Origin of the sequence: Amycolatopsis sp. NPDC047767, from assembly GCF_040704195.1 — a bacterium.
GTDB lineage: Bacteria > Actinomycetota > Actinomycetes > Mycobacteriales > Pseudonocardiaceae > Amycolatopsis.
Map to the genome: position 1 here is coordinate 115,344 of NZ_JBEYSJ010000011.1, position 57,671 is coordinate 173,014.

The 57,671-nt window shown below is 72.7% G+C and carries 39 protein-coding genes (1 of these 39 only partly in view); 23 read left to right on the top strand and 16 right to left on the bottom strand.

Annotated elements, in window-relative coordinates:
* Positions 1–391: 391 nt before the first annotated feature.
* Entirely contained in the window at positions 392–1,219 is an 828-nt protein-coding gene (locus AB0878_RS21560; protein WP_366582026.1) for an SDR family oxidoreductase, read from the bottom strand.
* 91 nt (positions 1,220–1,310) lie between these two features.
* Between AB0878_RS21560 and AB0878_RS21565 the strand changes: the two genes are divergently transcribed.
* Positions 1,311–2,183, top strand: a complete 873-nt coding sequence (locus AB0878_RS21565; RefSeq protein ID WP_366582027.1) for a helix-turn-helix transcriptional regulator — start codon at positions 1,311–1,313, stop codon at positions 2,181–2,183.
* Here AB0878_RS21565 and AB0878_RS21570 read toward each other — a convergent pair.
* Together AB0878_RS21570 and AB0878_RS21575 are read right to left on the bottom strand one after the other, a co-directional pair.
* Positions 2,116–2,970 carry a hypothetical protein gene (locus AB0878_RS21570; protein WP_366582028.1) on the bottom strand — a complete coding sequence of 285 codons (855 nt, stop codon included), beginning with the start codon at positions 2,968–2,970 and terminating at the stop codon, positions 2,116–2,118. The two genes, AB0878_RS21565 and AB0878_RS21570, sit on opposite strands and share 68 nt — an antisense overlap.
* Positions 2,967–3,968: an SPFH domain-containing protein gene (locus AB0878_RS21575; protein ID WP_366582029.1), complete on the bottom strand. Its 1,002-nt coding sequence runs from the start codon at positions 3,966–3,968 to the stop codon at positions 2,967–2,969. Before AB0878_RS21575 ends, AB0878_RS21570 begins: the two co-directional genes overlap by 4 nt.
* A gap of 83 nt (positions 3,969–4,051) precedes the next feature.
* On the opposite strand from AB0878_RS21575, the gene AB0878_RS21580 reads away from it, so the two are divergent.
* Positions 4,052–4,738 carry an NUDIX domain-containing protein gene (locus AB0878_RS21580; protein WP_366582030.1) on the top strand — a complete coding sequence of 229 codons (687 nt, stop codon included), beginning with the start codon at positions 4,052–4,054 and terminating at the stop codon, positions 4,736–4,738.
* Between the two features lie 3 nt (positions 4,739–4,741).
* Here AB0878_RS21580 and AB0878_RS21585 read toward each other — a convergent pair whose 3' ends face one another.
* The 7 genes from AB0878_RS21585 to AB0878_RS21615 all read right to left on the bottom strand — a co-directional run bounded on the left by AB0878_RS21585 (position 4,742) and on the right by AB0878_RS21615 (position 15,984).
* Entirely contained in the window at positions 4,742–7,423 is a 2,682-nt protein-coding gene (locus AB0878_RS21585) for a glycoside hydrolase family 38 C-terminal domain-containing protein (protein WP_366582031.1), read from the bottom strand.
* Positions 7,420–10,284: a glycoside hydrolase family 2 TIM barrel-domain containing protein gene (locus AB0878_RS21590; RefSeq protein WP_366582032.1), complete on the bottom strand. Its 2,865-nt coding sequence runs from the start codon at positions 10,282–10,284 to the stop codon at positions 7,420–7,422. Before AB0878_RS21590 ends, AB0878_RS21585 begins: the two co-directional genes overlap by 4 nt.
* A gap of 9 nt (positions 10,285–10,293) precedes the next feature.
* Positions 10,294–11,118, bottom strand: coding sequence for a carbohydrate ABC transporter permease (locus AB0878_RS21595; protein WP_366582033.1), 825 nt, complete (start codon positions 11,116–11,118; stop codon positions 10,294–10,296).
* Complete coding sequence (locus tag AB0878_RS21600; RefSeq protein WP_366582034.1) at positions 11,115–12,086, bottom strand: sugar ABC transporter permease; 972 nt, start codon at positions 12,084–12,086, stop codon at positions 11,115–11,117. The genes AB0878_RS21595 and AB0878_RS21600 overlap by 4 nt, the downstream gene beginning before the upstream one ends.
* Positions 12,083–13,372: an extracellular solute-binding protein gene (locus AB0878_RS21605; RefSeq protein ID WP_366582035.1), complete on the bottom strand. Its 1,290-nt coding sequence runs from the start codon at positions 13,370–13,372 to the stop codon at positions 12,083–12,085. The genes AB0878_RS21600 and AB0878_RS21605 overlap by 4 nt, the downstream gene beginning before the upstream one ends.
* A 97-nt stretch (positions 13,373–13,469) precedes the next feature.
* A complete protein-coding gene (locus AB0878_RS21610) occupies positions 13,470–14,441 on the bottom strand; it encodes a LacI family DNA-binding transcriptional regulator (protein ID WP_366582036.1) in 972 nt (323 codons plus the stop codon).
* A gap of 145 nt (positions 14,442–14,586) precedes the next feature.
* Complete coding sequence (locus tag AB0878_RS21615) at positions 14,587–15,984, bottom strand: amino acid permease (protein WP_366582037.1); 1,398 nt, start codon at positions 15,982–15,984, stop codon at positions 14,587–14,589.
* Positions 15,985–16,271: 287 nt separating this feature from the next.
* On the opposite strand from AB0878_RS21615, the gene AB0878_RS21620 reads away from it, so the two are divergent.
* Complete coding sequence (locus AB0878_RS21620) at positions 16,272–17,210, top strand: catalase family peroxidase (RefSeq protein ID WP_366582038.1); 939 nt, start codon at positions 16,272–16,274, stop codon at positions 17,208–17,210.
* 12 nt (positions 17,211–17,222) lie between these two features.
* Here AB0878_RS21620 and AB0878_RS21625 read toward each other — a convergent pair whose 3' ends face one another.
* Positions 17,223–18,335, bottom strand: coding sequence for a pyridoxal-phosphate dependent enzyme (locus AB0878_RS21625; RefSeq protein ID WP_366582039.1), 1,113 nt, complete (start codon positions 18,333–18,335; stop codon positions 17,223–17,225).
* A gap of 149 nt (positions 18,336–18,484) precedes the next feature.
* Here AB0878_RS21625 and AB0878_RS21630 point away from each other — a divergent pair, with 149 nt between their 5' ends.
* The 5 genes from AB0878_RS21630 (at position 18,485) to ligD (ending at position 26,256) form a co-directional block, all read left to right on the top strand.
* Positions 18,485–20,533: an MDR family MFS transporter gene (locus AB0878_RS21630; RefSeq protein ID WP_366582040.1), complete on the top strand. Its 2,049-nt coding sequence runs from the start codon at positions 18,485–18,487 to the stop codon at positions 20,531–20,533.
* Positions 20,534–20,690: 157 nt separating this feature from the next.
* On the top strand, positions 20,691–22,178 hold the full coding sequence (locus AB0878_RS21635; RefSeq protein WP_366582041.1) for a hypothetical protein: 1,488 nt from the start codon (positions 20,691–20,693) through the stop codon (positions 22,176–22,178).
* 34 nt (positions 22,179–22,212) lie between these two features.
* Positions 22,213–23,748, top strand: a complete 1,536-nt coding sequence (locus tag AB0878_RS21640) for a hypothetical protein (protein WP_366582042.1) — start codon at positions 22,213–22,215, stop codon at positions 23,746–23,748.
* A gap of 1 nt (position 23,749) precedes the next feature.
* Positions 23,750–25,279, top strand: a complete 1,530-nt coding sequence (locus tag AB0878_RS21645) for a hypothetical protein (protein ID WP_366582043.1) — start codon at positions 23,750–23,752, stop codon at positions 25,277–25,279.
* Positions 25,280–25,314: 35 nt separating this feature from the next.
* The gene (gene ligD / locus AB0878_RS21650) at positions 25,315–26,256 is read left to right on the top strand and encodes a non-homologous end-joining DNA ligase (RefSeq protein WP_366582044.1); all 942 of its coding nucleotides are present in this window, start codon (positions 25,315–25,317) and stop codon (positions 26,254–26,256) included.
* Positions 26,257–26,259: 3 nt separating this feature from the next.
* Here ligD and AB0878_RS21655 read toward each other — a convergent pair whose 3' ends face one another.
* The gene (locus tag AB0878_RS21655) at positions 26,260–27,558 is read right to left on the bottom strand and encodes a serine hydrolase domain-containing protein (protein ID WP_366582045.1); all 1,299 of its coding nucleotides are present in this window, start codon (positions 27,556–27,558) and stop codon (positions 26,260–26,262) included.
* Positions 27,559–27,618: 60 nt separating this feature from the next.
* Entirely contained in the window at positions 27,619–28,812 is a 1,194-nt protein-coding gene (locus AB0878_RS21660) for a thiolase family protein (RefSeq protein ID WP_366582046.1), read from the bottom strand.
* Positions 28,813–28,964: 152 nt separating this feature from the next.
* Here AB0878_RS21660 and AB0878_RS21665 point away from each other — a divergent pair, with 152 nt between their 5' ends.
* Together AB0878_RS21665 and AB0878_RS21670 are read left to right on the top strand one after the other, a co-directional pair.
* Positions 28,965–29,402, top strand: a complete 438-nt coding sequence (locus tag AB0878_RS21665; RefSeq protein ID WP_366582047.1) for a helix-turn-helix domain-containing protein — start codon at positions 28,965–28,967, stop codon at positions 29,400–29,402.
* A 97-nt stretch (positions 29,403–29,499) separates the two neighbouring features.
* Positions 29,500–30,276: an NAD(P)H-binding protein gene (locus AB0878_RS21670; protein ID WP_366582048.1), complete on the top strand. Its 777-nt coding sequence runs from the start codon at positions 29,500–29,502 to the stop codon at positions 30,274–30,276.
* Here the strand turns inward: AB0878_RS21670 and AB0878_RS21675 are convergent.
* Complete coding sequence (locus tag AB0878_RS21675; RefSeq protein WP_366582049.1) at positions 30,218–30,901, bottom strand: TetR family transcriptional regulator; 684 nt, start codon at positions 30,899–30,901, stop codon at positions 30,218–30,220. The genes AB0878_RS21670 and AB0878_RS21675 overlap by 59 nt on opposite strands.
* Positions 30,902–31,008: 107 nt before the next feature.
* Here AB0878_RS21675 and AB0878_RS21680 point away from each other — a divergent pair, with 107 nt between their 5' ends.
* The 5 genes from AB0878_RS21680 (at position 31,009) to AB0878_RS21700 (ending at position 37,145) form a co-directional block, all read left to right on the top strand.
* Entirely contained in the window at positions 31,009–32,244 is a 1,236-nt protein-coding gene (locus AB0878_RS21680) for a lipase family protein (protein WP_366582050.1), read from the top strand.
* Between the two features lie 217 nt (positions 32,245–32,461).
* The gene (locus tag AB0878_RS21685; protein WP_366582051.1) at positions 32,462–34,822 is read left to right on the top strand and encodes a glycoside hydrolase N-terminal domain-containing protein; all 2,361 of its coding nucleotides are present in this window, start codon (positions 32,462–32,464) and stop codon (positions 34,820–34,822) included.
* A 115-nt stretch (positions 34,823–34,937) separates the two neighbouring features.
* Positions 34,938–35,306, top strand: coding sequence for a DoxX family protein (locus AB0878_RS21690; protein ID WP_366582052.1), 369 nt, complete (start codon positions 34,938–34,940; stop codon positions 35,304–35,306).
* A gap of 88 nt (positions 35,307–35,394) precedes the next feature.
* Positions 35,395–36,249, top strand: coding sequence for a LysR substrate-binding domain-containing protein (locus AB0878_RS21695; protein WP_366582053.1), 855 nt, complete (start codon positions 35,395–35,397; stop codon positions 36,247–36,249).
* Between the two features lie 35 nt (positions 36,250–36,284).
* Positions 36,285–37,145 carry a hypothetical protein gene (locus AB0878_RS21700; RefSeq protein WP_366582054.1) on the top strand — a complete coding sequence of 287 codons (861 nt, stop codon included), beginning with the start codon at positions 36,285–36,287 and terminating at the stop codon, positions 37,143–37,145.
* 7 nt (positions 37,146–37,152) lie between these two features.
* On the opposite strand, the gene AB0878_RS21705 is transcribed toward AB0878_RS21700, so the two are convergent.
* Positions 37,153–38,061 carry a cobalamin-binding protein gene (locus AB0878_RS21705; protein ID WP_366582055.1) on the bottom strand — a complete coding sequence of 303 codons (909 nt, stop codon included), beginning with the start codon at positions 38,059–38,061 and terminating at the stop codon, positions 37,153–37,155.
* A 344-nt stretch (positions 38,062–38,405) separates the two neighbouring features.
* Between AB0878_RS21705 and AB0878_RS21710 the strand changes: the two genes are divergently transcribed.
* The 6 genes from AB0878_RS21710 to AB0878_RS21735 all read left to right on the top strand — a co-directional run bounded on the left by AB0878_RS21710 (position 38,406) and on the right by AB0878_RS21735 (position 51,756).
* Positions 38,406–39,167, top strand: coding sequence for a DeoR/GlpR family DNA-binding transcription regulator (locus tag AB0878_RS21710; RefSeq protein ID WP_366582056.1), 762 nt, complete (start codon positions 38,406–38,408; stop codon positions 39,165–39,167).
* Positions 39,168–39,273: 106 nt separating this feature from the next.
* On the top strand, positions 39,274–42,102 hold the full coding sequence (locus tag AB0878_RS21715) for an AAA family ATPase (protein ID WP_366582057.1): 2,829 nt from the start codon (positions 39,274–39,276) through the stop codon (positions 42,100–42,102).
* Positions 42,103–42,325: 223 nt separating this feature from the next.
* Positions 42,326–44,971, top strand: coding sequence for an AAA family ATPase (locus AB0878_RS21720; protein WP_366582058.1), 2,646 nt, complete (start codon positions 42,326–42,328; stop codon positions 44,969–44,971).
* Between the two features lie 6 nt (positions 44,972–44,977).
* Entirely contained in the window at positions 44,978–47,785 is a 2,808-nt protein-coding gene (locus AB0878_RS21725; RefSeq protein WP_366582059.1) for an AAA family ATPase, read from the top strand.
* Positions 47,786–48,317: 532 nt separating this feature from the next.
* On the top strand, positions 48,318–49,004 hold the full coding sequence (locus AB0878_RS21730) for a LuxR C-terminal-related transcriptional regulator (protein WP_366582060.1): 687 nt from the start codon (positions 48,318–48,320) through the stop codon (positions 49,002–49,004).
* 4 nt (positions 49,005–49,008) lie between these two features.
* Positions 49,009–51,756, top strand: coding sequence for an AAA family ATPase (locus AB0878_RS21735; RefSeq protein WP_366582061.1), 2,748 nt, complete (start codon positions 49,009–49,011; stop codon positions 51,754–51,756).
* A 53-nt stretch (positions 51,757–51,809) separates the two neighbouring features.
* Here the strand turns inward: AB0878_RS21735 and AB0878_RS21740 are convergent, their stop codons facing one another.
* A complete protein-coding gene (locus tag AB0878_RS21740; protein WP_366582062.1) occupies positions 51,810–52,571 on the bottom strand; it encodes an alpha/beta fold hydrolase in 762 nt (253 codons plus the stop codon).
* Positions 52,572–52,852: 281 nt separating this feature from the next.
* Here AB0878_RS21740 and AB0878_RS21745 point away from each other — a divergent pair, with 281 nt between their 5' ends.
* Positions 52,853–53,887, top strand: coding sequence for a GDP-mannose 4,6-dehydratase (locus AB0878_RS21745; RefSeq protein WP_366582063.1), 1,035 nt, complete (start codon positions 52,853–52,855; stop codon positions 53,885–53,887).
* A gap of 165 nt (positions 53,888–54,052) precedes the next feature.
* Positions 54,053–57,671 carry the start of a type I polyketide synthase gene (locus tag AB0878_RS21750; RefSeq protein ID WP_366582064.1) on the top strand. 23,786 nt of this gene lie beyond the right edge of the window, so only the first 3,619 of its 27,405 coding nucleotides appear in the window; its start codon is at positions 54,053–54,055; its stop codon lies off the right edge, out of view.

The window sequence follows — 57,671 nt, forward strand, 5'->3', positions numbered from 1 at the left end:
ACGCCATTGACGCTTGGCCCGCGACGCTGCCGAGGTCGGCCGCGTCGCGGGCGCAGCGATGGGCGCCGCGGCAACCTCACCTTGCCCTCGACGTGCGAGCCTGCCTCGGCAGCTGAAACGCGGCCCGCGCGAGTGGCGGCTGTCGTTCGGCAAACGCGACTGGCGTGGCCCGTCGCGGGCGGGCTCGGCCTCCTGGCGCTTCGGGGCGAAATGCAGCCGACCCTCGAAGACGTCTTCTTCGAGGGTCGGCCAGAACGGCACAGCACACGACGCGGCGCCGGCTCGGAAGGGGCCGGCTCGGCACCTTCCCCGAATGTGCAACTGGAGCGGGCGGCACGCGCCTCCGGTGGTGAAAAACCGGCACCGCGGCCGATACCGAGCACCGGAATTCCTACAGATCCGTCGAGAACGCCACGCGCTTCTGCTCCCGCACCTCCGCCAGCCGGGCCTCCAGCGCGGCCGTGATCGCGGTCCACGCGTCGCTGCCGAGGACCAGGCGGCGGCGTGCCGGGGTGTGGTCGACGGTGGCGATCATGGCCGCCGCCATGCGGGCGGGGTCGCCGGGGGCGAGGGTGGTGCGTTCTTCCAGGATCTGGCGGATGTGGGCGGCCGGGGAGGCTGCGTAGGCGTCGATTTTGGGGGCCAGGCGGGAGTTGCCGTAGCGGAACTCGGTGCGGGCGCCGCCGGGTTCGACGAGGGTGACGCCGATGCCGAAGGGCGCGACTTCGTCGGCGAGGGCGTCGGCGAAGCCTTCGATGCCCCACTTCGTCGCGTGGTAGAGCGAGCCGCCCGGCCAGGCGACCTGGCCGCCGACCGAGGAGAGCTGGAGGATGCGGCCGCCGCCGTCGGCGCGGAGGTGGGGCAGCGCGGCGCGGATGAGCTGGATGGAGCCCAGCAGGTTGGTGTCGAGCTGGTGGCGCACCTGCTCGTCGGTGAGCTCCTCGGCAGCGCCCATCAGGCCGTAGCCGGCGTTGCTGACCACGACGTCCAGGCGCCCGAAGTGGGCGTGCGCGGCGTCGACGACCGGGCGGATGGCCGCGGTGTCGGTCATCTCCAGCAGGGAGACGTGGAACGCAGAGCCGTACGACTCGACGAGGTCGGCCACCGAGCCGGGACGGCGGACGGTGCCCGCGACGCGGTCGCCGGCGGAAAGCAGCTGTTCTGCGAGGTGCCGGCCGAAGCCGGTGCTCACGCCCGTGATGAACCAGGTTCGTGTCATGCCGCCAGCCTGGGCCGTCTCGGCCCGGCCGACCAGACCGTGCCGACAGGGGTGCCGCCAGGGCCACCTTCGGCGAATTATCGTGGAGGGCATGGCGGGCAACGTGATCGGCGAGTACCTGCGCGCGCGGCGCGAGCAGGTGCGGCCGGAGGACGTCGGGATCACCGTGAACAGCCACCGGCGCGTGCCGGGCCTGCGGCGCGACGAGCTGGCGATGCTCGCCGGTATCAGCACGGAGTACTACACGCGGCTGGAGCAGGGCCGCGACCGCCACCCGTCGGCGCAGGTGCTCGACGCCGTGGCCCGCGGGTTGCGCCTCGACCGCGAGGCCACCGCGTACCTCCACGACCTCGCCGACCCTGCGCCACGCCGTCGCCGTGCGCCGCAGAGCCACGAAAACGTGCGGCCCAGCGTCGCACGGCTGATCGCGTCGTGGGAGCTGACGCCGGCGTACGTGCAGGGCCGGCATCTCGACGTCCTCGCCGCCAACCCCATCGCGGCCGCGCTGTCGCCCGTGTACACGCCGGGCACCAACCTGTTGCGCGCCGTCCTCCTCGACCCGGCCGCGCAGGAGTTCTTCACCGGCTGGGAGGCGCGGGTCGGCGGGCTCGTCGCGAGCCTGCGGGCCGCCAGTGAGCCGGACGATCCGCGGCTGGCCGGGCTGGTCGAGGAGTTGTCGGCGGAGAGCGAGCTGTTCCGCCGGCTCTGGCCGCGCCACGACGTCCGCCCGCAGCCCGGCGGCGGCACCCACCACCTGTGCCACCCGCGGGTGGGCGAGCTGGAGCTGCAGTACGACAAGTTCGCCGTCACCGGCGCCGAAGACCAGCTGATGGTGATCTACCACGCCGAGCCCGGCACCCGGTCGGCCGAGGCCCTGCGGAAGCTGGCGGAAGACGTCAGCGGACCAGGTGGAACGCCCGCGCCGCCGGGGCGAACGTCACCGACTGCCCGCGTGTCACGGTGACCGCGTCGTTCTCCAGGCCGTCGCCGAACGCGGTGAGGTGATCGGACTCGACGTCGACCGTCAGCGCCGACGTCGTGAGCTCGCCCTCGGTGAGCGACGTCCCGGTGGTGGGGGAGGGCCAGGCCTCCCGGACGAACCACACGAGCCGGCGTTCGTCGGCGGCCGGCAGGCGCAAGGCGCTGTGCCGCTCCTGCCAGACCGACCGGCACCAGCCCGTGGCGCCGGTGCCCGTGCCGACCAGCAGGCCCGACGACGCCTGCCGCTCGGGACCCAGGCGGTAGCGCGCGGTCTGGTGGCTCGGGTGGCCGAGGTAGATCTCGTTGAGCGCCAGCAGTTTCTGGCCGTCGTCGGCGGTCAGCTCGACCATCGTGCGGGGCTCGACCGAGTCCCGCGAGCGCAGCAGGTCCGCCGTGGCCTCGGCCGGGTGGCGCACCAGGATGCCCGGCTCACCCGGCGTGATGCCGACGACGCGCTGGCCCGCGAGGTACTTCGCGACGTTCGCGACCAGCCCGTCCTGCCCGACGACGAGCACCACGTCCTCGGGCGTGAACAGGAACCGCGACAGGTCCGCTCGCTCGACGCTGCCGCGGCGCCAGTCCAGCGGGATGGCGGCCGACACCGCGGTCAGCGCCCGCCGCAGCGCCGCGTCCTGCGCCACCACGTCGTCGAGCGAACGGCCGCGCGTGGCCAGGAAGAACTCGGCCTGGCCGAGGGTGCCGTGGCGGGCGAGCAGCTCGTCGAGCTCGGTGCGCCGGTGCACCACCACGGCCCGCGGGGCGAGGCTCACGACCCGATCCCCAGCCGGGCCAGCAGCGGCGCGATCAGGTCGGGCGTGAGCACGAGGCTGTCGATCTTCGGCAGGTTCGCCGCCAGCTCCTTCACGGCCAACGCGCGCAGCACCGGCTCCGGCAGGTCGCGGTACGCGGCCAGCCGCGCGGCCTCACCGGCCGCCTCCGCTTCGCCGAGCGTCCGCGTGGCCTCGGCCTTCACCTGCGCCAGCCGCGTCTCCCGGCTCGCGCGGGCCTCGGTCTCGATGTGGTCGGCCGCCGCGGCTTCCTCGGCCTGACGCCGGGCGTTGGCGCCGCGCTGGGCCAGCAGCTGCTCCTCGCGCCGGGCGAGCTCGATCTTGTTCTGCAGCTCGTTCTCGCCGATCGCGCGCTCGCGTTCCACGGCCAGCGCCCGCCGCTCGTAGGTCGCGCGGTCGGCTTCCTGCTGCACCTTCTCTCGCGCGGTCGTCTGCAGGGCCTTCTCGACTTCGGGCTCGGCGCGGATCGCGACGACCCGCACGTCGAGCACGGCCGAACCCGTCTGCGCGAGCCGCGTGTCCTCCTCGGCCAGCCCGGCGCGGATGCGGTCGCGCACGGCACCGACGCCGTCGACGAGAGCCTCCGCCAGCGGCGTGCGGGTGAGCACGTCGAGGGCGTACTGCTGCACGTTCTCGGTGAGCAGGCCGCTGATCTGCGCGAGCGGGTCGCCGCGCCACCGGCCCGTGTCCGGGTCGACGGAGAAGTCGATGCGCTGCGCGGCGAGCGCCGGGTCGACCACGCGGAAGGTGAGGGCGAGCTGCACCGTCACGTCCTGGAAGTCGGCCGTGCGGGCGTGGAACAGCAGCGGCAGCTCGCGGTCGTCGACCGGGATCTCCGAGAGGGCCGCGGCCAGCGGCCGGTACCAGAACGACAGCCCGGTGCCGTCGTGCACGAGCTTGCCGCCGCGCAGGTGCCGGATGTGCGCGGTCGGCACCCCTCGCAGGTGCCGGAACCCGAACCGGCGCTTGATGTCTACCATGGGGGCCTCCTTATCGTCGCCGTGACGATATGGGTTCGCCGGTCTTTTCGTCAAGCTGACGATTAAGGTGTAGTGTGCGGCACATGGAGGAGTTCCCGCCCAGCGCGGTCACCGTGGACCTCGTCGTGCTCACGATCACCGGGGAGCAGCTGTGCGTGCTGCTGGTGCGGCGGGGGATCGAGCCCTTCCGCGACGCCTGGGCGCTGCCCGGCGGCTTCGTCCTCGCCGACGAGGACCTCGACACGGCCGCGCGACGCGAGCTGGCGGAGGAGACAGGCTTGGCGCCGGGCACCGTCCACATCGAACAGCTCGCGGGCTACGGCGACCCGGGCCGCGACCCGCGGCTGCGCGTGGTGACCATCGCCTACCTGGCGCTCGCGCCCGACCTGCCGGTGCCGCAGGCGGGGACCGACGCGGCCGAAGCGCGCTGGACGCCCGTCGCGACCCTGGACCCGGGGACACTCGCCTTCGACCACGCGAAGATCTTCACCGACGGCCTCGAACGCGCTCGCGCGAAACTCGAGTACACCCCGCTCGCCGCGGCCTTCTGCCCACCGGAGTTCACGGTGGCGGAGTTGCGCCGAGTGTACGAGCTGGTGTGGGACACGCACCTGGACCCGCGCAACTTCCACCGCAAGGTCACGGGCGCCGAGGGCCTCCTGGAGCCCGTCGGCACCACGACGACCCGCGACGGCGGCCGGCCCGCCCGGCTGTACCGGAGGGGGCCGGCCGAGCTGTTGTCACCGCCGATGCTGCGGACGCGGGGGTGAGGTTCAGGAGAGGCGGACGGTGGCGATTTCCCAGGGGCGCAAGGAAAGCCGCAGCTCGCCCTCGGTGACGGGGACCGAATCGCCGGGGCGGCCGAGCAGGTCCACGCGCCGCGCGGACGCGAAAGGCCCGCGCACGACGGCCGTGGCCGCCTCAGGAGATTGCGCGACCAGCCGCACCTCCAGCGCGTCTTCGCGGCGGCGCACGCTGGTGAGCACCGCGCCGTCGATGGACAGGCCGGAGTGCGAGGCCGGCGGTGCGTCGAGCGGGCCGGTGCCGAGGGTCGCGTGCAGGGGGTGGCGGTAGCGCTCGGCCGCCGAGAGCAGTGCGCCGGCGCGCCAGTCGCCCGCGTGGGGCAGGACGGCGAGCTGCACGGTGGTGATGCCGATCTGCTGCGCCAGCGGGGTCGGGATCTGGGGGCCGGCCGGTTCTTCGCGATACGGGTGGACGTTGCGGCTGAGCCGGCCGCTCGTGCGCAGCACGGTGAGGGCGAGCGCGTCGTCGAGCAGTTCGTACTCGCAGGCCTGCGTCAGCAGCAGCCCGGCGCCGCCGGCGTCGGCGAAACCGTGGGCGGGGAACGTCGGGATGGGGTACTCGCCGAAGCCACCCTCGGCGGTGCGGCCGCGTTCGACGACGGCGAACTGGCCCTCGGCGTGCGAGGCCTGCGCGGCGCGGGCGAGGGGGACGTGGAACCGCACGCGGTGGTCTCGCGAGGCGTTGTCGATCGTGAGGTCGAGGCGGACGAACGGTTCCCCCGTGCGGAGCTCGACGGCCATGGTCACCGTGCCGCGGGAAGCCGACGCAACGCGGCGATCGCCGTCCCAGTCCATCGCCGCCGGCCACGAGTAGGTCCGCTCGACGGTGACCGTCGAGCGCAGCGGACCCTCGACCCCGGGCGTCACCCGCACCGCGTCCGGCTCGGTGACCAGGGTGTCCGTGCCCGGCGGAGCGTAGTTGTAGGAGTCGCCGCGATCGCCGCCGTCGACGATGCGGCCGACTCCGTCGAGGACGGTGCCGTCAGCTGAAGCGATCCGGAGGGTGCCGTCGTCGAGCACCGAGACCGTCACCAGCCCGTTGCTCAGCGACGGGCCGGCCACGACGGGCACGGCGACCTCAACCGAGCCGGGCACCACGCGCGCGGTCGTCCACCCGAGGGCCGGGACGTCGACCAGCGCGGTGACCGTCCGCCGCTCGGCCTGGCGGATGCGGATCGTCCACGCACCCGTCGCGCCGGTCACCGCCGCCCGCACGGCTTCGACGTCGAACGGGTCCGCCCCGCCGTGCCGAGCGACGGAGAACTCCAGCAGCCGTGCCGAAGAGTCGCACCGCCAGCCCGTGATCTCACTGCCGAACAGCTCACGCCCGTGGATGCGCGGCAGGAAGAGCGGCAGGTCGGGGCCCGCAGCCGCTTCCTCGTGCAGCAACTGGCCGCTGCGCGCCTCCACCTGGGCGGGCAGGCGCGTGCCGTCGGGCAGCTCCAGTGAAACCTCGTCCCACGGCGCTTCGACGTCGAGCGTCACCAGGTCGCGGCGAGCCGCGGGCGTCGGGTTGAGCACCAGCAGCGAATCCCGCGCCACGGACCGCGCGAGCCGGCCGGTGACGCGGTCGCGCACCGCCTGCCCGAGGTGCTCCGCCTCGCTGATGCGCGCGAAGACCTGCGTCGCCGTCTCGTCGACGCCGCAGCCGGTCACGGAGTCGTGCCCCGACGCGTCGACCAGCCGCCACCACGCCAGGTCCAGGAACCGCTGCGGCCACTCGGCCGAGAACAGCGCGGCGAACGGCTCGGCGTAACGCTCCACGACGCGCTCGGCCCGGGCCATCGCCTGCTTGAGCTGCGGGCGCACCGAAAGGACACCCGGCAGGATGTTGGCCGCCGCGTGGCTACGCAGCTCACCGAGCACCACGGGCAGCGACGGGTCCGCGGCGTCGCGCTCCCCGATGTACTCGGCCAGGGTGGCGATCCGCACGTCGACCGACGCCGGGTCGAGGCCCGCGACGAGCTTCACGAGCGAGCCGACGGGCGCGGAGTGGTCGGTGCCGTACATCGCGAGCACCGGGTCGGCGCCGAACTCCGGCCGCAGCCGTCGACCGAGCTCGGCCATGCGGGAGGCGAAGAAGCCGGGGTCGGAGCATACGTAGGCCGCGTTGCCGTAGCCGTGGGCCAGATACTCCACGCGCACCGAGCTGCCGTCCGGCGCCGTCCAGCGGAACGCGTGACCGTCCACTCCGGACGGCACCCCACGCCACAGGCACGCGTGCTCGAACCCGGCGCCGGCCAGGATCTGCGGCATCTGCGCGCAGTGGCCGAACTCGTCGGGCAGGTAGCCCACGCGCATCGCGCCGCCGAGCTCGTTGGCCCGCGCCCAGCCGAGCTCCAGGTTGCGCACGATGTTCTCGCCCGAGACCAGGAACTCGTCGAGCAGGATCTGCCACGGCCCCACCGCGAGCTGCCCGGCCGCGACCAGCGCGGCCACCCGGTCGCGGTTCTCGCCCCGCACCTGAAGGTAGTCGTCGACGGCGGCCATCTGCCCGTCGAGCGTGAACCGGAACCGCGGGTCGGCCTCGGCGCGGTCGAGCACCTCGTCGAGCAGGTCGACCAGGCGCAGGCGGAACCGCTGGAACGGCTCGTACCACTCACGGTCCCAATGCGTGTGCGGGACGAGGCGGACCTCGGGCGCACCGGTCATCGGGCGGCTCCTTCGGGCGTGATCGGGGAGAACGTGAGGGTGAGGCTCGCCTTCTGGGCGTGCAGGCGGTAACGCGGCAGCACGCCGGGCCCGCAGGAGGCGGTGCCGAGCCCGTGCTGGGCCAGGTCGAGATTGAGGTGCACGAGCTCACCCGGCACCAGGTCGACGGTGTGGCGAGCGGCGTCGAGATCTTCCGAAGTCCAGCGCCGCGCGGTGAAGTCGAACACCGGCTCGCCCTCGATCCGGATCCCGGCGCCGCCCGCCGACGTGAGCCGCAGCCAGCGCGCGTCGGCGCGGTTGCCGTTCTCCTGCGGGTACACGTACGGCGTCTGCAGAGCGTCCACAGTGGAGGAGAACCGGCCGAGCCGCGCCGCCTGGCGGCTGTCGGCGTAGGCCTCACCCGGGCCGGCGCCGAACCACTCGACGCCGCCGAACGCGCCGGGCACCGCCATCCGCAGGCCGAGGCGGGGGAGTGTGCAGGGCCACTCGCCGTCGGGCTCCACCTCGACGCGCAGGCGCAGCCGGTCGTCGTCGGCGCTCCAGTGGTACTCGGCGAGCATCCCGAACGCGAGCCCGGGCGGCGCGACGCGCGTCCGCACCACCAGCGCCGACGCTCGTCCGTCCACTTCGGCCACCCGGTGCTGCAGCCGGTGCAGGCCCGCGGCTCGCCACCGCGTCGCCTCCGGGTCGTCGGAACCCCGGTCGTTGTCGGTCGGCGCGCGCCACAGGTCCAGCCGCGGCCCCTCGACGCGGTGGCCCCCGAGCGCGACCAGCCGGCCGGTCGCGGCGTCGAACGCGCCGGGCCCGAGGCGCAGCAGCCCGCGTTCGCGCAGCAGCGGTGCACCCACCACAGCGGGCCCGGGGTCGGCCGCGGGCGTGACCGGCAGCTGTCCCCACGCCACGACGTGGCGCGCGGACGCCCACGCGGTGTCGGCCGCCAGCTCCGCCCGAACGGTGAGCACGCCTTCCCCCGAGACCTCGGGCAGCCGGGGGAGCGGCACGTCGAGGCTTTGTCCGGAAGGGACCTCGGGCACGGCCAGCTCACCGGCCGCCACCTCGACGCCGTCGTCCTCGAAGCTCCAGCGGAACACCAGGTGCGCCGACCCGGCCACGTCGTAGTGGTTCGAGATCCGCACGCCCCCCGCGCTCGCGCCGATCCGCACGGGCTCGAAGACCTTCGCGAACTCGGCCAGCGCCGGCGAGGGCGTGCGGTCGGGGTGCACGAGGCCGTCGATCACGAAGTTGCCGTCGTGGATCTGCTCGCCGAAGTCGCCGCCGTAGGCGAAGTACTCGTGACCGGCGGCGTCGCGCCGGGCGAGCCCGTGGTCGAGCCACTCCCACACGAACCCGCCCTGCACGTGCGGGTACCGCTCGAACAGCTCGCGGTACTCCAGCAGCCCGCCCGGCCCGTTGCCCATCGCGTGCGCGAACTCGCACAGCAGGAACGGCAGCGACCGGCGGCGTTCGTTCGGGTCGTCACGGCGGCCGATCCGGTCGACCTCGGTGTGGTCGGCGTACATGCGGCTGTGCACGTCCACGTACTCGCACTCGAAGTCGCCTTCGTAGTGCACCGGACGCGATGGGTCGCGCTCCTGCGTCCACGCGGCCGTCGCGGCGAGGTTCCGGCCGGTGTGGGCTTCGTTGCCCAGCGACCACAGCACGATCGACGGGTGGTTCTTGTCGCGCTCGACGGTGCGGCGCATGCGGTCGAGGTACGCCTCGCCCCACTGCGGGTCGTCACTCGGGTTGCCCGCCCAGCCCAGGTCGCCGAAGCCGTGGGTCTCGAGGTCGCACTCGTCGATCACCCACAGGCCGTGGGTGTCGCACAGCTCGAGGAAGTACGGGTCGGGCGGGTAGTGGCTGGTGCGCACCGCGTTCACGTTGTGGCGCTTCATGAGCAGCACGTCGGCCAGCGCGAACTCGCGCGGCAGCGCGCGGCCGAACCGGGGGTGGTGCTCGTGCCGGTTGACGCCGCGGAACAGCACCCGCCGGCCGTTCACCTTGAGCAGGCCGTCCTCGACCACCACGGTCCGGAACCCGATCCGCACCGGCACGCGTTCGGCCGCGGTGTGCACCTCACCGTGGTAGAGCCGGGGCGATTCGGCGCTCCACGGCTCGACGGGGAGCTCCACCGCCGAGCCGGACGGCAGGTTCTCGACACCCAGCTCGGGCACGCTCAGCAGCACGCCGTCCGCCGCTGCGACCGAGAGCGTGCCGAGCCCGCTGACGTGGTCGTAACCGGCGTGGAGCCGGTAGTCCTCGACCCCGCCCACCGGGCGCGAGAGCAGCGCGACCCCGCGGAAGATGCCCGAGAGCCACCACATGTCCTGGTCCTCGAGGTAGCTGCCCGAGGACCACTGGTGCACCCGCACGGCCAGCACGTTTCCACGGGGACGCAGCAGGTGGCCGGCCGCGAACTCCGACGGCAGCCGGCTGCCGCGCGTGACGCCGAGCTCCTCGCCGTTGAGCCACACCTTCGCGCACGAGTCGACGCCGTCGAACCGCAGCAGCGCCGGCTCGTCCGGCCAGCCGGGCGGCAGGTCGAACGTGAGCCGGTGATCACCCGTCGGGTTGTCCGACGGCACCAGCGGCGGCTGCACCGGGAACGGGTAGTGCACGTTGGTGTAAGCCGGTTTCCCGTGGCCTTGCAGCTGCCAGTGGCCCGGCACCGTGATCGTGTCCCAGCCGCTGTCGTCGAAGTCGTCGCGCGCGATCCCCTCGGGCGCGGCCGCCGCGGAGGGCGACAGGTGGAACCGCCACGTCCCGGCCAGGCTCACCGACCGCGCGTCGGAGGAGAACGCGGCGCGGGGCGGCAGTGAGCCGTGGCCGGGGGCGGGGTCTTCGACGTACGACGACGACATGGGTTCCTTTCAGCCCTTGAGGGCGCCGGCCGCGATGTTGCGGATGAAGTGCCGGGCACCGAAGAGGAAGACGATGACCAGCGGCACGATCGCCACGAGCGTCCCGGCCATCACGACGCTGTAGTCCTTCACGTACACGCCCTGCAGCTGCGAAAGCGCCACCTGCAGCGTCACGTGGTTGGAGTCGATCAGCACGACCAGCGGCCACAGGTAGTCGTTCCAGGCGTTGACGAAGGTGAAGATGCCGAGGAACGCGAGCGCCGGGCGCAGCACCGGCAGCCCGACCGACAGGTACGTGCGGAAGAACCCCGCGCCGTCCATCCGGGCCGCTTCCAGCAGCTCGTCCGGGATGGCGCCGCGGGCGTACTGGCGCATCCAGAAGATGCCGAACGCGTTGGCGGCGGCCGGGATGATCAGCGCCTTGAGGTCGCCGACCCAGCCGAAGTCCGCCATCAGCGTGAACTGCGGGATCGCCGAGAGCTGGGTGGGCACCACGAACGTCGCGAGCAGGATGCCGAACAGCACGTTGCTGCCCGGGAAGTCGTACTTGGCGAAGGTGAACGCCGCCAGTGAGTCGAAGAACAGCACCAGCAAGGTGGTGACCACGGCGACGATCAGCGTGTTGAGCAGCGAGCCGAAGAAGTCGATCTTCGCGAACACCTCGCCGATGTTGGCGAACAGGTGCCCGCCGAACGTCAGCCGCGGTGGCGTCGCGTAGATGTCGGCCGTGGTGTTGGAGGCCATCACGGCGAGCCAGTAGTAGGGGAAGAGGGTGATCAGGGCGCCGGCGATCAGCGCCACCAGCGTCAGCACCCGTGCGCGCCTGGTCGTCATCGGCCGGCTCCCTTGGTCTGGACCTGGCCGCGCTCGGGCCGCATCACGAGCCGCCAGTTGAGGATCGAGAACAGGACGACGACCACGAAGATGCCCCACGCGATCGCGGCGCCGTAACCGAAGTCGTTGTCCGCGAAGGCCGTGTTGTAGAAGTAGAGGACCATCGTCATGCCCGCGCCGCCGGGGCCGCCGCGGTTGCCGAGCAGCACCTGCGACTCGGTGAAGATCTGCAGGCCGTTGATCGCCGACATCACCACCGAGAACAGCAGCACCGGCCGCAGCAACGGCAGCGTGATGCGGAAGAACGTCTGCACCGGGCCGGCGCCGTCGATGCGGGCCGCCTCGAACACGTCCGGCGGCAACGCCTGCAGGCCGGCCAGGAAGATGATCGCGTTGTAGCCGGTCCAGCGCCAGATGATCATGATCGAGATCGCGCCGCGGATGGCCCACGGGTCGCTCAGCCAGTCGACGGTGCCGATGCCGAACAGGCCCAGGAACCAGTTCAGGATCCCGAACTCGTCGGAGAAGATCGAGCCGAACACCAGCGACATGGCCACGATCGAGGTCACGTTCGGCAGGAAGTACGCGACCCGCGGCAGACCCTTGTACCGCACCGACGAGTTGAGCCCGACCGCGATGAGCAATGCGAGCGCCGTCATCGGGACCGTCGACATCACCCAGATGATCAGGGTGTTGCCGATCGAGTCCCAGAACGTGGTGTCCGACAGCAGGAACGCGAAGTTCTCCAGCCCGACGAACTTCATCGGGCCGACGCCATCCCAGCGTTGCAGCGCGAGGTAGAGCGAGTACAGCACCGGGTAGACGCCGAAGATCGCGAACAGCACGAAGAACGGCGCGACGGCCAGGTACTGCGGCAGGTAACGCCACCGCTTGCGGCGGCCGTGGGCGGCGTGGCGGATCGGGGCGCGGCGGGCGCCGGTCGTCTCGGCGGGCAGGATCGCGGTCACGAGAGCACCCCCTGGCGGCGCAGCAGGCGTTCCACCGAGGCGCGGGCGTCCTGCCACGCGGTCTCGGGGTCCTTGCCCGCACTCTCCACGTTGGTCAGTTCGTCGGTGAACGTGTCGCTGATCGTGATGTCCCACGGGCTGAAGTACACGGGTTTGACCTCCCGCGCGATCTTCGAGAACACGTCCATCGTCACCTGCCCGCCGAAGAACGGCTCCGGCGCGAGCAGCCGCGGGTCCGTGTATGCGGACGGGCTGGGCGGGAAGAGCCCGAGGTCGAGGAAGGTCTGCGGCTGGTTCTGCGGCGACTGAAGCCACTTCACGATCTCGAAGGCGGCGTGCGGATCGGGGCAGTACTTCGTGATCGCCAGGAACGAACCGCCCTGGTTGCCCGCGCCGCCGGGCGGGCGGCACACGCGCCACTTGCCCGAGGTGCCCGGCGCCGACTCCTTGAGCTCACCGGTGATCCAGGAGGCGTTGACGAAGCTGAGCTCCTTGCCGCTGTTCCAGGCCGCGTGCCGGTCGATCGACTGGCCGTTGACGCTCTGCGAACCCGCGTACCCGGCGGTCAGCCCCATCCGGAACGCCTGCACGGCCCGGTCCCACGCGCGGCGCACCTGAGACTGGTCGTCGAGGTAGTGGTTGGCGCGGTCGAAGTACTTGCGCGGCTCCTGCGCGAGCGAGTAGGTGAACACCGTCTTCGTGTCGGTGATCATGTACCGCCCGGGCAGCTTCTTCTGCACCTGCGCGCTGAAGGTGAAGTAGTCGTCCCACGTGGACACGACCGCGGCGACCTCGTCGGGCTCGCTGGGCAAGCCGGCCTGGGCGAACAGGTCGTGGCGGTAGTACAGCGCGGCCGGGCCGACATCGACGGGGAACCCGAGCTGGAACCCGGCGGGGCTGGTGCCCGCCTGCCACTTCCAGGGCAGGTACTGGTCGCGGACGCCGCCCGCGCCGAGGGTGTTCAGGTCGACGAAGTGGTCGGTGTCGGCGAAGTAGGTGGCGATGTCGTCGCCGAGCATGGTGATGTCGGGCAGGTAGGCCTCGCCGGCCAGGGCGGCGAGCAGCCGCTGTTTGAGCTCGCCGCTGACCTGCGAAGGGGTCAGCTTGTCGGCGGCGAACCGCTTCACGGCCGCGCCGAGCACGGCGTCGGACAGGCCGTTCGAGGTGTACCAGAGCGTGATCCGCCCTGGGTTCGCGGTCGTGGGACTGGTGCAGGCAACCGTCCCGAACGCCGCGGCGCCGAGTGCCGCCGCGCCGGTCAGGAACCGTCGTCGAGTCAACGTCATCGGGGACCCTCCGGAGAGCTCCGTGAACGCTCCCGTGAACGTTCACGAATTGCCCGGAAGTGTGCGCGAGGCGCCGTGGGGTGTCAAGCGGAGCGGTTCAGGCGGATTCGCGGACCAGCAGTTCGGCCCGGATCACGAGCTCGTCGGCCGACAGGGGGGTGGCGCCGGTGAGCAGGCGCGCGGCCTGGTCGATCGCGAGGGCGCCCAGCCGGCGCGTGTCGAGGGCGACGCTGGTCAGCGCCGGGTCCACGACGGTGCCGAGCTGCAGCCCGTCGAACCCGACCACGGCGAGGTCGTCCGGGACCCGGCGCCCGAGACGGCGGGCCGCGCGCAGGGCACCCATGGCGATGATGTCGTTGAAGGTGAACACGGCGGTCACGTCGGGATGCTCGGACAGCAGCGCCTCGAGGGCCGCGGCCCCGCCGTCGACCGACTGGGCGGCTCGTTCGACGACTTCGGCTTCGAGACCGTGCTCGGCGACCGCGGCGGCGAACCAGTCGCGCCGGACGCTCGGCTCGGCGCGGCCCGCGTGGTCGAGCATGCCGATGCGCCGGTGCCCGGCGCGCACGAGGTGGGTGATGGCGGCCCGCACGCCGTCCGCGCCTTCGACCCGGATCGAGCTGAAGCGGGGCGTGTGGTGCTCGCGCCCGATGAGGACCACGGGGATCCCGCGCGTGAAGCGGTCGAGCTCGTCCTCGGGCCGGCTGAAGTAGCCCACGACGGCGTCGACCTGCGAGCCGATCACCTGCAGCGTGCCGAGCTCTTCCTCGGCGCTGTCGGAGGTGTCGTACACGACCACGTGCCAGCCGCGGGCGCGCGCGGCCTCGAGCGCGGCGGCGGCGACCTCGGTGAAGAACGGGTTGAGCAGGTCGGGGATCACCAGCCCGATGGTGGTGGTGTCCTGGCGCACGAGGCCGCGGGCGAACCGGCTCGGCCGGTAGCCGAGCTCGCGGGCCGCGTCGAGCACCCGCTGTTTCGTGGTGCCGTCGATCTCGGCCTTGTCGTTGAGCGCCCGCGACACGGTCTGGCGCGACACCCCGGCGCTGCGGGCGACGTCGTGGATCGTCACCTTCCGGGACGTTTCCGACGACACCATCACGGACCTCCCGCCGCGCGGCGCGTCCGCGCCGCCGGATCCGAGTATGCCCGCACCGCACACGCCGGGCCGGGAACGGTGCCCGGCCGGGCGTGTGCGGTGCGGTCCGGCGCCGGGCTCAGGCGTTGTCGCCGACACGCGCGCCGCGCCGGCGCGACACGATCCGCCAGCCGACCGCCAGGACGATCGCGAGCACCGGGATGGAGTAGAACGCGATCTTCTCGGCGCCGTCGGAGAAGCCCATGAGCACCACCACCAGCAGGAGGAACCCGAGCGTGGCCCAGCCGGTGTAGGGCGCGCCCGGCATGCGGTAGCTCGGCCGCTCGACCTCGCCGCGCAGCGCGGCCTGGCGCATCCGCATCTGCGAGTAGATGAGCGTGGCCCACGTGGCCACCACGCCGAGCGAGGCCACCGCGATGGCGATGTCGAACGCCTCCTGCGGCACGATGTAGTTCAGCACCACGCCGAGCACGTAGACGATCGACGTGAAGAGGATGCCGCCGTAGGGCACGTGCCGGCTGTTCATGCGGCCCACGAACTTCGGCGCCTCGCCGTGGTCGGCCAGCGCCCGCAGGATGCGGCCGGTCGAATAGAGACCCGAGTTGCACGACGAGAGCGCGGCGGTGAGCACCACGGCGTTCATCACGTCGCCGATGCCGCCGATGCCCAGGCGCGAGAAGACGGTGACGAACGGGCTTTCGGCGCCGCTGTAGAACGACCACGGCATCAGCATCGCCAGCAGCAGCACCGAACCGACGTAGAACACACCGATCCGCCAGACGACGCCGTTGATGGCCTTGGGCAGCACCTTGCGCGCGTCCTTGGTCTCGCCGGCCGCGATGCCGACGACCTCGATCGCGGAGTAGGCGAAGATCACGGCCTGCAGGGTCATGAGCGCGATGCCGATGCCCGCGGGGAAGAAGCCGCCGTGGTCGGTGAGGTTGTGCACGCCGGCCGGCGTACCGCCGATGTTCGCGCCCGCGAACACGAGCCCGATCGCCGTGATCAGGAAGACCACGATCGCGAGCACCTTCACCACGGAGAACCAGAACTCCAGCTCCCCGAACAGCTTCACGCTCACCAGGTTCACGCCGAGCAGCACACCGAGCGCCACGAGCGCGGTGATCCACTGCGGCACGTCGGGCAGCCACTTGTGCACGTAGATCGCGACGGCGGTGATCTCGGCGATGCCGGTCATCGCCCAGTTCACCCAGTACATCCAGCCGGAGACGAACCCGGCCCACGGCCCGATGAACTTGCGGGCGTAGGTGACGAAACTGCCGGAACTCGGTTCGTGCAGCACGAGTTCGCCGAGAGCCCGCATGACGAAATACGCGGCGATGCCGCAGATGGCGTAGGAGAGCACCAGCGACGGGCCGACCTGCTGGAGCTTGCCGCCGGCCCCGAGGAAGAGGCCGACACCGATCGCGCCGCCGATCGCGATCATCTGCACCTGGCGGTTGCCCAGTGCTTTCGTGTAGCTGTCGCCGTCTTTGGCGGCCACTGTGGAATCCATGGTTGCGTGACGCTAGCGGTCGGGGTGCGCGTGACCAAGCACACCAAGGAAGACTTAAGGTGTGCGACACCTCACTCGGGGGAAATCCGCAGAAAACGCTCCCTCGATTTGACAACCGCGCCATTCCTCCGGCGACTTGATCAAGGCTTGATTCACGAGGTCCGGCGATTCCGCTGACCGGGATTTCGGAATATCTCTCGGGTTCGCGGGGAAACTTCAGGAACACTTCGGTGGCCGGGAGGGTAGTGCGGCGGGCGCGCCCGCGCGACGGCCGTTACCTTCGCGACATGACCACCGAACTGCCCGCCTCCCAGCTCTCCGTGTCCATCGTGGACGAGATCGAGCAGCTGAAGGGGACCTACCCGGGTTACCGCCGGGCCCACGCCCGGGGCGTCTGCTACGACGCCACTTTCGTCCCGTCCGGTGTCGCCGCCGACCTCACCACGGCCGCGCACCTGCAGGGCGAGCCCGTGCGCGCGACCGTGCGGTTCTCCCACACCGACACCAACCCGCACCTGCCCGACGCCGGCACGGCCGTGCGCGGGCTCGCGGTGAAGTTCCACCTCCCGGACGGGAGCAACACCGACATCGTCGGCGTGAACCTCGACCGGTTCATCGCCGCGACGCCCGAGGACTTCCTCGCGCTGCTCAAGTCGGCCGAGCCCGACCCGGCCACGGGTGCGCCCGACCTCGGCAAGGTGCAGGCCCACGTGGGTGCGCACCCGAGCGCGGGCCCGGGCCTGTTCACCGCGTCGCAGCTGCCGACGCCGGTCAGCTACGGCACCACCACCTACTGGGCCATCCACGCGTTCTTCTGGCGCGCCGCCGACGGCTCCCTGCGCCCGGTGCGCTACCGCTGGGTGCCCGAGGCCGGCGACCACGTGCTCGCCGCCGGCGAGGGCGGCGACTGGTCGGCCGAGCACCTCACCGGCGAGCTCGGCGAGCGGCTGGCGCGCGGCCCCGTCGAGTTCACGCTGAAGGTGCAGCTCGGTGAGCCGGGCGACCCGACGAACGACGCCACGCTGGTCTGGCCCGGGGAACGCACGGAGATCACGGCCGGGCGCCTGGCGATCACCGCCGAGGTGACCGACCAGAAGCACTGGAACTCCCAGGTCTTCGACCCCACGCTGCTCACCGCGGGCATCGAGCTGTCCGACGACCCGATCCTGGCCGCCCGCAGCGCGATCTACGCGGTCTCCTACGACCGGCGCAGCCACGACCGCTGAGCCGGCACGAGGTCAGAGCAGCGTGCTCATCGTGGTGGCCGCCTTCAGCCCGGAGCCGGTGAGGATGACGGCGGTGGTCTCCCCGGGCGCGAGCACGCCCCCGGCGCGGAAGACGTCGACGGCGGCCGCCGCGGTGGCGCTGGTCGGCTCGGCGTAGAGGCCGATCCGGGGGAGCTCCCGCGCGGCGCGGGCGATCTCGTCCTCGGCGATCGCCACCGTCGTCCCGCCCGAGCGGCGGATCGCGGCGAGCACCTCGGGCAGGCGGACGGGCTCGCGGATGGCGGTGCCCTCGGCGATCGTCGGCGCGAACTCCGTCGGCACGGCGTGCTCGGCCCCGGCGCGGAAGGCCGCGTCGATGGGCGCGCAGTTGGCGGGCTGCGCGACGAGCAGGCGCGGCCGTTTCGCGATCGCGCCGGACGCGAGCAGCTCGCCGAACCCGAGGTCGAGGCCGAGGACGATGCTGCCCGCGCCGGCCACGGTCACGACCGTGTCCGGCGCGGTGAAGCCGAAGTCCTCCCACAGCTCGTAGGCCAGGGTTTTGGTGCCCTGCAGGAAAAACGGGTGCCAGTTGTGGCTCGCGTACGTGGTTTCGCCGGAGCGGCGCAGGGCTTCGGCGGCGGTGTCGTCGCGCGTGCCCGGCACGAGGTCCACCGTCGCGCCGTACGCGCGGCTCTGCAGGATCTTCGCGGGCGAGGTCGACTCCGGCGCGAGGATCGTGGCCGCGATGCCCGCGGCGGCCGCGTAGGCCGACACCGACGAGCCGCCGTTGCCGGAGCTGTCTTCGAGGACCTCGCGCACGCCGGCCTGGGCGAGCGCCGAGAGCATCACGCTGCTGCCGCGGTCCTTGAAGCTCCCCGTGGGGCTGAACCACTCGAGCTTGAACCGCGTGTCGTGCCCGCGCCACGGCCGCTCGACCAGCGGCGTGCAGCCCTCGCCGAGCGAGATCGGCCGCAGGTCGCCCGGCAGCGCGGCGCGGTAGCGCCACAGCGACCGCTCGGCGGTGTCCACCTGCTCGCGCGTGATGCCCGGCAGCGCCTCCACGGTGAGCGGCGCGCCGTCGTCGCCGCACCAGCGCAGCGCGTCGAGCGGGTAGCGGCGGCCGGAGCGTTCGTCCACGTAGTCCACGAGGGACACTCTGGCGACGCCCACCCGTCCGGTCAATGTGACGCGTCCCGGGTGGCCCCGTCACCGGAACGAGTGGCTATCCACAGTGGACACCTCGCCCTACGGTGGACCCGCGGGAACGACCGCCGAGCGGGTGACGAGGAGGGCGCATGACGGCCACCGCCGAGGTGACGCAGGAGGAGCCGGCCGCGCTGGGGGCCGGGTTGTCGCGGCGGAAGATCAACGCGGTGTTCGGCGCGGTGCTGCTCGGCATGCTGCTCGCGGCCCTGGACCAGACGATCGTGGGCACGGCGTTGCCCACCATCGTCGGTGACCTCGGCGGGGCGGGGCACCTGTCGTGGGTCGTCACCGCGTACCTGCTGGCCGAGACGATCATGACCGTGGTCGTCGGCAAGCTCGGCGACCTGTTCGGGCGCAAGCTGATGTTCCAGCTGTCCGTCGTGATCTTCGGCGTCGGGTCGTTCTTCTGCGGGTTCGCCGACAGCATGGTGTGGCTCATCGTGTGGCGGGCCGTGCAGGGGCTGGGCGGCGGTGGCCTCATGGTGACCTCGACGGCGCTCATCGCCGACGTCGTGCCGCTGCGCGAGCGCGGCAAGTACCAGGGCGCGCTCGGCTCGGTGTTCGGCGTGGTGACCGTGGCCGGGCCGATGCTGGGCGGCTTCTTCGTGGACCACCTGTCGTGGCGCTGGGCGTTCTACGTGAACATCCCGCTGGTCGTCGTGGTGCTCGTGGTGGCCGCGTCCGCGATGCCCAACGCCCGGGCTGTCCTCAAGCCCGTGATCGACTACCTCGGCATCCTGCTCATCGGCCTCGCCGCCACCGGGCTGACGCTCGTCACGAGCTGGGGTGGCACCACGTACGCGTGGGGCTCGCCGACCATCATCGCGATGGCGATCGGCTCGGTCGTGCTGCTCGGGCTCTTCGTGCTGGTGGAGCTGCGGGCCGAGGAACCGATGCTGCCGATGCGGCTGTTCCGGAACCCGGTGTTCACCGTGGCCGGGATCATGAGCTTCGTCGTCGGCTTCGCGATGCTCGGCGCGCTGTCCTACCTGCCCACCTACATGCAGTACGTGCAAGGTGTCTCGGCGACGTCGTCCGGCGTACGCCTGTTGCCGATGGTGCTGGCGCTGCTGCTCGCGTCGATCCTGTCCGGCAACCTCGTGAGCCGCACGGGCCGGTACAGGGTCTTCCCGCTCGTCGGCTCCGCGTTGATGACGGCGGGGCTCTACCTGCTCTCCCGCCTCGGCCCGGACACCGGCTTCTGGGAGTCGGCGCTGTACATGGCGGTGCTGGGCCTCGGGATCGGCCTCGGCATGCAGGTCCTCACCATCGCGGTGCAGAACACCGTGGACTACCGCGACCTCGGCGTCGCGACGTCGGGCGTCACCTTCCTGCGGTCCATCGGCAGCTCGTTCGGCGCGGCGATCTTCGGCACGGTCTACGCCAACCAGCTCGGCCCGAACCTGGCCGGCGCGCTCGCGGCGCACCCCCTGCCCCCGGGCGTGGATCCCCGCGCGACGCAGGTGCCGCAGGCGTTGCACCAGCTGCCGCCGGCGGTGTCACAGCCCGTGATCGCCGCGTACAGCGATTCACTGCATGTGGTGTTCTTGTCAGCCGCTCCGGTGGGTCTCGTCGCGCTGGCGCTGGCGTTCTTCCTCAAGGAGGTGCCGCTGCGCGACACGTCCCGGGCGGCCGCGCCCGACCTCGGCGACGGGTTCGCGATGCCCGAGGCGCGCGACCACGACCGCGAGCTGGAACGGGCGATCGCCACGCTGTTCTTCCGCGAGCGGCGCAAGGTCGCACCCGCTATCGCCGCCCGTTCGGGCTCCGAGCTCGACCACGGCGGCCTGTGGTGCCTCGTGCAGGTCCACCTGCGGGAACGCCGGGGCGAACCGGCGACGCTCACGGCGATCGGGCAGCACTACGGCGTGCCCCCGCAGGTGCTGGAACCCGCTTTCGCGCGGCTGGAACTCACCGGCTACCTCAGGTTCTCCGGCGGGAGCTGGGCGCTCACCGGGGCCGGGCGCGAGGAGTTCGGCAAGCTCGTGCACGCCTGGCGCGACTGGCTGGCCGAGCGGCTCGCCGACTGGGGCACCGGCGACCGGGCCGAGCTCGACGCCGCGATCGGCCGGGTCGCGGCCCGCGTGCTCGACCAGAGCGCCGACGCCGAGCGCACGGGCCGCCACGCACTGGTCTGAAAAACCCGGGCGTTACGGGCGGGGCGTTAACATCGCCGGAACGAACACCCCCTATTGTTCCCGGACCATGTCGGTGGATGAGTCAGTGGTCACGATCCCGGAAGACGCGGACAGCCGTGTCGAGCCCCGGTCCAGCCGTGCCGTACGGTCACGCTCCGTGCGCTTCCGTTGGCTGCCGTGGGCCGCGGCCCTGCTGGGCCTGTTGTCGTTCCTCCTCGTGCGCGGGAGCCTGACCGACGACGGGTACATCACGCTCGCCTACGCGAAGAACCTCGCGCTCCACGGCGAGTGGGCGCTGGTGCCGGGCACCACGGCGAACTCGGCGACCTCGCCGCTCGACGTGCTGCTGCTCGGGCTGCTCACGCTTGTCACACGCATCAGCGGCGCGGCCCACCCGGTGCTCGCGCTCGGCGCGCTCACCGTGGTGTCGTCGGCCGCCATCGGCTGGGCGTGGCAGCGCCTGGCGCGCTCGTTCGGGCTGGCGACGTGGGTCGGGCTGCTCGGTGTGGTGATCGTGGTCGTGAACCCGTTCCTGCTCTCGGCCACGGGCCTCGAGGTCCTGCTCGTGCCGGCGATCCTGCTGTGGCTCACGGTGTTCGCCGTCGAGGGCCGGCCGGTCCTGTTCGGGGTGTTCGCGGCGCTGACGGTGCTCACGCGCCTCGACCTGGTCGTGTTCGTCCTCATCATCACGTTCGGCACGCGGGCGATCCGGCAGCACTTCTGGCGCGCGTTCGGCACCGCCGTGCTCGTCGCCGCGCCGTGGTTCCTGTTCAGCTGGTTCGCACTCGGCTCGTTCATCCCCGACACGCTGGTCATCAAGCAGGACCAGGAAGGCCTCTTCGGCGCCTGGGGCTACTTCAGCGGCCCGGTGATGTACTTCCTGTACCAGCCGGTGACGGTGATCTTCACGTTCGCCGCGGCGGTCGCGGGTACCGCGGTGCTGCTCGCGTGGTTCGGCCTGCGCTTCGCGCGCCGCTGGGACGACTTCCCGGCTCTCGCGCCCGTCGTCGGGCTCGGCCTGGGCGGCGTCGTCTACTACATCGTGTACTCGACGCTGGGCGTCGGGCCGTACCACTGGTACTACGTGACGCCGACGGCCACGATCGGCTCGTTCGCCGTCCTGATGACCGGCATCTGGCTGGCCGAGTCGGGCCGGCGGCCGGGCCTGCGCAAGGCCGCGCCGCTCACGGCGCTGGGCCTGGCCTGGGTGACGGCGCTCGGCATGGTCTCGATCGACCTCGCGCAGGGCGTGCCGTGGCCGTCGCCGGTCATCTTCGGCAACTGGGCGAGCTCGACCGACTACGCCCGCGTGGGCCGGGAGCTCGGGCAGCGGCTCAACGGCGCTTCGGTGGCGGGGCCGGGGGAGATCGGCACGCTCGCGTACTACTGCGACTGCCAGATCCTCGACGTGTTCTCCGACCGCAGTCAGGTCGCGTCGATCGTGCGCAAGCGCATCGCGGAGGACGGGGCCGTCTCGCGGCTCGGCCTGCGCATCAACTACCACTGGTTCGACCGCAACCAGCAGCCGCGCCAGGTAGACTACCGGCTTCTCTACGGCAAGGGCCCGGCCTCGGGACCCGACTCGTGGACGGTGTATTCGGCCGCCAAGGGCATCGGGCACTTCACGCTGGTGCCCGCGCGCTGAGACCCTGCCCGACCCCTCCCGACGAGGAGTCCCCGTGGCACAGACCAGCACCACCGCTCCCGGCGACGTCGAGGACGCCGGACCGGCACCGCGCCGCCACGGCGTGCTCGCGCTCGTGGTCGCCGTGCTCTCGGCCGGCGCGTTCGCGCTGTTCCGTGACCACCTGATCGACGACACCTTCATCACGCTGTCCTACGCCCGCAACCTCGCGTTCCACGGGCACTGGGGCCTGATCGAGCTGGGCACGTCGAACACGGCGACGTCACCGTTGAGCGTGCTCGTGCTCGCCGGGCTGACGCTGGTGGTGCGCGACGCCGTGCTGGCGGCGGCGATCCTGTACGTGCTGTGCCAGGTCGTCATCGCCGTCGGCCTGGCCCGCCTGGGCGACCGGGCGGGCCTGCCGCGGTGGTTCTCGCCGCTGGCCGTCGCGCTGCTCACCGTGAACCCGCTGCTGATCTCGTCGATCGGGCTCGAGGTCGAGTTCGGCGTGGCGGCGGTGGTGGCCCTGCTGGTGTTCTCGGCGGAGCGGCGGCCGGTGCTCGTCGGGGTGGCCACCGGCGTGCTCGTGCTCATCCGGGTGGACCTGGTGCTGATCGCGCTCGTGGTGGTCCTGCTGCGGGCGCGGTTCTGGGCCGGACTCGGCAAGTCGGTGCTGGCGGCGGTCGTGGTCGCGCTGCCGTGGTTCGTGTTCAGCTGGTTCGTGCTCGGTTCCGCGGTGCCGGACACGCTGATCATCAAAACGCTGCAGAAGTCGTGGGGCGCCTACGGGTTCTCGAACGGCCCGGTGCTGTACGAGGGCGTTTTCCCTTGGGCCACCTGGCTTTCGTTCCTCCCGGCGGCACTGGGCGCGGTGGCTTTCCTCGGCTGGCTCCTCACGCTGGTGCGCCGCGGCCCCGCGGCGCGGACGCTGCTGCCGTTCGTGGCGCTCGTACCCGCGGGGGCCGTGCACTACCTGGCGTACTCGCGGCTGCACGTGCCGCCTTATCACTGGTACTACGGGCCGAGCATCGCCGTGACCACGCTGTTCTTCGCCGCGGCGGTCGCCGCCGTGGCCGGGCGCGCGCCCGCGGTGGCCCGCTGGACGGCCGGGGCGCCCGCAATGTTGGCGGCGGTCGGGCTCGTGGTCGTCAGCGCGGTGTTCTACGCGTGGGGCGGTCTGCCGCGGCCGTTCGCGCCGATCATGTCCAACCACACCACCACCGCCCAGTACGAGCGGATCGGGCCGGAGCTCGGCCGGCTCGTCGGCACGGGCACCGTGCGCAGCGGCGGCGAGATCGGCGTGCTCGCCTACAGCTGCGGCTGCTCGATCGTGGACCTGTTCGACGACCGGGGCGCGGTCGGCCCGGCCATCGCGCAACGGGAGGCGACGATGGGCTCGCTGGGCCGCAAGCTCGTCGACCTCAACTTCCACTACTTCGACTACGGCGCGGTGGCCGTGAAGCCCGAATACGCGCTGGTGCCGACCCAGGTCGGCGCGGCCGCACCGGCGAACGCGCTGGCGCAGTGGCGGATCGCGTCGCCGTGGGCCGGCGAGCAGGTGCTCTACCTCGTGCGCGGCGACGGGACCTGACGTGGGCCGGGCCGTGGCCGCCGCGCGTCTCCCGGCCGAGCCGGGGGAGCCCGCGAGACGCGGCCGTGGCCGGGCCTTGCTGTGGCCGGCCACGGTGGCCCTGGTCTCCGCCGTGGTGTTCCTCGGCGTCAGGGGAAGCCTGATCGACGACTCGTTCATCACGCTCTCCTACGCCCGCAACCTCGCCGAACACTTCCATTGGGGACTGGTCGAGGCCGAGACGGCGAACTCGGCGACCTCGCCGCTGAACGTCCTGCTGCTCGCTCTCGGCGGCACGCTCACGCGGGTCGCGGGCGGCCAGGTGCACCCGGTGGCCGGCGCGGGACTCGTGTTCGTGGCGGCGATGACGGCCGTGGGCTGGGGGCTCGCGCGCATCACCCGGGCGCTGCGGCTGCCGTTTTTCACGGCCGTGGCGGGGACGGCGGCGATCCTGGTCAACCCGTTCGTGCTGTCGGCGACCGGGCTGGAGGTGCACCTCATCTCGGCGGCGCTGGTGCTGCTCACGGCGTACGCGGTGGAGGGCCGGGCGATCGGGTTCGGCGTGGTGGCCGGGCTCGCGGTGCTGGTGCGGCTGGATCTGGTGGTCTTCGTGGTGCTGTTCGCGCTGGGGGCCGGGGCGCTGCGGCGCCGGCTGCTGCCGGTGGCGGGCGTGGCGCTCGCGGTGTGCCTGCCGTGGTTCGTCTTCAGCTGGTTCGCGCTCGGCTCGGCGATCCCGGACACCTTCCTGATCAAGACGACCCAGGGCGCGTTCGGCGAATACACCTACGGCAACGGGCCGGAGTACTACCTCGACCCGAAGCGCTGGAAGGCGACGCTGGTGGCGTTCGCCCCGGCCGTCGCCGGTCTGGTGGTCCTGCTCGGCTGGCTGGGGTGGCTGGTGGTGCGCCGGGACCAGGCCGCGCGGTTCGGGCCGGTCGGCGTGCTGGGTCTGGGCGGGCTGGCGTACTACGGCGCGTACTCGCTGCTGGGCGTGCCGCCCTACCAGTGGTACTACGTGGCGCCGATCGTCGCGCTCACCGTCGTGTTCGTGGTCGGCGCCGGATGGCTGGCCCGCGGTGGCGCGTTCCGGGTGGGCGTGGCGAGCCTGGCGTTCGCACTGGCGGTGCTGCCGGCCGCGTACCTCGACGTGCACCGCGGAGTGCCCTGGACAGCGCCGCCGATCTTCGGCAACTGGGCCACGGCGGCCGACTACGCCCAGGTCGGCCGGGAGATCGGCGCGCGGGTCGGCGGCGCGACGGTGGCGGCCCCGCCGGAGATCGGCACTCTCGCGTACTTCTGCGAGTGCACGATGGTCGACACGTTCTCCGACCAGGGCCGCGTCGTCCCGCTGGTCGCGCAGCGCATCGCGGCCGCGGGACCGGTTCCGGGCTTACTGCTGCGGCTCGACTACCACTGGCTCGACCGCGCGCGACGGCCCCGGCCCGTGGACTACCGCCTCGACTGGAGCTGGACGCCGATCTCCGGGCCGGACACCTGGCACCTGCGGTCACCGGCGACAGGCGACGGCTGGGTGCGGCTCGTGCGGATCTGATCGCGCCCGCGCCGCGCAACGGTTACCGTCACGGCATGGCGAAAGACTCGGCGGTGGAGGTCGCGGTCGGGGACCGCATGGTGCGCATCTCCAACCCGGACCGGGTGTACTTCCCGGCCCGCGGCGAGACGAAGCTGGACCTGGTGAACTACTACCTCTCGGTGGGCGAGGGCATCGTCCGCGCCCTGCGGGAGCGCCCGTGCATGCTGCACCGGTTCCCCTCGGGCGTCGCGGGGGAGAAGGTGCACCAGAAGCGCGTGCCGAACGGAGCGCCGCCGTGGCTGGAGACCGTGCGCGTGCACTTCCCCCGCTACGGGCGCTACGCCGACGAGCTGTGCGTGACCGAGGCGGCGCACGTGGCGTGGGCGGTGCAGATGTCCACTGTGGAGTTCCACCCGTGGAACTCGCGGCGCGCGGACACGGAAAAGCCGGACGAGTGGCGCATCGACCTCGACCCGATGCCCGACTGTCCCTTCGACACGGTCCGCCGCGTCGCGCACGTCGCCCACGAGGTGCTGGACGAGCTCGGCGCCGTCGGCTGGCCGAAGACCTCGGGCGGCAGCGGGCTGCACGTCTACGTCCGCATCGAGCCTCGCTGGGGCTTCGCCGACGTGCGCCGCGCGGCGCTGGCCTTCGCGCGCGAGGTGGAGCGGCGCGCGCCCGACGAGGTGACGACCACGTGGTGGCGCAAGGACCGGGACCCGAAGAAGCTGTTCGTGGACTACAACCAGAACGCGCGTGACCACACGATCGCCAGTGCGTACTCCGTGCGCGGAGTGCCGGAGGGCACCGTGTCGACGCCGATCCGCTGGGACGAGGTCAACGACGTCGAGCCGCGCGAGTGCACCATCGCCACGGTGCCCGCGCGCTTCGCCGAGCTCGGCGACCTGCACGCGGGCATCGACGACGCCGTGTTCTCCCTGGAGCCGCTGCTGGAGTGGGCCGACCGCGACGGGCTGGAAGCTGAGGACTCCTGACGATCAGCCGACGCGGTACGCGGCGGCTCCGTTGTGGAGGAACCGGGCGCGACCGTACTCGTCGGAACCGACCAGCGACAGCACCTGGTGGACTCCGGATTCCGGCTCGACGGTGATGATCGCGCGGTCACCGAGCCGGACCACCTCGGCTCGGTTCCGGGGCGTGCCGGCGGACGAGCTTCGGGGGCGGTGGGTGAGGAAGGCGCGGCCGTTCTCGACGGCGAGGGTGATGTCGTACGCCGTGGTGCGGTAGGTCCCGCCCATGCGGTCCGGGTCGATCGGAGCCGGGTTCGCGGGCGGCACGGGCAGCGGGGTCGTCTCGACCCCGGCGAGGTCCCGGAGCACCGCGCTGAAGATCTCGTAGGCCATCGGTTCCCCACCCGAGCTGTTGGTGAGCACGGCCACCGCGACGCCCGCCGAGGGCGCCACGCGAACGAAAGCCTTCTGTCCCTTCGAGACGCCGGTGTGGCCGAGCACGCCGTCGCGGTGGAGCATCCAGCCGAGCCCCCAGCCGACGATCCCGCCGCCGAAGTCCGGGACGGAGTCGAGCTGGGGTTCGCGCAGCGGCGCGAGCGTCTCGTCGGTGAGGTGCAGGCGGACGAACTCCAGCAGGTCGCGGGCGCTCAGCGCGAGGTGCGAGCCGCTGGGCACGCAGTGGTAGCGGACCGCCCACGACGTGGTGGGCACGAGTTGCCCGTCCGCTTCGACGTGGCCGACGGCGGCGCGGTGCAGGATCGCCTCGTACGGGTCGACGGCGACGGTGCGCAGGCCGAGCGGAGCGACCAGGTGTTCGCGGAGCACGTCGTGGAAAGGCTTGCCGCGCAGGACTTCCACGAGCCGGCCGAGGAGCGCGTAGCCGCTGTTGGAGTAGGAGAACACGGTGCCCGGCGGGAAGCGGTGGTCGGCTTCGGCGAGGGTGGCGACGAACTTCTCGATGGCGTCGTCGTTGCGCCCGCTGTCGACCGGGTGGTTGCCGTCGAGGCCACCGGTGTGGGTGAGCAGGTGGCAGGCGGTCAGCGACGCGGTGGCGGCCGGGTCGCTGAGCCGGAACCCGGGCAGGTACTCGCGGACGGGATGGTCGAGGTCCAGCACGCCCTCGTTCACCAGTTGCCGGACCAAGGTGGCGGTCCAGAGCTTGGTGATCGAGCCGATCTTGAAGACCGAGTCGGTCGTGGCCTCGACGCGCGTGTGCAGGCTCAGCACGCCCGCGGCTTCGTCCTCGATCTCCCCATCGGCCAGCACGGCGACCTGCGCGCCCGGTACGTCGTACTTCCCGATGAGCTCGCCCAGATTCCACCCCATGCCGCCAACGTAGCGGCGGTCCCGGGACGCCGGGGGATGGCGGGCGTCCCGGGACCCGGGTCAGAGGCGTTCGATGACGGTCGCGTTGGCGAGGCCGCCGGCCTCGCACATCGTCTGCAGGCCGTAGCGGCCGCCGGTCTGCTCCAGGACCGACAGGAGCGTCGTCATGAGCCGTCCACCGCTGGCGCCGAGCGGGTGGCCGATGGAGATGGCGCCGCCGTTGATGTTGACCTTGTTCAGGTCGGCACCCAGTTCCGCCTGCCAGGCCAGCACGACGCTGGCGAACGCTTCGTTGACCTCGAACGCGTCGATGTCCGACAGCTTCAGGCCCGCGCGGTCGAGGACCTTGCGGGTCGCCGGGATGACGCCGGTGAGCATGTACAGCGGGTCGTCGCCGACCACCGAGAACGAGTGCAGGCGCGCCCGCGGCTTGAGGTCGAGCTTCTTCGCCGTGTCGCTGCTGGTGATGAGCACAGCGGAGGCGCCGTCGTTGATCGGCGAGGAGTTGCCGGCCGTCACGCGCCAGTCGATCTGCGGGAAACGCTCCGACCACAGGTCGGCCTTGAACGCCGGCTTGAGGCCCGCGAGGATCTCGGGCTTGGTGCCCGGGCGCACCGACTCGTCGGTCGTCACGTCCACGAGCGTGCCGTCGGGGCCCGGCGCTTTGAGCGCGGCGACCTCGCCGGCGAACTTGCCGTCGGCCCAGGCCTGGGCGGCGCGGCGGTGGCTCTCGGCGGAGTACGCGTCGAGCTGCTCGCGCGAGAAACCCCACTTGGCGGCGATGAGCTCGGCGCTGATGCCCTGCGGCACAAGACCTTCGGGATAGCGCGCGGCGACCCCGGCGCCGAACGGGTCCTTGCCGGCCATCTGGCTGCCCATCGGCACGCGGCCCATGGACTCGATGCCGGACGCGATGGCGATGTCGTACGCGCCGCTCAGCACACCCTGCGCGGCGAAGTGGATCGCCTGCTGGCTGCTGCCGCACTGGCGGTCGACGGTCACCGCGGGCACCGACTCCGGCAGCCCCGCGGCGAGCGCGGCCCAGCGCGCGGTGTTCATGCTCTGCTCGCCGATCTGCCCGACGGCGCCGCTGATCACGTCGTCGATCAGCGTGGGGTCGATACCGGTGCGCTCGACCAGCGACCGGATGGCATGCGCGTGCAGATCGACCGGGTGGACCCCCGCCAGCTTGCCCGTGGGCTTGCCCTTGCCGATCGGTGTCCGCACCGCGTCGACGATGACCGCGTCCCTCATGACCTGCCTCCTCGCATAGCCGCTTGATCCCGTTGTACGCCCACCGAGTTGGATAACACAACTCACTGCGCGAGCGCTGTCGGCCACCTCACACCGCCCAGGTGACGTGCTAGGTTGGAAATTCCTGCTGGGGCGTAACGGAGGTGGGACGGATGACGGCGCGAGGCCGGGAATGCTCGATTGCGGACGCGCTCGAGGTGGTCGGCGAGCGGTGGAGCCTGCTCGCGCTCCGGGAGATCATGCTGGGCGAGCGGCGGTTCAACCAGATCGCCGAGAACACCGGGGCCAGCCGCGACATCCTCGCGGCGCGGCTGCGCAAGCTGGTCGACGCCGGCGTGCTCGAGAAGCGTCAGTACGAGAACCACCCGCCGCGCTTCGAATACCTGCCGACGGAGTCCGCGAAGGCGCTTCAGCCGGTGCTGCTCGGCCTCATGCAGTGGGGCGACCGGTTCATCCGCCAGGGCCCGCCGCCCACGGTGTACGAGCACGAGTGCGGTGAAGAGCTCCGGCTGAAGAGCGTGTGCGCGCACTGCGGCGAGCCGATCGCGTCGACGGGCCTGCACGCGGTCCGGCTCGGCGCGGTGCACTGATCTTCCCCTGACGCACACGGCTTCCGGGCCGGGCGGGCGCGTGCCAGGATGGCCGCGGAAGCCGTCCGGCCGGGCGGTGGTGCCGGGAAGGGGCGGCGTGCCGGAACGGATCCTGGTGACCGGCGGGACCGGTCAGCTCGGCAGTGTGGTGGTCGACCGCCTGGTGGCGGCGGGCGAGCAGGTGCGCGCGCTGAGCCGCCGGCGCCGCGGCGGAGGCGGCGCCGAATGGGTGGTCGGCGATCTGCGCTCCGGCCGCGGCATCGACACGGCGCTGGCCGGCTGCGACGTCGTCCTGCACTGCGCCACCGACTACCGGCACGAAGTCGCCACGATGCGCACGCTCGTGGAGGCCGCGCGGTGGACGGGCAACCCGCCGCACGTCGTGTACGTGTCCATCGTCGGTGTCGACCGCGTACCGCTCGGCTACTACGCGGCGAAGCTCGCGGCCGAGGAGGTGCTCGCGGGTTCCGGGCTGCCGCACACGATCCAGCGCGCCACGCAGTTCCACTCGCTCGTGCGCGCCGTGCTCGCGGGCGCGGCCCGGCTGCCCGTGGTCCCGGTGCCGCGCTGGCGGTTCCAGCCGGTGGACGTGCGGGACCTCGCGGTGCGCCTGGGCGAGCTGGCCAAGGCCGAGCCCGCGGGCCGGGCGCCGGACTTCGGCGGACCGGAGGTGCTGGCGGCGACGGACCTGGCGAAGGCGGTGCTGGCGGCGAGCAGCCGGACGAAACGCGTGGTGCCGGTGCGGCTGCCCGGCGCGTTGTTCCGCGCCTACGCCGAGGGCGGCAACCTCGCGCCCGGCCACTCCGACGGGGTGATCACCTTCCGGCAGTACCTGGCGGAGCAGGCGAATCCGGCGGCGCTGCGCTACCACTGACACCACTGGCACCACCGACTTCGCGTGGGGTGACCAGCAACTTCAGCACGTCGGCGAAGAGCGAGTCCGGCACCGCCGACGCTTCGACGCCGCGTTCCACCGCGAGCCCGTTGGATAGCGCCAGCACCACCACGGCGAGCTGCTCCGGCGGCAGCGGCAGCTCGACGCCGTGCTGGGCCGCGGCGCGCGTGATGGCCGCGGTGATGGCGTCGCGCAGCTGGGCCCGGCGCAGTGCGAGTCCTTTGTGGACGGCCGGGTTGCGCATCGCGATTCCCCAGTACTCCAGCAGGAGCCGGTGCCAGGTCGCGTCCGTGTCCACGCCCGCGGCCAGCCGCGCACCCGCCTCCGCGGTGGCCTCGCCGAGATCGCTCAGCTCGTCGAACGCCGTGGTGGCCGAACGCATCCGCTCCACGATGTGCTCTTCCATGATGGTGAGCACGAGGTCGTCGCGGCCCTCGAAGTTCGAGTAGACCGCGCCCTTGGTGAGGCCGGCCGCCGCGGCGATGTCGTTGAGCGACGTGGCCGCGATGCCTTGCCGGGCGAACACCTCGCCCGCGGCGTCGATGATCTTGCGCCGGGTCTCGGCGCGGCTCGGGCGACGGCGCGGGGTCCGCGAAGGGGCCATGGGCCGGAGACTACAGCTCCCTCACCTGGACGTTTTTCGTTGACTGTGATCCAGGTCATCTGGTAAGCCTCTGACCCGATACCGGTTGGTATTGAGTTGGAGGTCCCGTGCCCACTGTCAGCGTCGACATCCGCCGAAAGCTCTCCGCCCTCGCCGTCGTCACCGCGATGGCCGCGACGGTCTTCACCGCCGCCGCGCCGTCCGCCACCGCCGCCGACGCGCCGTCGCCCGGAAATCCCGCCGGTGACCCGTTCTACGCCCAGCCCTCGCCGTTCCCCGACGTCGCGCCGGGCACCGTGCTCGACTCGCGGCCCGTCACCATCCGCGCGCTGGCCCTGCCCGTGCCGGTGCGCGCCTGGCAGGTGAAGTACCGCTCGACCGACACCGACGGCGCCGCCATCGCCGACGTCGCCACGATCATGCAGCCGGTGAACCCGCCGGCGGGCGGTGCGCGCAAGCTCGTGTCGTACCAGACCGCGCAGGACGGGCTGACCACCGGCTGCGCGCCTTCCTCCGTCCTCACCACGGGCACGGCGCCGCCGGCCGAGGAGCTCGCGCTGATGCTCCCGCTCGTCGCGGCGGGGTACACCGTGGTGACCGCCGACTACGAAGGCCCGGACTCCGAGTGGGCGGCCGCCGCCAACACCGCCCACGGTGTGCTGGACGGGATCCGCGCCGCACAGTCGTTCCCGCCCGCCGGGCTCGCCGGCCCGAGCACGCCGACGGGCTTGATCGGCTATTCGGGCGGCGCGCTCGCCAGCGAATGGGCCAACGAGCTGCAGCCGCAGTACGCGCCGGAGCTGAGGTTCGCCGGGGTCGCCGCCGGCGGCGTGCCCGCGGACCTCGACTACATCGCGCGCCACATCGACGGCGGTCCGTTCGCGGGCATCTACGTGGGCGCCGCTGTCGGGCTCGCCCGCGCGTATCCGGAGATCGACACGGACGCACTGCTCAACGCGCGCGGCAAACAGGCGTTTGCCGAGGTCGGCAAGCAGTGCATCGCGCAGTTCACGGTCGGGCAGGCGTTCCGGCGCATGCGCGACTACACCACCGTGCCGCAGCTGCTCGACGTGCCCGCGGTGAAGCGCGTGATCGCCGAGAACACCATGGGCCGCTTCAAGCCCGGCTCGCCGGTCTACGTCTACCAGGGCGTGTTCGACGAACTGGCGTTCTCGCCGCCGGTGGACAAACTGGTGCGCACGTACTGCGCGCAGGGGGTTTCCGTGCAGTACCACCGGATCCCGATCGGCGACCACGTGACGGTGGCGGTGCAGGGCGCCCCCGGCGCGCTGGCCTACCTCGCCGACCGGCTGGCGGGCAAGCCCGCGCCCAGCACGTGCTGAGGCGCGCACGGGTGGCGGTCCCGCCGGAGGGGGAGGGGCCGCCACCCGAGTCGTCCGACGGCTTTGATCCGGTTGCGCCGGAAACCGATCCACCTCCGTCGTTGGCGGCAAATAATTCCGAAGAATCTTGACCAGGTTCGGGCAGACATCCTATGTTTGGCGAGCTTCAGGCCTCGCTCACGGCCGGATTCCGCCTTCGACGACGAACGGACCTGTCATGTCGGACCTCTCCTCCCCGCCCTCCCGTCGGACCTTTCTCAAGCTCGGTGGCGCCGTCGGCGCGGGCTTCGCCTTGAGCGGGTTTCGCCCGTTCACGGCGCAAGCGTCGCCCGTGCGGCCGCCCTCTGCCGACCTCGTGGCCGACGCCGCCGCGACGACCCTGTGGTACCCCGCGCCGGCCGTCGAGTCGCACGTGATCGAGCAGGCGCTGCCGATCGGCAATGGTCGGATCGGTGGCCTCGTCGGCGGTGACCCCGCGGCCGACTACGTGTACTTCACCGACTCGTCGCTCTGGACCGGCGGGCTCAACGACACGGTGCAGGACGACGGCCAATTGCCCTACGGCAAGGACGACTTCGGCAGCTTCGGCCTCCTGGCCAAGGTGCGGCTGAAGCTGCCCGCCCACACCGGTGTCAGCGGCTACCGGCGAACCCTGGACCTCAGCAACGGCCTCGTCACCGCGACCTACGGCCTGCGCGGCGCGACCTACCGGCGCGAGGTCTACGCCAGCTATCCCGACGACGTCGTGGTGATCCGGCTGACGCAGCAGGGCGGTGGCTCCTACACCGGCTCGGTGACGCTGGAAGGCACTCGCGACGAGAAGCCGACGGCGGGCGGCGGCGCCGTGTCGCTGGGCGGCACCTTCGCGAACGGCCTGAAGTACAGCACCGCCGTCACCGCCGCGTCGAAGGGCGGGCGCGTCAGCGTCTCGGGCACGGAGGTGACCTTCACCGGCTGCGGCGAGGTGGTGATCGTGGTCTGCGGCGGCACGAACTACGTGCCCGACGCGGCGCGGCACTACCTGGACGCCGGGGCGAACCCGGCTTCCGTGGCCGTCGGCAAGGTGAAGGCCGCGGCCGCCGCTTCCGGCACGGCGCTGCTGGCCACGCACGTGCAGGACTACCGCAAGCTGTTCGACCGCATGAAGGTCGACCTCGGGCAGTCGCCGGCCAACCGGCGCACCCTCGACTCGTGGTCGCGCATCGCGGTGCGCAACACCGACCCGGGCACGCCCGACCCGGAGCTCGAGGCGAGCTACGTGCAGTTCGGCCGGTACCTGACGATCACCGGCTCCCGCAGCGGCCTGCCGATCAGCCTCCAAGGCTTGTGGCTCAACAACAACTCGCCCGACTGGTACAGCGACTACCACACCGACATCAACCTGGAGATGAACTACTGGCTCGCCGACCGCGCGGGCCTGAAGGAGTGCTTCACCGCGCTGGCCGACTACTGCCTCGCGCAGCTGCCGTCGTGGACCGACACGACGAAGCGGCTGTTCAACGATCCTCGCAACCGGTTCCGCAACAGCACCGGCAAGATCGCCGGCTGGGCCATCGCGTTCTCCACCAACATCTACGGCGGCTCCGGCTGGGCCTGGCACCCGGCAGGCAACGCGTGGCTGTGCAACAACCTGTGGGACCACTACGAGTTCACCCAGGACAAGGCCTACCTCGCGAAGGTCTACCCGGTGCTCAAGGGCGCGACGGAGTTCTGGGAGGCGCGCCTGGTCACCAAGACCATCGACGGCAAGGACTACCTCGTCAGCGACACCGACTGGTCGCCGGAGCACGGCCCGGACGCGCAGGGCAACACCTACTCCCAGGAGCTCGTCCACGACCTGTTCGGCCACTTCGCGCAGGCGACGCAGATCCTCGGCCGCGACGGCGACTACGGCCGGACGATCACCGGGATGCGCGACCGGCTGCACCTGCCGACTGTCAGCCCGGTCACCGGCTGGCTGCAGGAATGGCTCTCGCCGGAGAACCTGGGGGAGACGACCCACCGGCACCTCTCGCCGCTCATCGGGTTCTTCCCCGGCGACCGCATCAACACCGACACCGCGTCGAAGGAACTGATCGACGGGGTGCGCAACCTGCTGATCGCCCGCGGTATGGACACCTTCGGCTGGGGCTGCGCGTGGCGCTCGGCGTGCTGGGCCCGACTCAAGGATGCCGACCGCGCGTATCAGCTCTTCCTGACCGTGCTGCGGCCTTCGTTCAACAACGGCAACGGCACGGCGGCCAACTTCTTCGACATGTACAGCCAGGGCAGCTACACGATCTTCCAGATCGACGCGAACCTCGGCGGGCCGGCCGCGGTGCTGGAAATGCTGCTGTACTCGCGCTCCGGCGTGATCGAGCTGCTGCCCGCGCTGCCGTCGGCCTGGGCGGAGTCCGGCCATGTGACCGGCATCGGCGCGCGCGGCGGGTTCGAGGTCGACCTCGAGTGGCGGCGCGGCAAGGTCACCAAGGCGGTCGTGCGCAGCGTCGGCGGTACGGAGACCGAACTGCGCGCGGGCAGCTGGAAGCAGCAGGTCCGGCTGCGTCCGGGCCAGTCGGTCACCGTCACCCCGCGGTGACCGGACGGGCGCCGGATGGTTCCCGTCCGTACCTTCCGGCGCCCGTGCCGCTCGTCGGTTCGACCTCGAACAGTGTAGCGTTCAACTACATGAGTCGGACGGATCGGGAGCGGGCATGAACATCGCGTTGTGGATCGCGGCGGGGATTTCGGCAGTGCTGTACCTGGGGGCGGGCGGGATGAAGCTCGCCACGCCGCGGAAGAAGCTGCTGGAAAACCCCAACATGGGCTGGGTCGAGGACTTCTCGGACACCTCGGTCAAGCTGATCGCGCTCGCGGAGGTGCTCGGCGCGATCGGCCTGATCCTGCCGCAGGCCCTGGACATCGCGCCCGTGCTGACGCCGATCGCGGCGGTGGGCCTGGCGATCGTGGCCTTCGGGGCGATCGTGGTGCACGCGCGGCGCAAGGAGCCGAAGGCCGTGCCGGTCAACGTGGTGCTGCTGGTGCTGACCGTGTTCGTCGCCGTGGGCCGCTTCGCCGGCTGAGCGGACCCTCACCCGGGCGTCGGTCTCGACCGGTCTCCGGCGCCGCGGCTGGCCTAGGCTGGACGCGGCGACGGACGGGAGGCCCTAGGTGGACGTCGATCTGCGGAAGGTGCGCTACTTCGTCGCCGTGGCCGAGGAACTGCACTTCGGCCGGGCGGCGGAGCGGTTGCACATCGCGCAGCCCGTGCTGTCGCGCCAGATCCGGGCGCTCGAAGAGGAGCTGCGCGCGCAGCTGTTCGTCCGCGACCGGCGCTCGACGGAGCTCACGGCCGCCGGCCGGCAGCTGCTCGAGGACAGCCGGCCGATCCTCGCGTCGGCCGACGCGTTGCGGCGACGCGTGGCGCTGGCCGCGCGCGGTGCTTCGACCTTCACCATCGGTTTCATGCCGGGCATCACCGTGACCGAACCCGTGCGGGCGCTGACGGACCGCCATCCCGGGCTCGACGTCGAGCTGGTCCGGACCACGTGGGACGACCAGACCCAGGTGCTGCACGACGGCCGCGCCGACGTCGGCATCGTCCGGCTGCCGGTGGACCCGCGCGGGCTCACGGTGCGGCCGATGTTCAGCGAGCCGCGCGTGGCCATCCTGCCGGTGTCGCACCGGCTGGCGGGCAAGGAGTCCGTGGACGTGGCCGACCTCGCCGACGAGCACCTGCTCAACGACCCGGACGCGGTGCCGGAGTGGCGGGCCGTCGCGACCGAGCTGCGCACCGGCGGCGCCGCGCGGCCCCGCGGGTTCCGCAGCATCGAGGAGAAGCTGGAGCACGTGGCCGCCGGTCTGGGCATCGCCATCGTGCCGCTGTCCACTTCGGAGTACTACACGCGCCCGGACGTCACCCACGTGCCGGTCGGTGACCTGCCGCCGGGCCAGGTCGCCCTGGCGTGGGTCGCCGCGCGGCGCTCGCGGCTGATCTACGAGTTCGCGGAGCTCGTCACAGCCTGACTGCGGGGCGCGCGCTCGTGTGGTAGGCCAAGACCATGAACGCGCTGGGCTCGTACGTCGAGTCGTGGTCTCCCGAACCGGTCACCGACACCGACGCGCTCCCGGCCGGACCGGCCGCCGCGCTGTCCGCGGCGCTGGACCTGCCGCGGCCGGCCGCCGTCGCAGGGCAGGCGCTGCCGCCGCTGTGGCACTGGCTGTACTTCCTGGAATGGCCGCGGCAGGCGGAGATCGGCGCCGACGGCCACCCGGCGGACGGCCACTTCCTGCCGCCGCTGCCGGACCGGCGGCGGATGTTCGCCGGCGGACGCCTGGAGGTCCGGGCGCCGCTCGTGCTGGGCACGCCGGCCGAACGGACGCGGTCGCTCGGCGACGTCGCGGTGAAGCACGGCCGCACGGGCGAGATGCTGTTCGTGACCGTGCGGTCGGAGATCAGCCAGGACGGGACCGTGCGCGTGGTCGAGGAACAGGACATCGTCTACCGCTCCGGCGAGGACGCCGGGCGCACCGCACTGGCCGCGCTCGACGTGACCGGCGAGCCGGAGTCGGCCGCCGAATGGCAGCAGGTGTGGACGCCGGATCCCGTGCTGCTGTTCAGGTTCAGCGCGCTGACGGCCAACGCGCACCGCATCCACTACGACGAGCCGTACGTGACCGGCACCGAGGGGTACCCGGGTCTCGTGGTGCACGGCCCGTTGCTCGTGCTGCTCCTGCTGGAGCTCGCGCGCACCCGCGCGCCGGAACGCGCGATCCCCTCGCTGTCCTACCGATTGCGCCGCCCCGTGTTCGCGGGCGAGCACCTCCTTGCGACGGGCGTGCCCGCCGAAGGAGGCGCGGCGCTGCAGGTCGACTCCGCGCGTGCGGAAGCCGTGGCGACCGCGGACGTCGCGTTCGCCTGACGGCGGTTCAGGCCCGGCGCGCCTCGGCGGGGGACACCGGTGGGTCGGCCTCGACGCCGTGCAGCACGTGGGCGAGGACTTCCGCGCCGCGCACGACGCGCGGGCCGGGACGGTTGAAGTAGGCCGGACCGTCGAGCAGCCACACCGCGCCGGCCCGCACCGCCGGGAGCTCCGCCCAGCCCGGCAACGCCGTGAGGACGTCGAACTCCGCCGCCGTGCGGTCGGGACTGAAGCCGCACGGCAGGACGAGCAGCACGTCCGGGCGCGCGGCGACCACCGCGTCCCACGGGATCGGGTGCGTGTGCTCGCCGGGCGCCGCGAGCAGGGGTTCGCCGCCGGCCGCGGTGATCTGCTCGGGCACCCAGTGGCCCGCGGGCCACAGCGGGTCGAGCCATTCCAGCGCGACCACACGGGGCCGAGGCTTGCCGGCAACGCGGTCGCGCACGGCGTCGAGCCGGGCGGCGAGCGAACGGACGCGCTCGGCGGCGAGCTCCGGCACACCCAGCGCGTCGCCGAGCGTGGTGACGCAGTCGAGGACCTCGGTGAGCCGCCGGGGTTCCAGGCTGAGCACTTTCGGCCCCGCGTCGAGCATCCGCACGGCTTCGGCGACGCGGGTGTAGGACACCGCGCACACCTCGCACAGGTCCTGGGTGAGCACGAGGTCCGGCGCGAGCTCGGCCAGCCGCGCGGTGTCCACTGAGTACAGCGACGAGCCGCGGTGGGCCGAACCGCCGACGGCGTCGGAGATCTCGCGGCTGGTCAGCACGGCGTCGTCCACCTCGGCCGCGGTGACGACCGGCACCGACTCGACGCCGGGCGGCCAGTCGCATTCGTGGGTGCGGCCGACCAGGTCACCGAGGCGGCCGAGCTCCGCGACGAGGTCGGTGGCGGCGGGCAGCAGTGACACGATCCGCATGGTTCGAACCTAGCCCGCGCCGGACCGCCCCGCGCGGGGGAGGCCGGACCGCAATCACCGTGGGTAGCGCCGCGCGTCGAGTCCACTGTGGACTGACTGCGCGCGGTGTCCGGACGGGCGCGCACCGTGACAGGTCAAGCCGTTGTGGCGCCGGGAGTGTTACGCAGGACACATCCCGCTCGGCGCGCGTGAACACGGTGGTCTGGGGGAATCTGTCGAAAGACCGGGATCTCCCTCAAAACCGGCCGACCTTGTTGTGTGGCCGGTGTGACCGTGGGTAGCGTGCGGCTTTCGGGAAACCGAAAGGGAGGCTCTCGGGTTACCGACAGGGGAGAAGCGGGAGAATGTACGCCGAGGAGCGCCATCAGACGATCCTGGACATGGCGCGCAAAAACGGCCGGGTGGACGTGGCCGGGCTGGCGACGCAGTTCGACATCACCACGGAGACCGTGCGCCGGGACCTGACCGCGCTCGAACGCCGCGGGGTGCTGCGCCGCGTCCACGGCGGCGCGATCCCGGTCGAAAGCGGGGGCACCGAACTCGGCCTGCCTGTGCGCGACTCGGCCATGGCCGCGGAGAAACGGCGCATCGCGAAGGCGGCGCTGGACCTCGTGCCCGCCGAAGGCGCGATCCTGCTCGACGCGGGCAGCACCGTCGGCGAGCTGGCCGGCATCCTGCCGGTGGAGCGCGAGCTCACGGTGGTCACCAACGCGGTCACGATCGCGGTCACCCTCAGCGGCCGCGGCAACGTGACGGTGATGCTCGTCGGCGGCCGGGTCAAGGGCCGCTCGCTCGCCGCCGTGGACAACTGGGCGCTGCGCGCGCTCGGCGACACCTACGTGGACGTGGCTTTCATGGCCACCGACGGCGTGTCCGTGGAACGCGGCCTGACCACCCCGGACTCCTCGGAGGCGATGGTCAAGCGCGCGGCGATCGCGGCCGCGCGCCGGACGATCGTGCTCGCCGACCACACGAAGATCGGCAACGACCACTTCGCGCGCTTCGGCGATCTGGACGACGTGGACACGCTCATCACCGACGACCACGTCGACCCCGGAGCCCTCGACGAGATCCGCCACACGGGTACGAAGGTGCTCACTGTGTGACCGCGAGCGCCCTGCTGTCCCACCCGGTTGATCGACAGCTGGCACAGTGGCACCGGCAGCAAGATCCCGCCGGGCATGAGCGCCCGCGATGCGTGGAGGAGGCGCGGTGGCCGTTCGGAGTGGCCTGCGGCCGGTGCCCGGAACCGAGCTGGCCGGGCGGGACTGGGAACTTTCGCTGCTCGTGCGGAAAGCCCGCGACGCCGCGCTCGGCGAAGGCCAGGCGGTGCTGCTGCGCGGCCCGGCGGGCATCGGCAAGACGAAGCTGGTGGCGGCCGCGCTCGACGAGCTCGACACCGTCGCCGCCACGGTCCTCACCGTCACCTGCCCGGAAAGCGGCTCGTCGGCGTACGAAGCGGTTCGCGCGCTCTTCGCGCCGCTGGACCTGACCGGCGCCGGCCTGCCCGACGGGAGTGCCCGGCTCGCACTGCCCGCGCTGGAGCCGGGCGGCGCCGAGGGCGCGGCGGCCGACACGTACGCCGTGATGCATGGCCTGCACTGGCTCACGGCTGGGCTCACCGCCGACGGGCTCGTGGTGCTCGCCGTGGACGACGTGCAGTGGTGTGACGAGACTTCGTTGCGGTGGCTGGGTTTTCTGTTGCGCCGCGCGGAGAACCTGCCGCTGCTCGTGGTGATGACCCAGCGCACCGGCCGTGATGCACCGCGCCCGGAGGTGCTCGGCGAGATCGGGGCGACGCTGACCTGCCTCACGCTCGACCTGGAACCGCTGGGGCCGCAAGCGGTGGCCGAGGTGCTGCAGGCGCGCTTCGGCGCGAGTCCGGACGAGGCCTTCGTGCGCAAGTGCGTGGAGGTGACGGGCGGGAACCCGTTCCTGCTCGACCGCGTGGTGACACAGCTGCGCGGCAGTGCCGATCCGCGCGTCGTGCCTGATGCGACGCACGTGCCGGCGCTCGACGAGCACGGCCGCGAGGTCGTGGCGCGCTCGGTGCTGGACCGGCTGCCGGCCGCCGCGTTCGCCGTCGCCCGCGCGATCGCCGTGCTGGGCGGGGAAGAGCTCGAGCTGATCGCGGCACTCGCCGGCACCCAGCCGGGGCCGGCGGCGGCCGCCGTGCGCGCGTTGCGAGCCGACGACCTGCTGCTGCCCGACCGGCTGGAGTACACCCACGACCTGATCCGCCACGCGGTCGTGGACGCCGTCTCCGCCGAACAGCTGCACGCGTTGCGGGAACGCGCGGCCACGCTGCTCAACGACAACGGCCGGGCCCCGGAGGAAGTCGCGGTGCAGCTGCTGCTCCTCAGCGGGCGGCCGCAGCCGTGGATGGTGAACGTGCTGCGCGACGCGGCTGTCGTCGCGGAGAACCGCGGCGCTCCGGCGGCCGCGGCCCGCTACCTGACGCGCGCGCTCGCGGCGGACGAGGACAGCGTGGCCGTGCTCGGGCACGTCGCCCGGGTGCTCGCCCAGGTCGACCCGAAGGCGGCGCTCGGGCACCTCGAACGGGCGCTGGACCTCGTGACCGATCCGCGGCGCCGGGTGCCGCTGGCGGTGCAGTACGCGCTGACTTCGCTCACGTCGCAGAACTCCTTGCGCGCCTACGCGCTGGCGGAGTCGGTGCTCGACCGGTTCGACGAGGCCGTCGGCGGCACCCCGTCGGCACAGGACCGGTCGACGCGGACGCTGCTGGAGTCGGTGCTGCTGCTGTCGGGCATGGACGAGAAGGCCACCGTGCGCCAGGTCGGAGAGCGCTTCCGCGACGCCGTGCCGCCGCAGGGAGACACGGCCGAGGAACGGCAGCTGCTGGCGATGCTCGCCTCGCTCGGGACGCTGCAGGGCAGACCGGCGGCCGAGCTCGCCGGGCACGCCCGCAAGGTCCTCTCGATCGGCGACGTCACGCCCGGCGGCTGGGCCGTGCTGGGCGCGGTGCTCACGCTGTACCTCGCCGACGACGTCGAGCCGTCGCTCGCCGCGCTCGGCGACCTGATGGAACACGCGCAGCGCCGCGGCGAGGCGTGGACCTACACGCTCGGGGCCAGCACCCGCTCGCTGGTGTTGCTGTGGACGGGAAACTCCGCCGACGGCCTCTCCGACGCACAGTTCGCCCACGACATCATCACGCAGGAGGCGTGGGGCGACGCGGGCGCGATGCCGCAGGCGGCGCTCGCGGCGGCGCTGATCCGCCACGGTGAACCCGCCCGGGCGTTGCAGGTTCTCGACAGCGTGCGCCGGCCGCGGCTCGACCGGTTCACGCTGGAGTACCACTGGGTCCTGATGGCGCGGGCCCGCGCGCTCGCCGCCACCGGCGACGGGCCCGGCGCGCTGGAGCAGCTGTTGCGCTGCCGCGACAGCCTGGCCGAGGCCGACATCGCCAACCCGGTGCTCGCGCCGTGGTGGTACGAGGCGGCCGAGGTGCTGGCGGGGCTGGGCCGGAGTGACGAGGGCTGGGCCGGGATCGAAGAAGCCGAAGAAGGCGCGGCCCGGTGGGGCACCGCCCGCGCGCTCGGCATGGTCCGGACCGCGCGCGGCGTGCTGACGCCGGGCGCCACGGGCATCGACCTGCTCGCCGAGGCCGCCGAGATCCTGGCTCCGTCCCCGGCGAAACTGGAGCACGCCCGCGCGGAGTTCCTGCTCGGCCGGCGGCTGTTCCACCGCGGCGACGCGGAGGGCGCGCGGGACCGGCTGCGCCGCTCGATCGACGTCGCCGTGCTGTGCCGGGACAAGTTGCAGCTGAACCAGTCGCTGCCGGCGCTGGCCGAGGCGGGCGGCCGGATGCGGCGCGGGACGGCGTCGCCGGCCGACGCGTTGAGCGGCAGCGAGCGGCGCGTCGCGGAGAAGGCGGCCGAGGGCGCGACGAACCGGGAGATCGCCGAGTCGTTGTTCCTCACGGTGCGTACGGTCGAGCTGCACCTGACGGGCGTGTACCGCAAACTCGGGCTGAAGGGGCGGGCGGAGATCGCCGAGGCGCTGAGCGAGCAGCCGTGAAGCGTTCTACACCCTCCGTGACGGCTTGAGGACGGTAGAAGTACCGCCGTGAATGGTCACCGATCGTTACGGTTGCCCACGCGTCCGGCGCTGTCGGGCGCGCAGGGGCAGAAATTCACTACCTCCTAACGTGGGAAACAGCGATAGTCATTCTCCGGGGATAACCTTCAGTGCAGAATCGGTAGCCTGAGCGTCACTGGATGGGATGGCCGGGGAGGTGGGTGTGCAGAATCGCCGAACACGCTTCGTGACCGGCGTGGTGAGCGGCGGCGGGTCCGCCGGCCCGCTCCTGGGCCGCGAATCGGCGCTGCGGACGGCCGGAGAGCTCGTCACGGCGCTCGGCGAGGGCCGCCCGGGGTTGCTCAGCGTGACCGGACCGCTGGGCGTCGGCCGCAGCGCGGTGCTGGGCCGGGTCGCCGAGGCGGCCGCGATGAGCGGGGCCGCGACGGCCGTCGCGCGGTGTTCGCCGGTGGAGACCGACATTCCCTACAGCGCCGTCACGCAGCTGCTCGCCGCGCTGTGCACGCCCGCCCGGTTCGCCGAGCTCGTGGAGCTGTGCGTGCGGGACAGCAGCGAGACGGGGTCCTGCACCTCGCCGGTGCACCTGGTCTGCGCGGAGTTCGCGGCGCTGAGCCGCCGCGGCCCGCTGGCGCTCGCGCTCGACGACCTGCAGTGGGCCGACCCTTGGTCGCTGTGCTGGCTCGAGGCGATGCTGCACCGCGTCGCCGGCGCGCCGATCCTGATCGCGACGACCTCCCACGGCTCGCTCGGCAGGTACCTGGGCGCGGACGCCGCGTTCGACGCGGCCTGGCCCGTCGAGCTGCAGGAGGTGGGCCTCGAACCGCTCAGCTCGGCCCAGACCGCAGCGTTCCTGACGAACACCACGGGCGAACCGGTCGACGAGGCCTTCGCGTCCGCCGCCATGGCCGCGACTCGCGGCTTTCCCGCGGTGCTGGCCCGCACGCTCGACCGGCTGCAGGCCGACGGCGTGCCGCCCGTCGCGGACCGGACGCCTGCGCTCGTCACGGCCGCGCGGGCGGTGTGGTCGGAAAGCACCTGCCGCGTCGCGCGCGGGTTGCCGGCCGATGCGATCGCGCTGCTGCAGGTCTTTGCCGTGTGCGGCGAGGACTTCGACTTCGAGCTCGCCGTCGCGCTCGCGCGGCTTTCCGAGTCCTCACCCGCGCAGGCGCTGGAGATCCTCGTGACGACCGGGCTCGCCGTGCCGGACCCGCCGCGGCTGGCCGAACCGCACCTGGCCGGCGAGGTGCTGGCGGTGATGCCGGCGAACGAGCGCGAGGACCTGTTCGTGCGCGCGGCGGCGCTCGGCCGGCGCACCGGGGTGGGCTCGGGCGCGATCGCCGACCTGCTCGCCGCGGCGCCGCCGGTGGGCCGGGCCTGGGCCGGCACGGCGCTCACGGACGCGGCGGCGTTGCGGTCGCGGCAGGGCCGCTCCGGTCCGGCGGTCACGGCGCTGCGCCGCGCACTGGGCGAACCCCTCGGCTCCGAGCAGCGGGCGCGCGTGCTCACGCGGCTCGCGACGCTGGAGGTCGCGCAGAGCCCGGACGCCAGTGACACCCGGCTGCGGCAGGTGCTGACCGCGCCGCCGTGCACCCGCTCGTGGCCCTCGGTGCTCGAAGCCGCCGACCTCCTCGTCGGCCGCGGCGACAACGAAACGGCGCGCCAGGTCGTGTCGGTGATGTGCGAGCGCGGCGCGGGGATCATCCCGCAACCGTCGCTGACGACGCTGGGCGTGATCGGCTGGATCGCGCAGGAGGAGGGACCGGCCGAACCCGAGGTGCCGGTCGAACCCCTGGCCGCGCCGGCGGATCCGGCCGCCGACGGTGACCCGGCCCAGGCCGGCGCGCTCGCGTGGCTGCTGGCCACCCGCGGGCAGGACCGCCCCCGCGCCGGCGCGCTCGCGCGCGAAGCGCTCGCCAACCCGGATGACGACGGCCCGCTGATGCCCAAGCTCATGGCCGGCCGCGCGCTCCTGTGCTGCTTCGAACCCGCCGAGGCGCTCTCCGGCCTCGACGCCGTGCTCAGCCAGGCGCGCATCCGGGACAATCGCGCGATCGCGGCGCAGGCGCTGCTGTACCGGGCGCTCGCCGCGGGCTGGCTCGGCCGCGCCGAGCAGGCGCGCCGCGATCTCTACACCGCCGGCCGCGAGCTGCCCGTGCGCTGCTGGCACCCGACGCTGGTGGCGCGGCACGTGGCCGGGGAGATGGCGACGTACCAGCAGCAGGGTGACGTCGAGAAGGCGCGGGAAGCCGAGGCGGCGCCGCTGCCGGCCGGAGCCGAACGCGGGGCCGGCTGGGCGTTCCTGCTCTACGAACGCGGCCGGCTGCGCCTCGCACGCGGTGACGTCGAAGGCGCGCTGACGGCGCTGCTGGAGTGCGGCCGGATCCTGCGGGGCCGGCACTGGCTCAACCCCATGTTGTCCCGCTGGCGCACCATCGCGGCCGTCGCGCAGCTGCGGCTGGGTGACCGCGCCGCGGCGCAGGAGCTGATCGCCGAGGAGAAGGCGCTCGGCGAAGCGTGGGGCGCGAGCGAGCTGCTCGACTGGATGCGTGAGGTGTCGTTCGCGAAACTCGGTGCGGGCGCGGCGATCCACCCGCCGGCGGCCCGGCCGGCACTGCGGCTGCCGGCCCCGCGGGACGAGGACGACACGACCGGCGGGCTGCTGTCGGAGCCCGAGCGCGAGGTGGTGGAGCTCGCCGCCGGCGGGATGGCGAACCGGGACATCGCGAAAGCGCTCTCTGTGGCGACGAGAACCGTGGAGCTGCGGCTCACCAAGGCCTACCGCAAGCTCGGGATCCGCGGCCGCGCACAGCTCGCGGCCCGGTGGGCGCCGGCGGGGCGGGGGGAGTGAGCGGCGGTGCTCCTCGAACGCGAACCTGAGCTGGCCGTGCTGGAGAAGGCCGTGCTGGAGGTGCAGTCGGGCGAGGGGGCCGTGCTGCTGGTCGGCGGTCCGGCCGGTGCGGGATCATCCGCGCTGCTGCGGGAGATCGGGTCGTCGGCGACGCGGCTCGGCGCGCGGGTGCTGCGGGCGGGCGGCGCACAGATCGAACAGGATTTCCCGCTCGGCGTCGTGCGCCAGCTCGTGCTCCCGCTGCTGTCGGTGCCCGGCCCGCCGGTGGCGGCGCCGGTCGCGCGGGTGCTGCTGGACCCGCTGACCGGCGGCCGGCCGCCGGTCGTGGGCGACGACCCCGCCCGCTCGGCGACGGCCAGCGTGCTGCACGGGCTGCACACGCTGTTCGTCGGGCTGGCCGCGCAGCGCCCCGTGGTGGTGCTGGTGGACGACCTGCACTGGGTGGACGAGCCGTCGTTGCGGGCGCTGGCCTTCCTCGCCGGGCGGCTTTCGGGCATGCGGGTGCTGATCGCGGCGGTGCTGCAGGACGGCACCGCCGGGCGTGAGCCCCTGATCCGCGAGATTGCCGACGTCGCCCGCTACCACCTGCGGGCCGCCCCGCTCTCGGCGGAGGCGACCGCGCGGCTCGTCGGCCGCAAGTTCGGCGCGGACCACGCCGCGGAGTTCGCGCTCGCCTGCCACGAGGTGACTTCCGGCAGCCCGAAGGAACTGCGCACGCTGCTCGACCGCGCCGTCTCCCACCGCGTCACCGGCAAGGCTTCGGACTGCGAACGGATCCGCGAGCTGGGCACGGCGTTCCGGCGCGAGCGCCTGCAGTTCCTGCTGCGGCGCGTTCCCGGCGTCGCGGCGTTCGCGAAGGCGCTGGTGGTCCTCGGGGGTGACGCCGAGCTGGACCTGGTGCTGCGGCTGGGTGAAGTCGACGCGCCGGGCCGCGCGGCCGCGCTCACCGCGCTGGGCGGCCGCTGGCTCGAAGTGGCCGGCGACCGCGTCACCGTGCGGGACGCGTCGCTCAACCGCGTCGTCGAGGAACTGCTCGACGCGCGGGAAAGCTCGGCGCTGCACCGGAAAGCGGCCAAGTTGCTCGACGAGAGCGGCTACCCGCCCGAGGCGGTCGCCGCGCAGCTGCTCCAGGTCGACGTGATCAACGCCGGGTGGGAGGTCGAGCGGTTGCGGGCGGCGGCGCAAGCGGCCCGCCGTCGCGCCGCGCCTTCGCCGGCCGGGCGCTACCTGCGCCGCGCGCTGCTGGATCTGTCGCCGGACAGCGGGGAACGCGCGCGGCTGCTCGTGGAGCTGGCCGCGGCCGAGCTCGACGTGGACCCGGGTTCGGCGGTCCGTCACCTCGCGCAGGCGGCGCCGCTGATGCCGACGGTGCGCGACCGCGCCACCGTGGCGACCTGGATTCCCTTGCCGGTGGCCGGGGAGGGCCCGCTCGTGGCCGAGCTGGTCCGCGACGTAGCCGACCGGCTCGGCCCGGCCGAGGAGCTGTCCGGCCACGACCGCGAGCTGGCGCTGCGGCTCGAGGCCCGGGTCTGGTTCTCCGGTCTCGGCGAACCAGCCAAGCTCGCGGCGGCCGCCCGGCGGCTGGCCGAGCTGCGCGACCACCCGCACGGCCCGACCGCCGGCGAACGCGAACTGCGCGTGGTCTTGCTGATGGCCGCCACCCTGGGCTCGGGCACCACGGCGGACGTGATCGCCGGCCAGGCCCGGAAGCTGCTCGCCCACGATCCGACCAACACCTACGGCGCGCTCGCCGCGCTGCAGACCCTGCCGGCCGTGCTGATGGCCGCCGACGCGGTGGACGCGGGGTGGTCGTGGCTCGAAGCCGCGTACGACAACGCCCGACGCCACAGCAACCCGACACCGCAGGCCCTCGTCGGCGCGCAGCGCGGCCTGCTCCTGCTGGGCTGCGGGCGGCTCGTCGAGGCGCGGGAGGAGGCGGTGCGGGCGTTCGAGCTCGTCGACCGCTCGTGGCCCGACGCCGTGTTGCTGCCGTCGGTGGTGCTCGGGCTGGTGGCGTTCGCGTTGCGGGACCGGCCGCTCGCGGCGCGGGTGCTCGACGGCGCGCCGCCGGGGGACCTGCGGCTGTTCGAGATCCGCCGCTCGTTGCGAGGCGCGCTCGCGGCGCAGCGCGGTGACCTGCAGATGGCGCTCGCGCAGTTCCTCGACAGCGGGCGGCGGCTGGACCGGGCCGGCTGGCACAACCCGGCGATGCACCCGTGGCGCACGTGGGCGGCGGTGCTGTCGCACCGGCTGGGCCGCCAGGACGACGCGGTGCGCCACGCCGAGGACAACTACGAACGCGCACTCGAGTGGGGCGCTCCGACCACGCTCGGGCGGGCGCTGCGCATCCGGGCCTCGGTGCACCCCGACCGCGACCGCGCGCTGGAGCTGCTGCGCGAGTCCAACGAGGTGCTGCGTGGTTCGGTCGACCGGTTCGAGCAGGCGAAAGCGCTGATCAAGCTGGGCGAGGTGCTGCGCGATGTCGACCGAGACGAGGCGGAGCGCGTGCTGGCGCGCGGACGCCGGCTCGCCGAGCAGTGCGGAGCCCACTGGCTCGGCGCCGAGGCCGACGGGTTGTTCGCGGCCCCGGCCGGATCCACCGCCGCGCCCGTGATCCGCCCCGAGCTGACACGTGGCGAGGCCACCGTCGCCGAACTCGCCGCGCGCGGGCTTACCAACGCCGACATCGCCGTCGAGCTGGGCACCAGCCGGCGCGCGGTCGAGAAGCACCTGACGAGCGCGTACCGGAAACTCCGCATCGACGGCCGCACGGAGCTGGCCGCGGCGCTCGGCGGCGACCCGGAAATCGGCTGAACCGGGCCGCGTTGTGCCGCTGGCCGGGAATTGACGGCAGAAGTACCGCCACGAACTGGTGCGCGTAATCGGGGAATGTCACAGTTATGCGCCGAATCGAATGAATGGGAACAGGGTTTCCGAAGAAGTTTCAGGTCCCCGGGGAGTAGGCCGTGGCATTTCGGGAACTCCGAAGAACGGGCACATCCCGGTGGTCTCACGGGCAAGGGTGGGCGATGTGGGTTTATGTTCGTCCGTGTGGGACCGCGCGCCCGCACCGGTGGTCGGGGCCGGCGGGCGAACGCGAGGTGAACTTCGGCTGAGGGATTCCGGTTTTGGCTGGTCAAAGGGAACCGTACCGCGTCCGACCGCACCGTACCGAACCATCGTGTGGGGGTACCGCAGGATTAAGCGGGGAGGCTCCGGCGCTGTTGACTTGGTTGGTTTTCCATCCATAGACTGAGATCAACAAATGAAACGTCATATGTCGGCCGATTCGCTTCCGGTCGGCAGATCATGGCCTCGCGTGACCTGAGAGGAATGGTCGATACCGATGAATTCCAGTGCAGTCATCGCCAAGCCGGCGCCTTCCGCCACCACCATGGCCCGGAATTCCGATGAATACCGCGACATCTACACCTCCCTTTTCGAGCAGTCCGGGATGTGCATGGCCAACCTCGACCTGGGGTTGCGCGTGCGGGAAGCCAACGTGCCGTTCTCGCGGCAGTTCGGGCGCACCGCCAAGGACGTGTACGGCCGCAGCTTCTGCGACTTCCTGCACCCGAGCGTGCAGGGCAAGCTCAAGCACCAGCTGACGCGGCTGACCGAGGGCCAGCACGCCCGGTTCGCCGAGCAGATGGTGGCCGTGGGCCCGCGCGACTCCGTGTTCGCGGGCGAGCTGACCGGCATCGCGGTGCGCAGCGGCGGCCGCGTCGACACGATCACGGTGCTCGTGAAGCCGGACGACGCGGACTCCGCGCCGCAGCTGGCCAGCAGCAAGCAGAAGCTCCTGAGCCAGGTCGACGCCCGCATCCTGGAGGGGGTGGCCGCCGGCGAGTCGACGGTGCAGCTGGCCGCGAAGCTGTTCCTCTCCCGCGGCGGCGTCGAGTACCACGTGACCACGCTGCTGCGGAAGCTGAAGGTCACCAACCGCCCGGCCCTGGTGTCCAAGGGCTACTCGATGGGCATCCTCGGCATCGGCCAGTGGCCGCCGCGGGTGCGCCCGGAATACATCCGCTGAGCCCGTGCTCACCGAGCGGGAGCAGGAGACCGCGCTGGTCGCGCGAATCCTGGACGACACGCGACGCAGCGGTACCGGCTGCGTGGTGACCGTCTCGGGACCGCTCGGCATCGGCCGGTCGGCCCTGCTCGGCGCCCTGGCCGAGGCGGCCGTGCTCGACAGCGGGCCCGAAGCGGTGCTCGTGCTGCGGGCCGGCGGTGTGCGGTCCGAACGCGACTTCCCGCTCGGGGTGCTGCGCCGGATGCTCGACGTCCTGCCGGAGACGGCGGTGCGCTTGCCCGATCGTGCCCGGACGGCGGGAGGTCTCGCCGACGCCGACGCGATACGGGTGCGTGACGAGGTGCTGGCCCACGCCGCGGGCCGGCCCCTCCTGGTCCTCGTCGACGACCTCCACTGGGCCGACCCGTGCTCCGCGCGGTGGCTGGCTCTGCTGGCGGAGTCCGCTGAGGACCGTCCGGTGGTCCTCGTCGTCGCCGGCCGGCACGACCGGGCCGGCGTGGCGGAAACCGGTCCGCTGGCGCGGATCTACGGCCGTACCGCGCACGAACTGGCGCTGCGCCCCCTCACGCGCGCCGGGGTGAAGCAGGTGATCACCGACTGCTTCGGTGAACCAGGCGACGAAGCTTTCGTCCGCGCGTGCACCACAGTGTCGCACGGCCGCCCCCTGTTCCTCGCCGCTCTCGTGCGGAGCCAGCGTGCCGCGGGCCGGCGGCCCCAGTCCGGTGCCGTCAAGGCCGTGCGGACGTGCCGCCCCGCCGCCATCGGCGCGCGGGCGGTGCAGGCGCTGGCCGTGGAATGCCCGCCGGTCAAGGAAACCGCGTACGCGCTGGCTGTGCTGGGCGAACCGGCCGGCCCCGGACTGCTGACGCCGCTGACCGGGCTCGCGGCCGACGACTGCGCCGCGGCTCTGGCCGCGCTCGCCGCGGCCGGCCTCGTCGACGAGAACGAACCCGCGTGGTTCGCGCACGCGGCGATCGCCGACGCCGTCGAAAACTCTTTGCCCGCCTCGGAAACCGCCGAACGCCACCTGCGGGCGGCCCGGGTGCTCGCCGAAGCCGGCCGGCCGCCCGAGGACGTCGCCCGCCATCTGCTCGCCGCCGAGAGCCCGCCGACCGGCTGGGCGATCGGGTTGCTCAAGGCCGCGGGGCGCGACGCGTTGCAGCGGGGCGATCTCGCCACCGCGCGTCGGTGCCTGCTGCGCGCGCTGCTCGGGGTGACGGCCGGTGGTGCCGACCGCGCGGAGCTGCTCGTGGATCTGGCCACTGTGGAGCGGTCGTCCGCGCCCGTGGCTTCGCTGCGGCACCTGACCCAGGCGTTGCCGGGACTCACCGGCCGCGGCCGCCGGGCCCGGGAGCTCGCGGTGCTGCCGCCGCTGGCCCTGGAGCTGGCACCGGCTTCGCTCACCGCGCAGTTCGCCGCGGCCGCCGCGGAGCTGAGCGTCCCCGCGGATCGCGACCTCGCGCTCGCCCTGGAGGCCCGCCTGCGGTACGCGCGGCTGGGGGAGCTGCGCCCGTTCACCGACGCCCTGGCCGGGTTCGCCCGCCTCGATCCCGCGGCCACCCCGGGCTCCCGCGCCGAACGGGACCAGGCCGCCGTGCTCGTGCACGCCGCGACGCTCGCCGGGCAGGACGCCGAGCGGTGCGGCGTGATCGCGCGGAAAGTCGTGCTCGGCGAGCCGCCCTCGCCCGCCGACGCGCGGACGGCCGTGCCACTCGCCGCGCGCTCGATGCTGGCGCTGGACCTGCTCGACCAGGCCGACTCGTGGCTCACCTCGCTCACGGTGCTGGCGCGCCGGCAGTGGGGTGAGAACGCGGCCGAGACGTTGGTCGCCCAGGCCGAGCGCGCGTACTCGCTCGCCCGCCGTGGCTGGCACACCGAAGCCGCGACACTGGCCGCGCGCACGCTCGAACGCGCCGACCCGGCGTTCACCGCCGTCGCCGTGCGCTGCTGCGAAACCCTCGCGCTGATCGTGGCCGAAGCCGTGGTCCCGGATCTGGCGCGGCGGGCGCTGTCGGCCTACCGCGCGCGGGAGAACGCGCTGATCCCGGCTTGGCTGGGCAACCTCGTCGACGGCGTGGTCGCGGCCTCCAACGGCGACGCGGAGGCCGCGCTGGAGCACCTGCTCGACTGCGGCCGCGAGTACGACCTCATGGGCTGGGGCAACCCGGCCGTGCTGCCGTGGCGCACCTGGGCCGCGCGGCTGCACCACCGGCTCGGCGCCGAAGAGCTGGCCCACGACCTCATCGAGGAGGAACACGAACGAGCCGCCGCGTGGGGCGCGCCGACCGCGCACGGCCGCGCGCTGCGCGTGTGGGCGAGCATGACCGAGGGCCCGCGCGCCCTGGACCTGGCGCGTGAGGCGATCGAGGTCCTCGACGGCTCGTTCGGGCAGCTGGAGCTCGCGAAGGCCCACATCCTGCTCGGCCGGCGCCTGGCGTCCACCGACCGTGCCGCGTCCGCCGAACACCTGGCCCGCGGCGAGAAGCTCGCGAAAGCCTGCGGTGTCGCCGACGTACGACCCCACGGCGACCCGACGTCCGGCGCGCACCCGGCCGACCTGACGCCGTCGGAGCGCCGCGTCGCGCGGCTCGTGCTGGCGGGCCAGGCGAACCAGCGCATCGCCGAAGACCTGGAGATCAGCGTGCGGGCCGTGGAGAAGCACCTGACGAAGGTGTACCGCAAGCTCGGCATCGCGGGTCGGGGCGGCTTGCCGGACGTCGCGCACATCCTGGAACCCGCCGAGGGGAACTGACCGCACGAAGAGGGCCCGCCGCGACTCGAGCGGCGGGCCCTCCTCGTGCGTGCTCAGAAGTCGAGTGCGTCCAGCTCCTGCGCGAGCTCCTGGTTGACCTCGGCCGCGGCCGTCGTGAGGAAGAAGTGGCCGCCGGGGAACGTACGGAGGCGGAACCCGGCGGTGGTGTGCTCGCGCCAGCGTCCGGCCTCCTCGGTCGTGGCCTTCGGGTCCGCGTCGCCGACGAGCGAGAGGATCGGGCACGCCACCGGGCGGCCCGGGCGCGTCGGGTAGGTCTCGATGGCGCGGTAGTCGCTGCGCAGCGACGGCAGGGTCATCTTGAGGATCTCGTCGTTGTCCAGCAGCGACGAATCGGTGCCGTTGAGCCGTTTCAGCTCGGCGAGCAGGCCGGCGTCGTCGCGTTCGTGCACGCGCTCGTCCCGTATGGTGCCGGGGGCCCGGCGGCCGGAGACCACGAGTGACGCGGGCGCGTGCGGGGTGCCGGCCAGGCGCAGGGCGACCTCGTAGGCGATCGCGGCGCCCATGCTGTGTCCGAAGTAGACGGTCGGCTTCACGGGCTGGGTGGCGAGCACCTCGGCGACCGCGTCGGCGTAGCCGTCGATGCCGGTGATCGCGGGCTCGAGGCGGCGGTCCTGGCGGGCCGGGTACTGGAGCACCACCACGTCGGTCCCGGGGGAGTGGGCCACCGCCACCGGGTGGTAGAAGCTGGCCGAGCCCCCGGCGTGCGGGAAGCACACGAGCCGGCGCGCGGCCTGCTCGGCGGGGCGGAAGCGGCGCAGCCAGAGTGCCGGGTCGAGGCCGGTGGTGGCGTTCACGGCTGTCCTTTCGTCGGGGCGGCTCCTTCGTGGACAGTCCAGCACGCCGGAAACCGGGAAGTGTGCAGTCTTTCCGCGGGCGAAACTCGGTGATTCCCCAGCATCCGGCGCCGGTCGTTGACAACGGCGCGGGGCGGCTGCGAGCGTCGGAGCCGAGCCGCCGAGGACGATTCCCCGGTGTCGCAACGGCTTTCCGGCAACTTCTTTCCGATGACAGCCCCGGTCCGGGGCGTCACCCGGCCACCGCCGCGGTGGCTTTTCCGTAGGTGGAAGGGGACAGCATGTCCAGGCGCGCACTGATCACCGGGATCACCGGGCAGGACGGGTCATACCTCGCCGAGCACCTGCTCGCGCAAGGCTATCAGGTGTGGGGACTCATCCGGGGCCAGGCGAACCCGCGCCGGTCGCGGATCGCCCGCCTGATGTCGGACGTGTCCTTCGTGGACGGTGACCTGATCGACCAGCGGAGCCTCGTGTCCGCGATCGAGCTGGTGCAGCCCGACGAGGTGTACAACCTCGGCGCGATCTCGTTCGTCCCGATGTCGTGGCAGCAGCCCGAGCTCGTGACGGAGGTCAACGGCATGGGCGTGCTGCGCATGCTCGAAGCCATCCGCATGGTGAGCGGTCTCTCGGCCAGCCGCACGGCGTCGAAGGACGGCCTGATCCGGTTCTACCAGGCGTCCTCGTCGGAGATGTTCGGCAAGGTCGCCGAGACGCCGCAGTCGGAGGACACGATCTTCCACCCGCGCAGCCCGTACGGCGTGGCGAAGGCGTACGGCCACTACATCACCAAGAACTACCGCGAGTCCTTCGGGATGTACGGCGTGTCCGGCATCCTGTTCAACCACGAGTCCCCGCGCCGCGGTGCCGAGTTCGTGACGCGCAAGATCACCCTCGCCGTCGCGGCGATCAAGCTGGGCCTGCAGGACAAGCTGGCGCTGGGCAACCTCGACGCCGTGCGCGACTGGGGTTTCGCCGGCGACTACGTGCGCGCCATGCACCTGATGCTGCAGCAGGACGACCCGGGCGACTACGTGATCGGCACCGGCGAGATGCATTCGGTGCGCGACGCCGTGCGGATCGCCTTCGCGGCCGCGGACCTCGACTGGGAGGAGCACGTGGTGGTCGACCCGGCCCTGGTGCGGCCCGCGGAGGTCGAGACGCTGTGTGCCGACTCCCGCCGGGCGCGCAAGGCGCTGGACTGGGAGCCGAGCGTCGACTTCACCGAGCTGATGACGATGATGGTCCACTCCGACATCGAGCAGGCCGCGCGCGAGCGCGACTACGGCGACGTGCTGCTGGCCGCCGCTTGGTGAACCACTCGCACCCCGGCCCCTGCCGCTGCCCGCGGCGGGGGCCTTCTGCTGTCGGGAAAACGGACGTGAACTAGGGATTTCCCAGGCCCGCCCGGTCGAGACTCGGTGGGGATCGTGACCCGAACGTGTGCCGCCGCGCGGCCGTCCAGATGGGTTGAGCTGAGCATGGACAACGAACAGAAGCTGCGGGACTACCTCAAGCGCGCCAGTGCCGATCTGCGCCGGACGCGCCAGCGGGTGCAGGAGCTGGAGGCGGCGGCGAGCGAGCCCATCGCGATCGTGGGCATGAGCTGCCGCTACCCCGGCGGCGTCACCAGCCCGGAGGACCTGTGGCGGCTGGTCGAGGCCGGCGAGCACGGCATCACCGAGTTCCCCGCCGACCGCGGCTGGGACCTCGACGGCGACTTCGCGTCTTCGACGCTGTCGGGCGGCTTCCTGCACGACGCCCCGCAGTTCGACGCCGACTTCTTCGGCATCTCACCGCGTGAGGCGCTGGCGATGGACCCGCAGCAGCGTGTGCTGCTGGAGGCGTCGTGGGAGGCGTTCGAGCGCGCGGGCCTCGACCCGGCGGCGCTGCGCGGCAGCCGCACCGGCGTGTTCGTCGGCGCGATGGCGCAGGACTACGCGGTCGGCCCCGAGGACGGCGTCGAGGGCTTCCAGCTCACCGGAAACACCACGAGCGTGATGTCCGGCCGGCTGTCGTACGTGTTCGGTCTCGTGGGGCCCGCCGTCACCGTGGACACGGCGTGCTCGTCGTCGCTCGTTGCTCTGCATCTGGCCGCGCACGCGTTGCGCGCCAAGGAATGTTCGCTCGCGCTCGCCGGCGGCGTCACCGTGATGTCGAGCCCGGCCACGTTCGCCGAGTTCAGTCGCCAGGGCGGTCTCGCGACCGACGGCCGCTGCCGCTCCTTCGCCGACTCGGCGTCGGGCACCGGCTGGGCCGAGGGCGTCGGCGTGCTCGTGCTGGAGCGCCTGTCGGACGCGATCCGCCACGGCCACGAGGTGCTGGCCGTGGTCCGCGGGTCCGCGGTGAACCAGGACGGCGCGTCCAACGGCCTGACCGCGCCGAACGGTCCTTCGCAGGAACGCGTGATCCAGCAGGCGCTGCTCAACGCCCGCCTCACCGCCGCGCAGGTCGACGCGGTGGAGGCGCACGGCACGGGCACCACGCTCGGCGACCCCGTCGAAGCGCAGGCGCTGCTGGCCACCTACGGCCGCGGCCGCGACGCGGGCAAGCCGCTCTACCTCGGCTCGGTGAAGTCGAACATCAGCCACACGCAGGCCGCCGCCGGTGTCGCGGGCATCATCAAGATGGTCATGGCCCTGCGCCACGGCGTGCTGCCGAAGACGCTGCACGTGGACGCCCCGTCGTCGCATGTGGACTGGACCGAGGGCGCCGTGCGGCTGCTCACGGAGGCCACGCCGTGGCCGGAGACGGGCGAGCCGCGACGGTTCGGCGTGTCGTCGTTCGGCATCAGCGGCACCAACGCCCACACGATCATCGAGCAGGCGCCGGAAGCCGAAGCGACGGAGCAGGAACCCGCTCCCGCACCACTCGCGGCGGGTGCGGTGCCGCTGCTCGTGTCCGGGCGCACCGCCGAAGCGCTGCGGGCCCAGGCGGCCCGCGCCGTGGAGTTCCTCGAAGACAACCCGGACGCGGCCGTGGCCGACCTGGCGCTGTCGCTGGCCACCACGCGGTCCGCGTTCGAGCACCGGGCAGCGGTCGTCGCGGAGGACCGGGACGCCGCGCTGGCCGGGCTCACCGCGATGGCGGCGGGGGAAGCGCCCGCGAGCGTCGTGCCGGCGAAGACGAAGCTCGCGTTCCTGTTCACCGGGCAGGGCGCACAGCGGCTCGGCGCGGGGCGTGAGCTCTACCGGCGTTTCCCCGTGTACGCCGAGGCGTTCGACGCGGTCGCCGCCGAGCTGGACCGCCACCTCGACGGCTCGCTGCGCGAGGTCCTGTGGGGCGAGGACGCCGAGAAGCTGAACGAGACGGGCTGGGCGCAACCCGCGTTGTTCGCCGTCGAGGTGGCGCTGTTCCGCCTCGTCGAGTCGCTGGGCGTCACGCCCGACCACCTGACCGGCCACTCGATCGGCGAGCTGGCCGCCGCCCACGTCTCCGGCGTGTTTTCCCTGGCCGACGCGGCGAAGCTGGTCGCCGCGCGCGGCACGCTGATGCAGGCGCTGCCCGCCGGCGGCGCGATGGTCTCGATCACCGCGGCGGAGGACGAAGTCGCGCCGCTGCTGACCGGCGAGGTGTCGATCGCCGCTGTGAACGGCCCCGGCACGGTCGTCGTCTCCGGTGCGGAGGACGCCGTGCTCGCGGTGTCGGCGCACTTCGCCGAGCTGGGCCGCAAGACGAAGCGCCTGCGGGTGAGTCACGCGTTCCACTCGCCGTTGATGGACCCGATGCTGGCCGAGTTCCGCGCCGTCGTCGCCGGTCTCGCGGCCGAAGCTCCGCGGATCCCGATCGTCTCCACGCTGACCGGCGAGCCCGTGACCGCCGAGCAGCTGTCCACTCCGGACTACTGGGTCGACCACGTCCGCCGCACCGTCCGCTTCGCCGACGCCCTCGACTGGCTCACCGGCCACGGCGTCACGACGATGCTGGAGCTCGGCCCCGACAGCGCGCTGTCCTCGCTGGTCCGAGACGCCGAGGCGTTCGCTTTGCTGCGCGCGAACCGGCCCGAAGACGCGTCGATGGCCGCCGCGCTGGCCGGTGCGCACGGGCGCGGGATCACCGTGGACTGGGCGCGGTACTTCGCCGGCACCGCCGCGCGCCGGCTCGACCTGCCCACCTATGCGTTCCAGCGCCGCCGGTTCTGGCCGAAGGGCGGGATGGCGCAGTTCAACGACGTGCGCGCCGCCGGGCTCGGCGCGGCGCACCACCCACTGCTCGCCGCCGCGGTGACACTGGCCAACTCCGACGGGCTGCTGCTCACCGGCCGGCTGTCCACCCGGACGCACCCGTGGCTGGCCGACCACGCCGTGCGCGGCGCGGTGCTGCTGCCGGGCACCGCGTTCCTCGAGCTGGCGCTGCGGGCCGGTGACGAGGTCGGCTGCGGCCTCGTCGAAGACCTCACCCTGGCCGCGCCGCTCGTGCTGCCCGACCACCGCGCCGTGCAGGTACAGGTGTGGGTCGGCGCGCCGGACGCGGCCGGCCGCCGGGGCGTGAACGTCTACTCGCGGTCCGACGGCGAGGACGAGCAGCCCTGGACCCAGCACGCGGCGGGCACCGTTTCCCCGGGCACCGCGTCGGTCGCCTCCGACGCGGCCGCCTGGCCACCGGCCGACGCGGAACCCGTGGACCTCGACGGCGGATACGACCGGCTGGCCGAAGCCGGCTTCGCCTACGGCCCGGCGTTCCGGGGCCTGCGCTCGGTGTGGCGCCGCGGCGACGACGTGTTCGCCGACGTCGCCCTGCCGGCCGGGCCCGGAGCCGACGCCGGCGCGTTCGGGATCCACCCGGCGCTGCTCGACGCGACGCTGCACGCCCTGCTGCTCGGCCGCCCGGACGGTGGCCCGGCGGGCCTGCCGTTCTCGTGGGAGGGCGTGGCCTTGCACGCGGCCGGTGCGGCTTCGGTCCGCGTGAAGCTCTCGCCCGCGGGCGGCGACGCGGTGTCGATCGCGGTCGCCGACAGCACGGGCGCGCCCGTGGCCTCGGTCGAAGCCCTGACGGTGCGGCCGATGTCGGCCGACGACCTCAACTCCGCCGCGACCGTGCAGCGCGATGCGCTCTTCGCCGTGTCGTGGGTCCGTCCGCGTGGGATTCAGGCCTCCGAGG

Excerpts from the sequence above, each read along its gene's own strand:
- AB0878_RS21560 (WP_366582026.1), bottom strand. The coding sequence starts at position 1,219 with ATGACACGAACCTGGTTCATCACGGGCGTGAGCACCGGCTTCGGCCGG.
- AB0878_RS21565 (WP_366582027.1), top strand. The coding sequence starts at position 1,311 with ATGGCGGGCAACGTGATCGGCGAGTACCTGCGCGCGCGGCGCGAGCAG.
- AB0878_RS21575 (WP_366582029.1), bottom strand. The coding sequence starts at position 3,968 with ATGGTAGACATCAAGCGCCGGTTCGGGTTCCGGCACCTGCGAGGGGTG.
- AB0878_RS21580 (WP_366582030.1), top strand. The coding sequence starts at position 4,052 with ATGGAGGAGTTCCCGCCCAGCGCGGTCACCGTGGACCTCGTCGTGCTC.
- AB0878_RS21585 (WP_366582031.1), bottom strand. The coding sequence starts at position 7,423 with ATGACCGGTGCGCCCGAGGTCCGCCTCGTCCCGCACACGCATTGGGAC.
- AB0878_RS21590 (WP_366582032.1), bottom strand. The coding sequence starts at position 10,284 with ATGTCGTCGTCGTACGTCGAAGACCCCGCCCCCGGCCACGGCTCACTG.
- AB0878_RS21595 (WP_366582033.1), bottom strand. The coding sequence starts at position 11,118 with ATGACGACCAGGCGCGCACGGGTGCTGACGCTGGTGGCGCTGATCGCC.
- AB0878_RS21605 (WP_366582035.1), bottom strand. The coding sequence starts at position 13,372 with ATGACGTTGACTCGACGACGGTTCCTGACCGGCGCGGCGGCACTCGGC.
- AB0878_RS21615 (WP_366582037.1), bottom strand. The coding sequence starts at position 15,984 with ATGGATTCCACAGTGGCCGCCAAAGACGGCGACAGCTACACGAAAGCA.
- AB0878_RS21620 (WP_366582038.1), top strand. The coding sequence starts at position 16,272 with ATGACCACCGAACTGCCCGCCTCCCAGCTCTCCGTGTCCATCGTGGAC.
- AB0878_RS21630 (WP_366582040.1), top strand. The coding sequence starts at position 18,485 with ATGACGGCCACCGCCGAGGTGACGCAGGAGGAGCCGGCCGCGCTGGGG.
- ligD (WP_366582044.1), top strand. The coding sequence starts at position 25,315 with ATGGCGAAAGACTCGGCGGTGGAGGTCGCGGTCGGGGACCGCATGGTG.
- AB0878_RS21655 (WP_366582045.1), bottom strand. The coding sequence starts at position 27,558 with ATGGGGTGGAATCTGGGCGAGCTCATCGGGAAGTACGACGTACCGGGC.
- AB0878_RS21660 (WP_366582046.1), bottom strand. The coding sequence starts at position 28,812 with ATGAGGGACGCGGTCATCGTCGACGCGGTGCGGACACCGATCGGCAAG.
- AB0878_RS21665 (WP_366582047.1), top strand. The coding sequence starts at position 28,965 with ATGACGGCGCGAGGCCGGGAATGCTCGATTGCGGACGCGCTCGAGGTG.
- AB0878_RS21675 (WP_366582049.1), bottom strand. The coding sequence starts at position 30,901 with ATGGCCCCTTCGCGGACCCCGCGCCGTCGCCCGAGCCGCGCCGAGACC.
- AB0878_RS21685 (WP_366582051.1), top strand. The coding sequence starts at position 32,462 with ATGTCGGACCTCTCCTCCCCGCCCTCCCGTCGGACCTTTCTCAAGCTC.
- AB0878_RS21690 (WP_366582052.1), top strand. The coding sequence starts at position 34,938 with ATGAACATCGCGTTGTGGATCGCGGCGGGGATTTCGGCAGTGCTGTAC.
- AB0878_RS21700 (WP_366582054.1), top strand. The coding sequence starts at position 36,285 with ATGAACGCGCTGGGCTCGTACGTCGAGTCGTGGTCTCCCGAACCGGTC.
- AB0878_RS21705 (WP_366582055.1), bottom strand. The coding sequence starts at position 38,061 with ATGCGGATCGTGTCACTGCTGCCCGCCGCCACCGACCTCGTCGCGGAG.
- AB0878_RS21710 (WP_366582056.1), top strand. The coding sequence starts at position 38,406 with ATGTACGCCGAGGAGCGCCATCAGACGATCCTGGACATGGCGCGCAAA.
- AB0878_RS21730 (WP_366582060.1), top strand. The coding sequence starts at position 48,318 with ATGAATTCCAGTGCAGTCATCGCCAAGCCGGCGCCTTCCGCCACCACC.
- AB0878_RS21745 (WP_366582063.1), top strand. The coding sequence starts at position 52,853 with ATGTCCAGGCGCGCACTGATCACCGGGATCACCGGGCAGGACGGGTCA.